The sequence below is a fragment of the Peribacillus sp. FSL P2-0133 genome (genome assembly GCF_037975445.1).
Taxonomy (GTDB): Bacteria; Bacillota; Bacilli; order Bacillales; family DSM-1321; genus Peribacillus; species Peribacillus simplex_E.
This window is the reverse complement of sequence record NZ_CP150254.1, coordinates 4,089,157-4,146,827: the sequence shown is the minus strand read 5'-3', so window position 1 is coordinate 4,146,827 and position 57,671 is coordinate 4,089,157. Positions and strand designations below refer to the sequence as shown.

The window sequence follows — 57,671 nt, the reverse complement described above, 5'->3', positions numbered from 1 at the left end:
CCTGTCGGAGCATTCGGAGGCAAGCGCGAATTCATGGAACAAATTGCCCCGAGTGGGACAATTTATCAAGCGGGGACATTATCTGGTAACCCTCTTGCGATGACGGCTGGCCTTGAAACGCTGAGCCAATTGACTCCAGAATCCTATGATGAGTTCACCCGAAAAGGGGATATGCTCGAAAAAGGAATTGGCGAAGCAGCGGAAAAGTACGGAGTTCCCCATACATTCAACCGTGCCGGTTCCATGATTGGACTTTTCTTTACTAATGAAGAAGTCATAAACTATGATACAGCTAAAACATCCGACTTAGAGTTCTTTGCTTCTTACTATAGGGAAATGGCGAATCAAGGCATCTACTTGCCGCCGTCACAGTTTGAAGGTTTATTCCTTTCCACTGCACATAGTGATGAAGATATCGAAAAGACCATTGCAGCGGCAGAAAAGGCTTTTGCAAAGTTAAAAAAATGATGCAAGGCTTCATGAACTACCGCTATATTCGATAATAATAAATTTGAACTGGCTACCATTTTTCCAAAGGCTTTTGGAGAATGGCAGCCAGTTTTTTTTGAATTCAATCGGTAAATGGAAGAAACGAATCAAAAGTAGGAGGCCGGTTGATACAATCCAGCGTAATTTTAGCCTGAAAATTGAAACTCCTTCTTTTTAAAAGGCTTAGGAAATATAAGGAGTATTGCAAATGAAATTAAGGAATAATCAGCTTCCTCCCTTCATAGATTGATATTGGTATAGGTACCGTTTCCTGAAGCTGAAAGGAGGAGTTGTCTTGTCGCAAGAAAATGAATCGTATTTACGATTTTCTTTAGAGGAATCCGTTTGGTTCCAGAAGGGACAGGAAGTGGCTGAGCTATATTCCATTTCCCTTGATCCAAATGTGGCGATTCAAGAAAGTGATCAATATGTTTATATACGAGGCTCGTTAGATTTAAGCGGTGAATACAAAGGCTCGCAAAATGGTGAAGAAGAGGAGTTTTCGCAGACCTTTTTGCCAAAAGCGGTTCAAAAGGTCGAGAGGCATCTCGATGGACTTAATGAGTTCACACACCGTTTTCCGGTTGATATAACGATTCCGAATAATCGGATTGCCTCATTGGATGAGGTCGATGTCTCGATTCAAAGCTTTGATTATGCCATGCCAGAGCATAACTGTTTGAAATTGCAGGCGGACCTTTTGATAACCGGAATCTATAATGATTCATATGTGGAAGAACGTTTCGATACCGAGCAGGAAGTTGGAGAAATAGAGGAACAGGAAGAAACGGATGGGGAAAATGAGTCATATATTCCTTATGCAGCTGCAGTGCCGCCAATCCCGGATTTTCAGCCTGTTTTCCGTGATGAGGAGGAAGAAGAGTTATACGCGCCTTTTTCTGCAGAATCAAAACGAGTTTCTGAAGCAAACGAAGAAGAAGAAGAGGAACCGATTTATTTAAGCGATCAGCATAATGTCCCAGTTTTTGAAATGCCCGTTTCACCATATCCTGAAGAGGAGGAGTGGGAAACGGAAGTGCATAGAGAGGAAGAAGCTGTAGAAGAAGAAGTAATTGGCGATCCGCCTGACTCCGCGGAAAAGGTACCTTCAATGGGAGAGGCGAAACTGGAGGAAGTACCAAGCAGGCAGGATTCCATGGAGAAGATGGAGATTCCTAAGGTGACATTGAGAGAAGAAGTAGTGGAAGAGCCAAGTCATGCAACCAAGCATCAAAATAGCCCGGTTGCAAATTTGGAAACCGAGGATGTCATCAGGCAGGGAGAAGATGACGTTGCAGCGGGTCCTATCCTTAATGAGAATGTGAAGGTGGAGCAGGAAGAGGAATTCAATTCGTCCATAAGCGATCTATTCAAAAAGAGGGAAAGACCAGCCCCTCCGGCTAAGGAGGTTAAGAATTTCAAAGGCAGGAAGCAAGCCGCGGAACGTGATGATAAAGAAACGGCCGATCATGATGAAAAGCAGCTATCCATCATGGATTTATTCGGACGGAAACAAGAAGAAGAACTGGTAAGGATGAAGGTTTGCATTGTTCAGCAAGGGGAAACGCTTGATGACTTGGCTCAACGATATGATGTTACGGTTCAATCGATACTTTTCAGCAATGAATTGGAGTCGAATCAGAACGTCCATGAAGGGCAAGTCATCTATATACCGAAGGCGGTTGCATATAAGAATTGACCAGGACAGAGAGCAGAGCATATGGTCTGCTCCTGTTTTTTAGGTGCTAGAGGAATCGGATCGTTTAGTTTTTTTAGAGAAAGTGAGTGAGTCTCGTGAGGGAAAACGAGAATCAGCAGCCTGCCAATCGGGATCGGGACACGGAGACCGTATTGAAGGAATATGCCATGTATGTACAATATATTGAGGACTTCGGACGTGTAAAAAAAATATACAGTGATCGCGGTACATTTGCCTTGAAATCCATGTTACCGCAGAACGGCATTGATTTTATCAAAAATGTTCAAAAATTGTACCATCGAGGCTATAACCGGATCGTTCCCATTTATCAAACGATGGATCAGCGTTACGCCGTTCTTCATAATGGACGTTTGTATTACCTGATGCCCTGGCTCAATAATGAAAGGGACGGGGAGCGCGATGAAAATCATAAGCAAATGTTCAGGGAGCTTGCTAGGATGCATACACTTTCCGTTAAGGAAATACAAGTGGATATCGAGGAACGGGAAGCCCATTATGAGCGGACGCTTGATGCCTGGAATAACGAGAAGGACTTTATCGATGAGTATATTGTCAGCTGTGAAAAGAAGTGGTATATGTCTCCATTCGAACTGACGGTTTGTTCTTTCTACACTGATATTTCACAGGCGCTGAAGTACTCGATCAAGAAGTTTGAAACCTGGTATGAAAAAACGAAGGATAGTGAAAAGGTTCGAACCGTGGTCACGCACGGAAAGGTTTCCATGAAGCATTTCGTTTATGATGAGCGGGGATATGGCTACTTCATCAATTTTGAGAATTCGAATACGGCTCCGCCGCATTTCGATTTACTGCCATTTCTCGTTAAATCGGCAAGGACCTATCCTGTCCAATGCGATGACTGCGTTGACTGGCTATATAACTATTTTCGTTATTTTCCGTTGAAAGAAGAAGAATTGCTGCTCATGCAAAGTTATCTGGCATTCCCTGGGTCAGCTTTGGAATTAGTGAAGGGTTACTCCGATGGCAGGGGTCATCGTTCAGAGCTTGATAATGTTACACAACTGCAGCGGCAATTTTGGCTTTTGAAAAATATTGAATATATGGTGATGAAAATCGAAGAAATCGAACAGAAGAAAAAGGCTGCTGCCGAGGCTGCCAAAGAAGAACAATCACCCCCAAGCTAAATATACATGATTGGATCATCTCCAGTCATGTATATTTTTTTGCTGTAAGGGAATACTTAAATCCAGTCGAAATACAAAGACATGGCCAGGAAAATAAAGGCGATTAGCAGGAGCATATCGAAGAAAGTCGGGAAAATCAGCGTACGTAATCCTTGGAACACAATAAAGGGGAAGATGAACTGCTGGCAGACACCGCGGAATTTCTTCACCCAAGGCGGTAAAGTATAGGGAGTATATCTTCGCTTCATATTATTACCTTCCTTTTTAGGACTTCTTATATTCTATGGGTGGGCAGTGGAAAAGGTGAAACAGCCGTCACATTCACTGTTCCTGGAGGATAAACTAAAGAAAATGAACTTGAATTGTATCAAATGGGATGATTACTGAGAAAGTAAGCGAAAAGATGATTGACTGGAGCCCCATGTTTTTTGTACTATATACTATATGCATTCAATGATTTTACATATGAATATAAATCAATGCAAAGACCGGAAATAGTAAGATGAAATGCACTTTTCAGAGAGGAAACCAAATTGGTGCGAGGTTTCCAGGCAGCAGCATCCGAAGTCGTCCGCGAGCAGTCTTCGTGAACCTCTTAGTAGCGAAGGCCGGTGAAGAGCCGTTATCCGATTTGAGAGCCGAAAGAGATTTTTTTCTTTTTCGGAAAAAAGGTGGCACCGCGAACAACTTCCTTCGTCCTTTTGTGATGATGGAAGTTTTTTTTATGCCCAAAAAGGAGGAAATGTTATGGAAGAGAACCAAATTTCTATGCCGACTAAATATGATCCGCAGACGATAGAGAAAGGCCGCTACAAATGGTGGCTTGATGGAAAGTTTTTCGAAACGACGGGTGACGATAAAAAAGAACCATATACGATTGTCATCCCGCCGCCTAACGTGACAGGTAAGCTTCATCTTGGCCACGCTTGGGATACGACGCTTCAAGATATATTGACACGCATGAAGAGGATGCAAGGCTATGACGTTTTATGGTTACCGGGCATGGACCATGCCGGTATCGCCACTCAAGCGAAAGTAGAACAGAAACTTCGTGCTGAAGGCGTGAGCCGTTATGACCTTGGGCGAGAAAAATTCGTTGAAGAGACATGGAAATGGAAAGAGGAATATGCGAGCCATATCCGTGAACAATGGTCAAAGCTCGGTCTTGGACTTGATTATACACGTGAACGCTTCACTCTTGATGAAGGGCTTTCAAAAGCTGTGCGCGAAGTGTTCGTTTCGCTTTATAACAAGGGCTTGATTTATCGCGGCGAATACATCATCAACTGGGATCCATCAACGAAAACGGCGTTATCCGATATCGAGGTTATTTACAAAGATGTGCAGGGCGCATTTTACCATATGAAATATCCTTTGGTTGACGGATCAGGTGAAATTGAAATTGCCACCACCCGTCCAGAAACGATGCTTGGCGATACTGCTGTTGCTGTTCACCCTGAAGATGACCGTTATAAACACTTGATCGGCAAAATGGTCCGCTTGCCAATTACAGGCCGGGAAATCCCGATTGTCGGTGATGATTATGTCGATATGGAATTCGGTTCAGGCGCGGTCAAAATTACTCCGGCCCATGATCCGAATGACTTCGAAATCGGGAACCGTCACGATTTGGAACGCATCCTTGTCATGCATGAAGATGGCTCGATGAATGAAAAGGCTGGTAAATATGAAGGCATGGACCGTTTTGAATGCCGGAAACAAATCGTCAAGGACCTTCAGGAAGAAGGAGTACTTTTCAAAATCGAAGATCACCTTCACTCAGTCGGCCATTCAGAGAGAAGCGGTGCTGTTGTTGAACCATATCTTTCGACTCAATGGTTCGTTAAAATGCAGCCGTTGGCTGATGCATCCGTTGAGCTTCAAAAAGGAACCGATGAGGAAAAAGTTCATTTCGTACCGGACCGTTTCGAAAAAACGTACCTGCGTTGGATGGAAAATATCCGTGACTGGTGCATTTCCCGTCAGCTTTGGTGGGGTCACCGCATTCCAGCCTGGTACCATAAAGAAACAGGTGAAGTGTATGTAGGTCACGAAGAGCCTGCGGACGCTGAAAACTGGGAACAAGATACAGATGTTCTTGATACATGGTTCAGCTCGGCATTATGGCCGTTCTCGACTATGGGCTGGCCTGACAAGGACAGTGTCGATTTCCAACGCTACTATCCAACCGGGGCACTTGTGACAGGCTATGATATCATTTTCTTCTGGGTATCGCGGATGATTTTCCAAGCTCTTGAGTTCACAGGTGAACGTCCATTTGAAGATGTGCTGATCCACGGTCTGGTTCGTGACGAACAGGGGCGCAAGATGAGTAAATCGCTTGGTAATGGTGTCGATCCGATGGATGTAATCGATCAATACGGTGCCGATTCGCTGCGTTACTTCTTATCCACGGGCAGCTCGCCAGGCCAGGACCTTCGTTATAGCACGGAAAAAGTGGAAGCGGTTTGGAACTTCTCCAATAAGATTTGGAACGCATCCCGTTTTGCTTTGATGAACATGAACGGCATGACTTATGACGAAATCGATTTAAGCGGTGAGAAGTCTGTAGCTGATAAATGGATCTTGACGCGTTTGAATGAAACGATTTCAAACGTAACCAGACTTGCGGACCGTTATGAGTTTGGTGAAGTGGGCCGTGTGCTTTACAACTTCATTTGGGATGATTTCTGTGACTGGTATATTGAAATGGCGAAGCTTCCGCTATATGGCGAAGACGAAGCAGCTAAGAAAACGACGCGCTCGATCTTGGCTTATGTACTGGATAACACGATGAGATTGTTACACCCGTTCATGCCATTCATTACCGAAGAAATCTGGCAGAACCTACCGCATCAAGGTGAGTCCATCACTGTTGCCGCTTGGCCGGAAGTGAATGAAGGGTTGACGGATACAGCTGCAGCCGAGGAAATGAAGCTGCTGGTTGAAATCATCCGCTCCGTCCGTAATATCCGTGCTGAGGTAAACACACCGCTAAGCAAAAAAATCAATTTGATCTTAAAAGCGAAAGATGAGTCCATCTTAGGGACATTACAGAAAAACAGCAGCTATATCGAGCGTTTCTGTAATCCTGAACAATTGACGATCGGAATCGAAGTCGAAGAACCTGCTCAAGCCATGACAGCTGTCGTAACTGGCGTAGAGCTAATCCTTCCGCTTACAGGACTGATCAATATTGACGAAGAAGTGAAACGTCTTGAAAAAGAACTCGACAAACTTAATAAAGAAGTTGAGCGCGTACAGAAAAAATTGGGCAACGAGGGCTTCGTTAAAAAGGCGCCGGAAAGCGTCATCGAAGAAGAACGTGCCAAGGAAAAAGACTATAGCGAAAAACGCGACTCTGTAATCCACAGGATCAGCGAACTGAAACAACTATAAAACAAAAGGATGAACCAGCTTGAAGCTGGTTCATCCTTTTTGTGTTTAAACGCTATTTAAGAAAAATATTCCGTTAGGATGATAGTCTTTCTTTTATGAATGTAAGGTACTCCCGTACGATATTCATATCACTTAGTGCACTTAATGTCCGGCTGCCGACGACATCCTCGATTTCGTTGAGCATGAGGCTGCCATCTTCCGCAAATATGAAATCGATACCGACCAGGCCAAAATCAAATGACCTCATTACTCTTTCAACAAGGGCTAATTCAGAAGCAGTCAGCTCATATAGAGAAGCCGATCCGCCCAGCGTATAATTTGCCTTGAAACTGGAAGCGGATTCCCTAAGTACAGCAGCCTTCACTTTTTTCCCAACCACGAAGACGCGGATATCCCTACCGAATAAGCCAGGTTTTTGGACTATCCAATTCCCATCATACAGTTCGGCAAGATCATCGGCATGCTCGATTAAATATACTTGCTTCCCGCCGCGGCCACGTGTTTCCTTAGCAATGAAAGGGAACTCCATGTCATCGGCACTCGGCCTCCCGTTACAATATACGGTATCGGCCATTGGAATCCCGAGCGAGGACAAATATTGATGCGTCTTTGCTTTGTCATTCGCGATTTCCGATACGAAGGAGGAGTTAAAGCAAGCAATCCCCAGTTGCTCAAGTTGCTTTGTAAAAAAAGGGTCGATGGTCCGGACGATAGCAAAGTCCGGCAATGAAATTGGCTGTGTCCCATGTTCCACGTACAACTCGTTGAAACGATGACCGATCCTAAGGTCTTCCCGAAAGTGAAAGTGTAAATCAAGATCAAGCTTACTTGCTTCGTCAAGCATCCATTCTATGTATCCCTTATTTTTCAAGGCATCCTCACGGTTATAAATCAACCAGCCTGCTTGTTTTTTCATCAGATGCACTTCCTTTTCCTAATTCTTTCAAGATATAATCGAACATGCTATCAGCGATGTTGATGCCTGTACAATCATAAATATTCAGTAAATGCGAATTCGAATTCACTTCGCACAAAAGCGGACCTTCTTCACCGAATAACAAATCGACGCCAGCGAAGTCTGCACCCAGTATTTGTGCACATCGGATGGCAAGTTGTGCTTCTTCACTGGTGGGTATATATGGTGCAGCCTGCCCCCCGGCAGTCATATTAGCTCGGAAGTCTTGCTCGGAATGGCGTTGCATCGCTGCTATGACTTGATTGCCCACGACATTCACACGAATATCCCGACCTTTGCTGTGCTTGATGAATTCCTGGAGGATAAATGGTTTGTGGCCAAGATTATGGATCGTCTTTAGTAACTCATCCTCTGTTTGGATTAAATATACTTGTTCCCCAAATGAACCGTATGCTTCCTTAACGATAAGGGGATACCCAAGTTCATTGCCGATTTGTATGAAAGCATCCATATTGACTCTTTCAATCCCTTCGTACGTAAAAGGGGGAAATATGGTTTTCGGCATCGGTATACCATGCCCGGTCAATGCTTGATGTGTTTTTGCTTTGCTGTCGCAAATATCGATCGCTGTACTGCTGTTATATACGGGGATGCCGAGCAATTCCAAATGGCGCGCCAAATGAATGTCTTTATCCATGAACAGGACAAAATCAGGCAGCTTATCAAAGGCACCTTTAAGCAGTGGCACTCCTTTTTCGATAATGGGAATGAGATCTGAATTGCGGATAAGGGTTGCCATGATATCTTTCCTTTCAGCCGCCTCTTTAATGAACAAAGCCAAACTGGAAAACTTATCATGCTGTAAATAGCCGTTAACGACAATCCAACAGTGGAAATCTGAAGGTTTCATAGTAAAACACTACCTTTCATCTAGGTTAATCGTTCATATATTGATAAAATAATCTTAACGCATAAGAGCGGTATAAAGAAAGAGGAGGCTCAACGATTATGGTCACAACCATGAAAGAAATCAATCATTTTTTTGAACGGCGCCAAGTTCAATTGGGCATGAATTTTGGCCTATCACGGATGGAAGCATTGTTAACTGAATTAGGTGACCCGCACAAGGCGCTAAAGTATATTCACATTGCAGGATCCAACGGGAAAGGATCAACCCTGCAATATATTAAAGCAATCCTGCTTGCCCAAGGCATTCGGGTCGCTTCCTTCACTTCTCCTTATTTAATACGGATGAATGAGCAGCTGAAGATAAATGAGGATGAAATCAGTGATAAGGATTTTATCGCTGTCTTCCAGGAGCTTTGGCCGATCATCCAAGAGATGGACAGTAAGGGGAATGGTCCCACTCAGTTCGAAATTTTGACTGCGATGGCATTCTCTTATTTTAGCCAAAAGGAAGTGGATTTGGTTTTGATGGAAACCGGTTTGGGAGGAAGGCTCGATACAACGAATGTCATCCAGCCGTTTCTTTCGATCATTACCTCGATTTCATTGGAACATACGAACATCCTGGGAAACACACTTGGGGAAATTGCTTTTGAGAAGGCGGGCATCATTAAAAGCGGGGCGCCGATCATTAGCGGAGTCACAGCCGGGGAACCAGCAAAAGTAATTGAAGAAAAAGCGTCGACATTAGGCGTACCTTATTACCAATTAGGCAAAGACTTTCATGTAGGCAAAATAAAGCAAAGTGAACGTGGGCAAAGTTTCTCCTTTTCTCTTGCAGACAGGTCCATCGAAAATGTGGAAATGCGGATGTTAGGCCGTCATCAAATGGAGAATGCGGCACTGGCCATTGCTGCTGTCACATTAGGAATGGAAAATATCGATGAAAAAAGCATACTTAAAGGAATAGTGGAAGCGAAATGGGATGGCCGCTTTGAAAAAATATCGGATGAGCCGTTGGTGATCATTGATGGTGCACATAATCCTGCCGGCATCGACGTACTGAAGGAAACGCTAAAAGTGCATTACCCCGACTATAAGTACCGATTCGTATTCAGTTCATTTAAAGATAAAAATTATTCCGAGATGCTTCATGGACTGGAAACGGAAGCGATGGAAATCATCATTACCGAATTCGACCATGAACGGGCGGCGGATGCGAAAACGCTTTATGAAAAGTGCAGTCATCCAAATAAAAGGATAAACAGGGATTGGCAGGCGGCAATAACGGAAGGCAGAAGGAAAACAGGGGAAAAAGAGATTCTTGTCATCACAGGGTCCCTTCATTTCCTTTCACTTGTGAGGGAGTTCCTGATCAGAGAAGATGCCTAAAGGGATGTGTCTTTACCGGTGGACTAATTAATTTTCCCGAATGCATATTTAGAAAGCATCCTCTTCACCTCAAGTTTTATTAATTCTATTTTTAAAACAATAAAGACTTTAGGTAAAAGGATTCTATCTATAAGTTAAAACAAAGTTGATTGGAGCGGGTGTTCGAGACTCCTGCGGGAACAACGAGTCCAGGGGAGACCCCGCAGGCGCAAAGGCGCCGAGGAGGCTCACGGACCGCCCGCGGAAAACGAGTGCCTCACGTTCCAATCAACGTTCAAATTGCACAAACGCCTAAAGAAACTGTAGACAAACTCGGTTTTCATCGAGTTTGTCTACAGTCTGGGAAAGGATCTTTTCAAAGGTCCTTTTCTCTTGTAAACAGAGTCTCTTGAAAAGAAAAAACTCTAATAGAGTGATTGATAACAAATCACAAAGTATATTTGTTAAAATATGTTTATATATTGATTCTATTTGACTGGTGAATAGTAGGATCTACTTAATAAAATAACGGAAGGAATGATAATCATGAAGAACCTAAGTGATTATTACATAGCGGAAGGGACTTTTATATTAGGGTTTCAAAGAAAGGCAATCGAATCCTCATGCACTATGTATAAATGATGGTTATCCATATCTATCTCTTCGTTTTGGGCTTAATTTTAGGCTCATTCTTCAACGTTGTCGGTTTAAGTGTTCCAGCTAGTCATTCATTTGCTAATCGTCGCTCCGCCTGCCCTTCTTGCGGGCGTACATTGACATTCTTCGAGTTGATACCGGTTATTTCTTATATGTTGCAAGAAGGGAAATGCCGTGGCTGTAAAACAAGGATTTCACCCCTTTATCCGGCAGTGGAAATGCTGACCGGTGTTTTGTTTACCTCTGCTCCCATATTCCTTGGCTGGTCGAACGAACTCTTGATTGGCTGGACATTGATTTCATTATTTATGATCATCTTCGTGACTGATGTCGCCTATATGCTCATTCCTGATAAAATACTGCTTTTCTTTACGGTGATTTTTATCGTTCTAAGAGTCCCATTTCCGCTGTCGCCCTGGTGGGATTCAATTGTCGGGGCAGCGGTTGGCTTTAGCCTGCTGTTATTGATTGCTGTCGTGAGTAAGGGTGGAATGGGTGGTGGTGATATCAAGCTATTTGCAGTGATTGGCTTTGTACTGGGAATGAAGATGGTGCTATTATCGTTTCTTTTTGCGTGCTTTTATGGGGCGTTCCTTGGCATCATCGGGTTGCTGACCGGAATCCTAAAAAAGAAAACACTTATTCCTTTCGGACCTTATATCGTTTTTGGGACATTGACTGCTTATTTTTGGGGCGATGCCCTTTTACATTGGTATGTAATTTTTTTAAGATGAGCTTAAAGGGCCATCCTCATGCAAGAGGAATTTGTCAAAAATCACCTGAACAATAGCGGAGTTGGGAACTATCCCTAAATGGCTGCAAGTGAAGATGACATGAAAGAGGAATGTATGTAATTGGTGAGAGGCGATATTGAATGGTTCATGAACCAGAAGTACCAGTACCCGGAAACCTTGTTTAGTTACCCATATATGGATAGGGAAATTTGACGAAACCTATTAATGACAAGACGACAAAAGTCTTGTTATTTTTTTTTACCTCTATGTTAGGATGAACAAAATGATCTGGAGGGGAGGAAAAAAATTGGGCAAGCCGGAACAAAGCAAGGGTGTAACGATTAAAATAAATGGGGAAGAAAAAGTATTTCCAGATAAAAAGATTGAAACTCAAGAGGCGGCGAGTAAGGAGCAGGAGCAGGGGCAGGAACACACTGATGAGAGTTTCGAATGGATACTCCCTGAGGATTCAAACGAAAACAAAATCGTATTGGTTCCATCACCGCCGAAGAAGAAAATGCCGAAGTTCATCGGTTTTGGCACCAGTTCGCTGAAAAGCTCGGATAACAGACCGATCAAGACATTCATGATCGCTGTCATTTGTGCCGTCTTTTTTGGGTCGATTCTTGGCTTGATCGCCGTTAAAACGATTACAAAGGAAAAAGCAGAAGTATCTTCGGTCGAGACCCCGATTCCAACGGAAGCCACTGTTGAGGATAAAAAAGCGACAGTGACTGAACCAGGAAACCAGCTGAAGACATTCCTTGTACAGGGAGGAGTATTCAGCAGCGAGGATGCAGCAAGGCAAATACAAAAGAAAATCATTGAAAAGCAGGTTCCTGCTGAAATTTTCAAATTGGAAGACAGCTATTATCTATTCTTGGGAACGGCAGAGAGTCTAGCTGCAAGTAAGGAGCTGGCCTTGTTCTTAAAATCCTATGATGTGGACGTATATTGGAAGGAAATCAATTTTGAAGCGGCCGGGACAAGCCAGGAAGATGAGAAAACCCTCGATAAGATGAAGGCGATATACGCTTCGTTGGCAGAAACATCCGCAACAAAGCTTCGTGGAAAGGGAGGGATGATAAACGAAGAAACCCTGAAAAAAAACATGGATGAACTGAAGACGGTGAAATTATCGCCGGAGTTTTCGAAAATGAACGATGACCTGACTGCTGCCGCAAAGTCGATTGACGAATATGGGACTTCCAAAAATGAAGAAAAGCTATTCCAGGCTCAAGAAAGTCTGCTTGATTTTTTATTGAATTTCCAAAACATATCGAGTTAAGTAAAGAAAAAAAGGGGAGCTGCCTAATGGGACAAGCTCCCCAATATGAAACCTTCTGTGACACCTTTTTTATTTTCCGGGAAATACTTACAGGCATTTGTCGATTCCTAGTAAACAATAATTGTGGATTGCAACATAATTTGGTAGGATAGATATTGTATCTCCCTATGTAAAGAAAGGTGACTTTTATATTATGCATCCATTGATTTTAGCTTCTTCATCACCACGTCGTAAAGAACTTCTACAATTTCTTCAAATCCCCTTTGAAAGCATGAATTCCAATGTCGATGAAAGTATTGATGAAAACATGTGTCCTGATGCAGCGGTGAAAGAACTGGCCTCCCGTAAAGCGGAAGCCATCGCAGCAAAATTTCAGGAAAGCTGGGTGATCGGCTCGGATACCGTTGTTGTCCTTGATGGTGAGATATTGGGTAAGCCGACAAGCCGGGCGGATGGAAAAAGAATGCTGGAAATGTTATCAGGACGGACACATGAAGTATACACAGGTGTCGCCATCCTATTCGGCAAGCATCGCAGAGTATTCGCAGAAAAAACGGAAGTGACATTTTGGGAGCTGCCAGAAGCTGAAATCGAACGTTATCTGGATAGCGGTGAACCCTTTGACAAAGCTGGCGGCTATGGGATTCAAGGATACGGATCTCTTCTTGTCGAACAAATCAAAGGGGACTATTTCTCAGTCGTTGGGCTTCCGGTCTCAAGACTGGCCCGGGAACTTAAAGCGATGCAGGAAGAGTTAGGATAAGATAATTTGATTTCGTCTGGCATCTTCCCTTTTCTAAGGAAGGGTTGATCTTTTGAGCGAAAAAATGTTAATACGGGATTACCCGAAAGAAGAGAGGCCGCGCGAAAGGTTTCTGCAGGACGGGCCGCAAAGTCTCTCCAATCAGGAATTGCTTGCTTTGCTACTCAGGACGGGGTCAAGGGAGGAATCAGTCCTGCAACTATCCGGCAGGCTCATCAATTCCTTCAAGGGCCTGCGCTTGCTAAAAGAAGCCTCTGTGGAAGAACTGACCGTGATCAAAGGGATTGGTGAAGCAAAAGCGATTCAAATCCTGGCCTCTGTCGAACTTGGCAGGAGAATTAACAATTTGAATGATCAAGACCGTTATGTGATTCGATCTCCTGAAGATGGAGCCAATTATTGCATGGAAGAAATGCGGTTTTTATCACAGGAACATTTCGTCTGTCTCTATTTAAATACGAAAAATCAAGTGCTTCAAAAAACTACGGTATTCATCGGCAGCCTCAATGCCTCGATCGTGCATCCGCGCGAGGTTTTTAAAGAGGCTTTCAAAAGGTCCGCTGCCTCTATCATCTGTCTTCATAACCACCCCTCCGGAGACCCCTCTCCCAGCAGAGAAGATATTGAAGTGACGAAAAGGTTAGTCGAATGTGGTAAAATAATCGGGATTGAAATATTGGACCACATCATTATCGGGGAACATAAATATGTTAGTTTGAAGGAAAAAGGTTATTTATGACACTATCAAAATTTTTGACGATACGATATAATATTGTTTATGATTTTTAAAAGAGGAAACTTTTTCAAAGGGTCTTATTGTCAAAAAACGACAAATTATTATTTGAACTTATAAAAAGGCATTTTTGTTTACGAAAGGGAGATACCATAATGTTTGGAATTGGCGCTAGAGATATAGGGATTGATTTAGGAACGGCGAATACGCTTGTTTATGTAAAAGGAAAAGGTATCGCTGTACGTGAACCATCGGTTGTGGCTGTACAAACAGATACAAAGCAAATCGTTGCAGTCGGAAACGATGCGAAAAACATGATCGGCCGTACACCTGGTAACGTGGTAGCCCTTCGCCCGATGAAGGATGGAGTAATTGCTGATTATGAAACGACGGCTACCATGATGAAGTACTATATGAAGGAAGCTCAAAAGAAGGGCGTATTCGGCAACAAGCCATATGTCATGATTTGTGTGCCTTCTGGAATTACGGCAGTTGAGCAGCGTGCAGTCATCGATGCAGCAAGACAAGCAGGAGCCCGTGACGCATATCCTATCGAAGAACCGTTTGCAGCAGCAATCGGTGCAGACCTTCCGGTTTGGGAGCCTACAGGAAGCATGGTCGTTGATATCGGCGGAGGAACGACGGAAGTGGCAATCATTTCCCTTGGCGGAATCGTTACAAGCCAATCGATCCGTATTGCCGGTGACGAAATGGATGATGCCATTATCGTTTACATCCGTAAGAACTACAATTTGATGATCGGTGAGCGGACTGCTGAAGCGATCAAAATGGAAATTGGTTCTGCTGGAGACACGGAAGGCGTAGAAAACATGGAAATTCGCGGACGTGACCTATTGACTGGATTACCGAAAACGATCGAAATCACAGCTGAAGAAATATCCAAAGCATTAAGCGACACAGTTTCTGCAATTGTGGATTCCGTGAAAAACACTTTAGAGAAAACACCACCTGAATTAGCCGCTGACATCATGGACAGAGGCATTGTATTGACAGGCGGGGGTGCTTTGCTGCGCAATCTGGATAAAGTCATCAGTGAAGAAACGCAAATGCCGGTGATCATCGCTGAAAATCCGCTGGATTGTGTTGCAATCGGAACGGGAAAAGCGCTTGACCACATTCATTTATTCAAGACTAAATCAAGAGATTCGCGATAAGCATTACTTCTCAAATAGGGCCGGCTCAACAAAAGGTGCAATTTTGAGCCGGTTTTTCTTATGTTTTGCAGTTTAATTAAATCAAAGTGTAATTTTAAGACAATAGAGTAAATTTTAGATAGAGGTGTAATCACCATGCCACAGTTTTTTAATAAAAAGCTCCTTCTCTTGCTCGTTAGTATTATCGTTCTCGTGGCATTGATCGGTTTTTCATTAAGGGAGAGAGAAGAGTTGACTTGGCCGGAGCAATTCCTGAAAGATACGACAGGCTGGGTTGGAAATGTGTTTAATAAGCCAGTATCGGGTATAACAGGTTTTGTAGGGGGCTTAAAAGACCTTCAACATACATACGATGAAAACAAAAAATTGAAAGCCCGCTTGGATGAATACGTATTATTGAAAACCCAAGTCCAAGATTTAAAGGAAGAAAATGAAGAACTTCGCGATAACCTCAAAAAAGAAGATGACCTGCGGAAGTATTCGCCCACTCAGGCGACGGTCATTGGACGTAATCCTGACCGCTGGCATGAAATGCTGACGATCAATAAAGGGAAGCGTAATGGGGTAGAAAAAAATATGGCAGTCATCACGTCCAATGGGTTAGTCGGTAAGGTGAAATCAGCGACGGATTTCACGGCCTCGGTTCAACTTTTAAGTTCGATCGATAAAGCCAACCGTGTCTCAGCCATCGTTCAAGGTGATGATAAAGCATATGGCTTGATTGAAGGATTCGATGATAAAAAGAACCTTTTGCTGATGAAACGGATTCCATATGATAAAAAGATCAAGAAAAATTCATTGGTCATCACATCCGGTTATGGAGGGATCTTTCCGAAAGGTCTGCTGATCGGGAAAGTTGTCGATGTCAAAGTGGATCAATATGGATTGAACCAGACCGCATATATTGAACCTTCGACGGATTTTTATGATATTAATAATGTTATGGTCGTTCAGCGCGAAGTGGACGGTGTACCGAAAGAAAGTGAAGGGGAGGATGAAGCTGAGTGAGATATTTCATCCTTTCTTTTATAGCCTTGGTTTTTTTTGTTTTTGAAAGCATCTTCGCCCAGATGTTCGCTGGAGATGCATTCGGGTCCGATAAAATCCTCGTTCCCCATTTCATGATGATTTTCGTTTTTTTCCTGACCATGTACGGGTCCAGGAAAATGGGTATGCTTTATGGGGCGATTCTTGGGTTGACTTATGATGTTGTATATACGGAAATCCTTGGGACTTACATGTTCCTGCTGCCTTTTCTTGCCTATCTGATATCGAAAAGCATGAAAATCCTGCAAAATAATATTTTGATTGCCTGCCTTACTGCGCTTTTATTCACGGCAGTCTTAGAGGTCGTCATTTTTCAGATGAATATCATCCTATCTTTTGCAGATATGGGATTTGGTGAATTTGCGGAACGGAGATTGATTCCGACATTATTATTGAATCTAGCGTTCATTATCATCAGCTGCTATCCTTTAAAGAGAATGATTGAAAAGCTTGATTTGCAAAGAGAAACGGAATAACGTTCCTGTGTCTTAAGAAGCAGGTGGGAAATGTATTTTCTCTTTTCCGTGTACGTAGAAAAAGGAAATTTGTTTTCCTATGTCGAATTATATTTCATTGAGGTGAAACAAACGTCATGAATAAAAGAATTCAGCAAAATGTCATGATTAAGGGAACAAAAGACGGGTTTATGCTTCATCTCGATGATTCTTGCTCATTTTCCGAATTATTGAAAGAGTTAGAAGTGAAGCTTTCGGCAAACTATCAGTTTCAAGAAAATGACCCGTCCATTTCCGTAAAAGTACATACAGGGAACCGCTATCTTGATGAACAACAAGAAGAAAAGATTAAAGAGGTCATCCATAAAAAGAAGAAGCTTTTCGTAGATGAGATGATTTCGAATGTCCTGACGAAGGATGAAGCGAAACGATGGAAAGATGAAAACCAAGTGACGACCGTGACCAAGGTCATAAGGTCGGGACAGGTTTTTGAAGTTCCCGGAGACTTACTTTTAATTGGGGATGTCAATCCCGACGGAACGGTTCGTGCGGGTGGCAACATATATATCATGGGACAGCTAAAGGGAATAGCCCATGCCGGTTATAAAGGGAATAATGAGGCCATAATAGCAGCCTCTGTCATGAAGCCTGCCCAACTGCGCATTGCCGGACAAGTGAATTTATCTCCTGACCAATATACGAAATGGGGACATGACTTGGAATGCGCCTTCATGGATGAAGAAGAAAATATCATTATAGAAAAACTGCAAGTCTTAAAGAAATATAGACCTAATTTAAATAGATTAGAAGGGGGTCTCTAATCGTGGGAGAGGCAATAGTTATAACATCCGGTAAGGGTGGTGTCGGGAAAACGACCACCTCCGCCAATTTAGGAACATCTTTAGCTCTTCTAGGCAAGAAGGTTTGCTTGATTGATACGGATATTGGTCTTCGGAATTTGGATGTGATCATGGGATTGGAAAATCGCATCATCTATGATTTGGTCGATGTGGTCGAAGGGCGCTGTAAGATACACCAGGCGCTCATTAAGGATAAACATTTCGAGGATTTGCTTTATTTGCTTCCAGCTCCACAAAATAGTGATAAAACAGTGGTGAATGAAGAGCAGATGAGGAAACTCATAAGCGATATGAAGCCTGACTATGATTATGTCATCATTGATTGCCCTGCAGGCATTGAACAGGGCTTCAGGAATGCCATAGCTGGTGCGGATAAGGCAATCATCGTTACGACTGCAGAGAGACCGGCTGTCAGGGATGCAGACCGTATTATTGGCTTGCTTGAAAAAGAAGAGCATATTGAACCGCCTCAATTGATCATCAACCGGATTCGCGGCCATTTGCTACATGAGGATGAAGAAATGGACATCGATGGAGTTGCCGATTTTCTTAAGATTGATTTGATCGGCGTTATTCCTGATGATGACCAAGTCATTGTGGCAGCGAATAAAAAGGAACCCATTGCCTATAATCCGGACAATAGAGTTTCGCTTGCCTATCGGAACATTGCCAGAAGGATCCTTGGTGAATCTGTGCCCTTGACTCCAATTGGCAGCGAACCAAAGGGCTTCATGTCCAAATTGAAAAAATTCTTTAGCGTGCGGTAAATCTATATTCTTTTGTCAGGAAGCGGGGAGCATTTGATGCCCTCGCTTTTTTTTATGCTTCTTGCAAAATAAAAAAGGCAAGCCATATACTGGCCTGCCTGATCTATATGCTAAAAATGCAGCGCGGGTTATCCGCGTCTTCCGCCTCTGCCGCCGCGTTTTGACTCGGTGCTGCGTTTAAGAGTCGATAAATTTTCTTCACTAGTCTTTAAAAAGCGAACCATTTTATCTTCGAAATTTTCCTTTGGTTGGAAATTACCTTTTGAACGAAAATCTTTAGAACGGCTATCCCCTTGGCGTGGTGGGCGTTTGGTATAAGAAGAGGTTTGCCCTTCGGGTCTATCTATAGCCTTTTTGATGGACAAGGCAGTTTTTCCGTCTTTCTCACTAATCACTTTTACTTCAATTTGGTCGCCTACTTTAAGATGGTCATTTACGTCTTTTACATAGCTATCTGCTACCTCACTGATATGCACAAGACCTGTTGAGCCTCCTGGTAATTCTACGAATGCTCCAAAATTAGTGATACCTGTTACTTTACCTTGTACTTTGCTGCCTATTTCGATTGACATAAAAAAATGTTCCCCCTCGATAATGTTAAAACCACTTTATTATAACAAATTTCGGGGAACAATATCAATCTCAATTATTCGATTTTCTAAATCAATAACCGAATCTCCTTGGAAATTCATAAGTTTCCGGATGATTTTTCATTGGAAAAAAATTTTTCAGGGATGTGCAGAAAGAAAATCTTTTCTCCGTCATAGTCTGGACAAGTTGCTCATACGTTGTAATATAGCGCTTTGACATGAGCAGGGGGGAAATCTGGAATGGATGATCGCAGGAAAGATATCCGAAATCGTATCGCCAAGAGACGCAAGTTCAATGATAAACCGGCAGGTGGCAGTAGTTGGACGGAGATCAACAATGAGGAACCATATGGGATTGATTCATATAACGGGTATTCCGAGAAAGATCATCCGCTCTTCAAGAAAGAATATTTTTTCTTTAAAATCCTTGCCAGTGTATGCCTGTTCTTGATTATCGCTGTGATGTTCAAACACCCTTCTGTAAGGCTGGACCCTGCCAGAAGTTTTGTCACGGAGAATATGAACAAGGAATTTCAATTCGCTTCAATCTCCAACTGGTATGAAAGTGCGTTTGGTAAACCGATCGCTTTTTTACCGAATGAAGCCGATAAGGAAACCGTTGATTCGAATGGAGAATATGCAATGCCAGCCTCTGCGAAGATTACCCAAAACTTCGAGACGAACGGTGAGGGAATCATATTGGAAACGAGCAAAGGCTCAAAGGTCGAGGCCGTCAATGAAGGGGTAGTCATTTTTGCCGGTGAAAAGGAGGGGATTGGAAAGACGGTCGTCATTCAGCATGCCAATAAAAGTGAATCTTGGTATGGGCAGCTGGAAGGAATTGATGTGAAATTGTATGAGTTCGTTAAAAAGGGCAATGAAGTCGGACAGGTTACACTAAGTGAAGATGGATCCAAGGGCAGATTTTATTTGGCGATAAAAGAAAATGATGCTTTCGTCGATCCTAAAAAGGTGATTTCCTTTGAGTGAATATGGGAAATTACTGTTTAAAATCAGGGTGCACCCGACATTGTGGTTTGTCATTGGCATCGCCATCCTCACTGCCCATTTCGTTGAAGTGATGATGCTGTTGCTCATCGTCTTCATTCATGAAATGGGGCATGCTGTCTGTGCCCAGCATTTCAAATGGCGGATAAAGTCAATCCAGCTGCTTCCTTTTGGCGGGGCTGTCGAGACTGAGGAGTACGGAAATAAGAGTTTGAAGGAGGATTTGGCGGTGGTCCTTGCCGGTCCGCTTCAACATGTTTGGCTCATTGGTGCAGCTTTTTTGCTCTATTTCTTTTCTATCATTCCATATGAGCTGTATCAGCCCTTTTTGTATATGAATCTTATGCTGCTGATTTTTAATCTGCTGCCAATTTGGCCCTTGGACGGGGGACGGCTGCTATTCATCGGTGTATCCCTATACTGCACCTTTCTGGAAGCGCAGAAACATACACTTCACTTTTCTGCAGTATTCGCTGTCCTGGCTTTTTTGACCTGGATCATTCTGGATCCGCTCAATTTGAACATCTGGCTCATCATCTTTTTCATAAGTCTCTCACTCGTCATGGAATGGCGGCAGAGGTATTATGCTTTCATCCGCTTTCTTTTGCAGCGCCATTACGGGCATACGAATGATTTAGCGAAACTGAAGCCAATCTCGGTGGATTCACAAGAACCGATTTATAAAGTGCTGGAACTGTTTCAACGCGGTTGTAAACACCCCGTCATCATCATGAAAAACGGGAAAGAGAGCGGCTCGTTGGATGAAACGGAAATCCTTCACGCCTATTTTTCCGAGAAAATGACAAACGGGAAAATCGGCGACCTATTATATTCTTATTAAATATGTTATCCTTTCTTCAAATTGAGGAGAGGATTTTTTTTGATGAAAAAAATGATCGCGAACCTAGCTTCACGCGAAAAAAGAGTGGCTGTACTAGAGAATGGTGTTTTACGTAAACTTGAAATCATGCCGCCTCAAAAGCGCAGTACGGTCGGTAATATTTATCTTGGGAAAGTGACGAAGGTTTTACCGGGAATGGATGCCGTCTTCATTGATTATGGTGCAGAGAAGAATGGTTTTTTACACCGTGACGAGATTCCCTCTTTCCAGCTGACAAAAAAAAGTGATGGGAAAACATCCATCGGTCAATTTGTCCATCAGGGAGAAAAGCTGCTAGTTCAGGTGACTCGGGATGAAACGGGCACCAAAGGAGCTAAATTGACTGGGCTGATCGAGTTTTCAACAGAATCCCTCGTATACATACATGGAATAGATTATGTTGGTGTTTCAAAGAAATTCAAAAACAATGATCTTCAAAAGCAGTGGCGGGAAACGGCCTTGCAGCATAAAAATCCTGATGAGGGATTGATTGTCCGCACCTCTATGGAGAACGAAAGTGAATCGGTATTCCTTGACAGGTTAACTGGATTGCGGGAGCTCTATAAAGGGCTTGAAGTTAAGGCTGCGTCCTTTAAGGCCCCGTCCATACTCTATGAGAGGGACGCATACCTTGACATGATCATTTCTGAAATGTCTTCGGGAACGGCGACAGGGGAACTTGCCATCGATGATTTCGAGGCTTATCTGGAGTTGAAAAAGTGGATACAGGAAAACCGTAAGGAGTGGGATATATCCCATGTATCGGGTCCAAAGAATATTTTTTCCGAATGGAATGTCGAAGCGCAAGTTGAGAAAATGGCCAAGAAAATCGTTTGGCTAGAGAATGGCGGATATTTAATTTTTGAAGAAACGGAAGCTTTCACCGTAATCGATGTCAATTCAGGTAAGTTCACCGGCAAGGTGGCGAAGGAAGCAACATTGTTTGCGGTTAATCAGGCTGCGGCGAAAGAAGTCGCCCGTCAACTGAGATTGAGGAATATCAGCGGGATCATCTTGATAGATTTCATCAATATGGACAATTCTCGGCATGAGCAGGAAATCATCGATATCGTCAAAAAGGAAGCGGTGAGGGATGAGAAGCGAATCCAGGTCATCGGCTTTACGGAATTGGGCATTTTACAAATGACGAGAAAACGAACCTCCCCGTCTTTAAGTGAAATGATGTCGGTACCATGCCCGGTGTGCAGTGGAAGCGGTAAAATCGAGAGCCCGGAAACGGTGGCCTTCCGGTTGGAACGGGAATTGCTGGAACACAGGAAGACGGATGATGAAGCAGTCTGGGTGGAGGTCAGTAAAGCGGTGGCGGACGTGCTGCTTGGTGAAAAAGAATCATATCGGCCGACACTGGAGGAATTGATCGCTAAAAAGATATACCTATCTTTTATCCCAGGTTCGAGGAATGCCTATTCCATCAAGCGCTTCGGAAGCATTCAGGAAATCGGGAGGGCTTTCGAGTGAAGAGCGGGAATTCTAATAAACATATTGACAGCCCTTCCTGTTTCATGTTAGGATTTTAATGTTATGTTTGTAGCACCCGTGCTACAACCGCTCAACAACAGGTTTTAAGCTTTTGCCTTTCTGGTAAAACGCCTGTGATTGGCGAGTCTGAGACATTTAAGGAGGTGCAAGTATGTACGCAATTATCGAAACTGGCGGTAAACAAATTAAAGTAGCAGCTGGCGAAGCGGTTTACATTGAAAAATTAAACGCAGAAGCAGGCGAAACTGTTACATTTGACAAAGTTTTATTCGTAGGTGGCGAAGACGTGAAAGTCGGTGCTCCACTAGTTGAAGGCGCTACTGTAACAGGTACTGTCGAAAAACAAGGTAAGCAAAAGAAAATCACTGTTTTCAAATACAAAGCGAAAAAGAACAATCGTAAAAAACAAGGTCATCGTCAACCATACACAAAAGTTGTTATCGAAGCAATCAACGCGTAAGGGCTGATTCTAGATGATTAAAGTTGTATTTGATGCTCCGCAGGAACGGATTGCTTCGTTCACCTTAAGCGGACATGCTAATTTTGCTAAAAAAGGTTCTGATATCGTTTGTGCAGGTGTATCGGCTGTTTCCTTCGGGGCAGTCAATGCAATCATGTCCTTAACGGACGTAGAGCCTGAGATTGAGCAAGGGAGAGAAGGCGGCTATCTTCGCTGCGTCATTCCGGGGAATCTTTCGCCGGAATCGGAAGGGAAGGTTCAGCTGCTTTTGAACGGCATGCTCATATCGCTGCAAACCATCGAACGTGATTATGGTAAATACATGAAAATTATCCTCAACCAATAGGAGGTGGAACAAATGTTAAGATTAAATCTTCAGTTCTTCGCTTCGAAAAAAGGAGTAGGTTCTACAAAGAACGGACGTGACTCTCAATCTAAGCGTCTTGGCGCTAAACGTGCAGATGGTCAATTCGTATCTGGTGGTTCTATCCTTTACCGTCAACGCGGAACGAAAATCTATCCTGGTGAGAACGTAGGCCGTGGTGGAGACGATACTCTATACGCTAAAGTAGACGGTGTTGTTAAATTCGAACGTTTCGGACGTGACCGTAAAAAAGTAAGCGTATATCCAGTTGCACAAGAAGCATAATTGGCATCTTTGAACAGAGGCTGACTCAAAAGGGTCTGATTCCTTCTACAAGACACTATATACCGCGTCATTTTTAATAATGGTATGTTATATAGTGATGAAGGGGTCCGGCCCTTTATTTATACTATAGGAACGAACCAGCATTTTGCAGGAGACTTTAGTCATTAGTATAAGGAAAACAACCTCTGACTTACAAATGGCTCGCCAATAGGCGGGCTTTCTTAAACTTTCAGGGGGGAAATCCAAGAATACTCATCCATCCGATTTGGTTAAACCAAATAGACACTCCAATTCAACTATAATATCTCCAATTGGTGCATAAATAAGGCCCATTCTCTTTTTTAGTTCAAATGGCTCTACCATCGTCCAAAGAACTCAGGGTGTGCGGCTGTATTTTTTGGACGGGGGCTTTCATGTGAAGGCATGTGAATCAAGCTTCATTTCCTGTTTGTTGTTTTTTTGATATACTGTACAAATGGAAGTATTCAACATGATAGAGCCGAAAAAAGTTTCTTTATCATAATTGAAGGTGTTAATAATGGATAAAAATTGGACGACTATTGAAACTCTGCGTCAAACCAGGCATGACTGGCTGAATAAAATTCAAATCATCAAAGGGAATCTGGAGTTGAACAGAATCGATCGTGTCAAGGGCATCATTGATGAAATCATTGTTGAAACCCAGAATGAAGCACGCCTTTCCAGTTTGAATTTACCTAAATTCACCGAGATGCTGTTGACGTCGAATTGGAATAATGGATCCTTTTATTGCGAATATGAAATCATTGATGTTTTTGAAGGCTCAACTGAGATGGACGGGCTGATGTATCGCTGGACAAACGATTTCTTTAAAATTCTGGATAAGAATCTGGATCCGTTTTTTGAAAATATACTGGCTGTTTCCATGTGTAAAAAAGAAGTGAGCGATATGCACTGTTCATTTCATATGCAAGGCAGGTTCATTGATCAATCCCCAGTGATCGAGTTTTTGGAAAGTTCATTGACGGCCGAGCAATCAATTGAAATTCTTGAATGTAATGAGGATGAAATATTTTTTAAGATGGATATTAACTTTTAGAGAAGTATACAGCAAGAAATGACTTGCAGAAAACAAGGAAGTGATAGCATGTTTGTCGATCAAACGAAAGTCTATGTAAAAGGCGGAGACGGTGGTAACGGGATAGTTGCTTATCGTCGTGAGAAATTCATACCTAAAGGCGGACCTGCTGGCGGAGATGGCGGTAATGGGGCCAATGTCGTTTTTGAAGTGGAAGAAGGCTTGCGTACATTAATGGATTTCCGTTATCAACGTCACTTTAAGGCACCTCGCGGAGAACATGGCATGTCCAAAAACATGCATGGTGCGGCTGCAAAGGATATGGTCATCAAGGTTCCACCAGGCACGGTTGTCATTGATGATAAAACGAAGGAAGTCATTGCTGATTTAGTTGAGCACGGGCAACGCGCCATTATCGCCAAGGGTGGCCGCGGAGGCCGGGGAAATTCCCGCTTTGCTACACCTGCCAATCCTGCACCTGAAATCGCTGAGAACGGCGAACCGGGCCAAGAACGCGATATAGTCATGGAATTGAAACTATTGGCTGATGTCGGTTTGGTTGGTTTCCCAAGTGTAGGGAAATCCACGTTGCTGTCTGTCGTATCAGCAGCAAGGCCTAAAATTGCCGAATACCACTTTACGACGATCGTACCGAACCTGGGAATGGTGGAAACGGAAGATCACCGTAGCTTTGTCATGGCCGATTTACCTGGTCTGATCGAAGGCGCTTCAGAAGGTGTGGGACTTGGACATCAATTCCTGCGCCATATTGAAAGAACAAGGGTAATCGTTCATGTAATCGATATGTCGGGTCTTGAAGGCCGTGATCCATATGAAGACTATCAAACAATCAATAAAGAGTTGGAAGAGTATAACCTGCGCTTGACTGAACGTCCGCAAATCATTGTAGCAAGCAAAATGGATATGCCGGACTCAGAAGATAACTTAGCGGCATTCAAAGAAAAGCTGGAAGAAGACTATCCTGTCTTCCCGATTTCTGCCGTGACGCGTGAAGGGATCCGTGAGCTTCTTTATGCAATTGCCGATAAAATCGAAGAGACGCCTGAGTTCCCTCTTGAACATGAAGAAGAGAATACTGGAATCCACCGGGTTCTATATAAACATACATCACAGTCTGATGAATTTAACATTGAACGCGAACCCGATGGCAGTTTTGCCGTATCAGGATTCAAGATCGAGCGTCTATTCAAAATGACTGACTTCACCCGTGATGAGTCCGTGCGTCGTTTCGCCAGACAGCTTCGATCATTCGGAGTCGACGAAGGCCTTCGCCAAAAAGGTGCGACAAATGGCGATATCGTCCGTATCCTTGAATATGAATTTGAATTTGTTGATTGATTGTAAACCATGATGGCAGGCAAAAGGAGGCGTGCGAAGTTTGAATAAGGCCGATCAGAAGTTTTTCCTCGTTCGAGAGGATGTCCTTCCCGAAGCGATGAAAAAAACGCTGGATGCAAAAGAAATGATTGAACGGGGAAAAGCAGAATCAGTTTGGGAAGCGGTAAAGCGAGTGGACCTAAGCAGGAGTGCATTTTACAAATACCGTGACACGGTTTTTCCGTTTCATACAGTTGTTAAGGAAAAGCTGATTACACTGTTCTTCTATCTCGAAGATCGTTCTGGTACTCTATCGGAGCTCTTACGGCTCGTCGCCTCATCCGGTTGCAACATCATGACCATCCACCAAACGATTCCTTTGCAGGGACGTGCAAATGTCACCCTATCCCTTAATACGGGCGGGATGACGATGGATATTGATGATCTGCTTACTAAACTGCGTAAAATGGAGTTCGTCGAAAAAGTCGAAATCATTGGTAACGGCGCATGAAAACAGCCTGTACATTTCAGATGTACAGGCTGTTTTCATTTGTAAGAGGAAATTAACGATTAAGTATTGTAAAAAATCAGAAAATGGCATAACATAAACAGTAGATTTTCCGTGAGAAGGAGTTTATAATATGACATCAAAAATTGCATTTCTTGGACCAAAAGCAACATTCACGGATTTAGCTGTATCGCGACTATTTCCTAATGATATAAAAATACCGATGAACACGATTCCGGACTGCCTTGATGCTGTTCGGGACGGGGAAGTGAATCACGCGCTCGTGCCGATCGAGAATGCTTTGGAGGGTTCGGTAAATATAACGATGGATTACTTAGTCCATGAAGTCACATTACCGATGAAAGGCGAAGTGACTATTCCAATCCAACAGCATTATATGGTGCATCCAGATCATGCATATCCTGGTTTCAAACCTGACATGGTTTATTCGCATTCCCATGCCATTGCTCAATGCCGCAAATTTCTACATAATGAGCTAAGGGGCATTCCATATGAGTATGTCACATCCACTGCAGCCGCTGCGAAGATGGTGATGGAGAATCCGGATATCAATATTGCTGCGATTGCAAATGATATGGCTGCGGAAGAGTACGGTTTGACGATTGTAAAACAAAATATTCACGATTACGAACATAATCACACCAAGTTTATCGTCGTATCCAACAGTGAAGTCGACTTTGAAGGGCATTTGACCGTTGAAGGGGACAAGAAAACGACCTTGATGATTCAGCTGCCTGCTGACCACTCAGGACAGCTGCACCAAGTCCTTTCCGCTTTTTCCTGGAGGAAATTGAACCTTTCCAAGATTGAATCGAGACCAATGAAAACAGGATTGGGCAATTACTTCTTCATCATCGACATCGAAATGTCTCTTGATGATGTCCTCATTCCAGGAGCGATCTCTGAGCTCGAGGCCTTAGGATGTACGGTTTCGATCATGGGAAGCTATTCATGCTTTAAAGTCCGAACTGGTGTACCGCAACGATGAATGATAAATGGTATAACCTCAGCTGAGTTTTTACAATGAATAAGAAGGGTGCCCCGGGAGTATTTCCGGGGCATTTTTTGTGTTCGTTAAGATTTATAATTCAATATATAGCAATAGGCAGGAAGAAATGCTATTCATTATTTGATTTTGAGGAAGATGACTTTAAAGTTTTTCATGATAAAAAGAGCCTATGATTCTGGATGGAAAACAAACACCGATCGTGATGAAAGCAAATACAATAAGTAAATCCCGTTAGTCCGCCTGTGGAAATAGGAACAGTAATACATACGTTGATGACTAAATCAGTGGAAGCACCTTTTTTATCAAAAATGCAGAGAGAGGGTGGTGGTCAGCAGAGATGGATAATCAATTCAATTTTGTTGCAGGCGATTGGGAATTAGATGCAAGCGATAGGCGGAATTGCCGAACTTAAAAATAGTGTTCTAGAAAAAGACCAAGAAAAGGATGAAAAGGAAGAAGAGCAAGGTAAGGAGCAGGAACTACAAAATATCAATATCCTTATATGGAAGAGAAGCCATCTGATGCTGAATTAATCCAAGCGACGGGAGGCTGGGTTCAGGCGGTCGGGTTCCGTCATTAGTCTTATCGGGCAGTTGAGAAGTAACGAGGAAGAAAACTCCGGGGAAGGCAGCTCAAATGAAAGCAATTCCGTTGATGAGTGAGCATAATGGCCAATAAAAAAATCCTCAAAAGATATGGCTTTTGAGGATTTTGCGTTCATTCAATCGACTAAAATGCCAGCATCCCTTAGAGCACACTCCGCTTCGTCGAGCAATTCTTCAGATGCTGCGCTCAGTGTATGGAGATGGATGCCGCTCGTCAGTTCCGATAAAAAAGATGCGTTCGTTGCCGTCACCCTTGAAAGGAATTGCTGAACTTCCTTCCGGCTGCTGACCATGATGGAAGCGGTTAGGTCGCCGTATACGGGGTGCTCGATTTTGACATCTTTAACCGTGATGCCGATATCCACGAGTAAATATAGCTCTTCTTGGGTCCGTGAAGGATCGTGTTGGCAAGCAATGATCCTTTCCGGCTTTTGCGTGCTCCCCGTTTGTAAGTACAGATAGCCTTGGCTCGTGGCAATGATAGGTTCATTCCGCGCTTTCAGGAGGGTTATGTCACCAACGATAACCTGCCGGCTTACATTCGTTATCTGCGAAAGCTCGCTGCCCGTTACAGGCTCCGCGCTTGTTTGCAATAAATGTAAGAGTTTCGTCCGTCTTTCTTCCCCGAGTAATTTCTTTCTTTCCATAAACATTCACCTCTTTAATTACAAACATTCTAACACAGTTTGGAGGGTTTTATCGAATGGCAGCTATTCCTTCGATGCATTCCGCCAACTTGTGAATGTCGTCCGCCGTCGTGTTTTTGCCAAATGAAAGGCGGACGAATTGATGGGCTTCATCTTTGCTTTTCCCAATGGCCATCATCGTTTTTGAAGGATCCTGTTTACCGATTTGACAGGCGCTTCCCGTCGAAACAGCGAATCCTTTCTGGTTTAATTCCAGCATGATGTACTGTCCTTGCAATCCAGCGAAGGTCAGCGCCAGAATGTGAGGCAATTGCTCGCTTTTTGCTTCGATGATTTGAAAATCAATTTTCCTTTCCGTTAGCCGTTGGATCAATTGCATCCTAAGTGTAGAAATCCGTTTCCGTTCATCTTCCATGATATCCCCCAATTTCTTGGCAGCGGTTACGAAGGAAGCAATTCCGGGTACGTCCACTGTTCCTGGTCTGAAACCATATTCATGAGTGATATTCGGTACCGAAGGCTTCAACCGGTGGATGTCCGGGAAAATGACGGCCCCAGTCCCTTTTGGACCATAAACTTTATGACTGGAAACGGATAATCCATCACATGAGGCAGCTATCTTCCCAAGCGGTAATTTAGCAAATGATTGGACACAATCCACATGAAAAAAAGCCTGGTGTTTTCGAACGATTTCACTTATTTGTTCAATGGGTTGAATGACCCCGATTTCCGAATTCACATGCTGGACAATGACCAAGCATGTTTTCTCCGACATACATTCCTGCAGATGTTCAATATCAACCCGGCCATCTTTCAAATGCCTTAAATAAGTAACCTCGAATCCTTCTAGTTCAAGTTTTTCAACGAAATTGGCAAGAGATGCATGTTCAGTTCTGCTTACAATCAAGTGGTTCTGCCAGGATGGTTTCGAAGCGATGAATGTATTGATGGCAAGCATGTTGCTTTCTGATCCGCCGCTCGTAAAGATGATTCCTTCCTTTTTTATGTTCAGCATTTCTGCGAGTTGCTGCCGTGACATATCCAATAAACGTGCCGCTTCAGAGCCAATATCATGCAAACTGCTCGCATTCCCGAAAAACTTCCGGGAAGCTTGGCTGAATACGTCGAGAGCCTCCTCATCAATCGGAGTTGTTGCGGCGTAATCCAAATAAATCAAGAAATCACTTCCATCCTTTAATCTTAAAAAACTCTTGATAATAGTTTAATAATATGTAAATATAGTTGTCAAGACACCTGTCATAAACAGGAGGAATGAAATAATGGTAAAAGCGGAAATCATCGTGATAGGCAGCGGGATTGCTGCCTTGAAAACGGCATTGGAAGCAAGTGAACATAAGCATGTGATACTCATCACAAAATCAAATATCCGTCATGGTAATTCTTATTTAGCACAGGGCGGGATTGCTGCTGCAATATCTGATCGTGACCGAGTATCCTTTCATAAAAAAGATACGCTGGCGGCTGGTCAGCGATATAACAAGGTGAAGGCAGTGGAAAAGCTCGTCGAAGAGGCACCTTCGGTTATAGCTGAACTTATTGATTCGGGTATGCGATTTGACCATGATGATGACGGAACTCTATTGCTTGGCATGGAGGGCGCCCACAGTGAACGAAGAATCCTTCATAGTCACGGGGATGCTACAGGAAAGTACATGATGGAACATCTTATAGGGCGCTTGAAAAAATCATCGATTACTGTGATGGAGAATGTTGCTGCAGTGGAGTTGATCATAGGGCAAGATGATTCTTGCATAGGAGTCAAAACACTTGATAAGGCAGGGGATCCTGTTGCCTATCATGCGGAACATACGGTTTTGGCTACAGGCGGCTGTGGTTCCCTATACCATTTCACTTCAAATTCACAAACGGTTTCAGGTGATGGAATCGCACTTGCATTCAAGGCCGGTGCAAAAGTTCGTGACATGGAATTCATACAATTCCATCCGACCCTGCTTTTTGTGAATGGCAAAGCGAAAGGGCTCGTTTCAGAAGCGGTTCGCGGGGATGGTGCGAGATTAGTGACGGAAATGGGAAGGCCGATCATGGAGGATGTCCATAGCTTAAAAGATCTAGCACCAAGGCATATTGTTGCACAGACGATTTTTTCTTATTTGCAGCGTGGTGAAAAGGTATTTTTGGATATTTCGATGATTAAGGATTTTAAAAATCGTTTTCCGACAGTGAGCTCATTGTGTGAAAAAAGCGGGCTGGACCTTCAATTGGGAAAAATCCCGGTTGCACCAGGAAACCATTTTCTAATGGGAGGGATTGAAGTGGATGAATCGGGGCAAACCTCTGTACCCTCTTTGTATGCAGTTGGTGAAGTGGCATGCACTGGTGTACATGGTGCAAACCGATTGGCAAGCAACTCCCTTCTCGAAGGATTGGTTTTTGGAAATACGCTTGGCCGTTTCCTAGCTAAAGCCCCGGCAAGGTCGATACCGGAAGAGAAAGAGCAGTCCAAGAGTTCCAGTCAAATTTCCTTTTTACCTGATCTCACGACATTGCAGGAAAAGTTAATGAATGAAGCGGGAATCGTTCGAAATGAAGAGGGTTTAACTCGACTGAAGGATTATCTTGAGACATTTAATATCGAAAAATTGCTGCATATGGAAGTAACGGCATTATCGATACAAGAAATAACGAAAATCAATGCCATAATCGTGGCGTGGCTGATTGCCGAATCCGCATTGACCAGAACGGAAAGCAGGGGCGGTCATTTCCGCAGTGACTATCCAAACGAGGATGACGCCCAATGGCTTGAAAATTCGGTTATCCTTGCTTGCACGGATGTAAAAAACCGAGTGAAAGGGAGACGACTATATGAATATATTGAAGCTTAAGCAGATGCTGCAACAATTTTTAATGGAAGATATAGGGGAATGCGATGTAACGAGTGATACGATTTTTGATCAAGGTGAACAAGGAACTTTGACATTCATCGCAAAAGAAGGCGGGGTCTTTAGTGGAGGGGACGTCATCAAGACGGGATTTGCATTGTTGGATGAGCAAATCGAGGTTTTCCTTTTTGTTCAAGATGGCGAAGTTTTCGAAGAAGGACAGCAGCTTGCGAAAATGACCGGCGATATGGCCTCCCTTTTAAAAGGGGAACGGGTCGTTTTGAATCTAGTGCAGCGTATGTCTGGCATTGCGACACAGGCTCATAAAGCTGCCATGATTTTAGAGGGGACGAAGACGAGAGCATGTGATACGAGGAAAACTACGCCAGGCCTGCGGATGCTTGAAAAATATGCGGTCCGTTCCGGCGGGGCATTCAATCACCGATATGGTCTGTATGATGCAGTCATGATAAAGGACAACCATATTTCTTTCGCTGGGTCCATAACGAAAGCGGTTCAAACGGTAAAATCCAAACTGGGACATACCACTAAAGTTGAGGTGGAAACGGAATCACCACAACAGGTGCTTGAAGCTGTGGAAGCCGGTGCAGATATCATCATGTTCGATAACCGGAGCCCCGAAGAAATCAAGCAACTGATTAAATTGGTTCCCGCCCACATCATAACTGAAGCTTCTGGAGGGATCCATTTAGACAATCTAGCCTCATATCGGGAAACAGGGGTAGATTATATTTCGTTGGGCAGCTTGACGCACAGTGTCAGAGCACTTGATATTAGCGCAAAGGTCAAAGAGCAGGAGGGGATATTGAAATGAACATTTTGGAGATGGCTAAAACAGCAGGAAATGCATTGCCTGAAAAGTATAAAACGATGACAAAGGAAGAGATGGAGAATCGGGTCCATGAGATTAAGAAACGACTGGGGAACCGTCTTTATATCCCAGGTCATCATTATCAACGGGAGGAAGTCATTCAATTTTCGGATTCAACGGGGGATTCACTTCAATTGGCCCAGCTTTCCGCGCAAAATCGCGAAGCGGATTATATCGTGTTTTGTGGCGTGCATTTCATGGCTGAAACAGCGGATATTTTGACGGAAGAAGGGCAGACAGTTATCCTTCCTGACATGCGTGCAGGCTGCTCCATGGCGGATATGGCCGATATTGAACAAACGGAACGGGCGTGGACAAAGCTTCAGGATTTATTTGGCGATACAATCCTTCCGCTAACTTATGTGAATTCCACTGCGGCCATCAAAGCTTTTGTAGGGAAAAATGGCGGGGCGACGGTGACGTCTTCCAATGCACAGGGGATGGTCTCGTGGGCCCTCTCGCAAAAAGAAAGAATCCTTTTTCTTCCCGATCAGCACCTTGGGAGGAATACCGCCTTTGACCTTGGAATCCCATTGAATGAAATGGCTGTCTGGGATCCGCATAAGGATGAATTGATCTATGAAGGGGAACTGGAAGATCTGAAGGTACTTCTTTGGAAAGGACATTGTTCAGTCCATGAAAATTTCACTACGGCGAATATTGAAACGCTTAGAGCGGAGCAGCCTGAAATGAATATCATCGTTCATCCCGAATGTCGCCGTGAAGTAGTCGCCTTGTCAGATTATGCGGGTTCGACATCGTATATTATAAATATGATCGAAAAAGCCGAACCAGGTAGTTCTTGGGCAATCGGCACGGAAATGAACCTTGTCAAGCGTCTTATCGCCAATAATCCTGACAAGAACATCATCTCGTTAAATCCGAATATGTGTCCATGTCTTACAATGAACCGGATTGATCTGCCTCACCTGCTATGGGCGCTTGAATCCATTGAAGAAGGTATCATCATCAATCCGATAAAAGTGGAAAAGAACATTGCGGATAATGCCATCCTAGCATTAAACAGAATGCTCGAGCGCGTTTGAGTCAGTGCTTTCTAAAAAGATTTTGGATCATAATAAAAAGGGGGATTAGACCCCCTTTTTATTATGTAATCGAAACAGGTAAGAACTTTTAAAGGTTATTCGCTTTAAAAGTATTGCCTTCATTCATATCACCGGATTTAAATCCTTTATTGAACCACCGTTTCCTCTGTTCGGAAGTACCATGCGTGAAGCTGTCTGGCACCACGTACCCTTGTGCTCTTTCTTGGATACGGTCATCCCCCACACCACTTGCTGCATTCAAGGCCTCCTCAAGATCGCCTTCTTCAAGCAAATTCTCTCCTTGGACATGATGTGCCCAAACTCCAGCCAAATAATCGGCCTGTAATTCAAGACGTACAGAAAACCTATTATATTCGGTCTCGCTGACCTTTGAACGATCGGGCATTTCCTTTTCCGTTGTCCCTAGAAGTGTCTGAACGTGATGTCCGACTTCGTGGGCAATGACATAGGCCATGGCGAAATCCCCGGGTGCCTGGAATTCTTGCTTTAACTCTTGATAAAAGCTGAGATCAATATATAGTTTCATGTCACCCGGACAATAAAATGGCCCTACCGAAGAAGCTGCCATCCCGCATGCCGATTCGACACTACCCGAATACAGGACAAGGTTCGGTTCCTTATATTCCAGTCCATTTTTACGGAATTCTTCTGTCCAGACCTGCTCCGTTTCTGCTAGGACGACAGATACAAACTGCGCAAGTTCCTTCTCTTCATCAGTTTCGACATAAGAGCCGCCATTGTTTGATTCAGTGGAATTCAAGCTGCCTAGCAATTCGCTTGGATTACCGCCAAGGAGCGTCACGATCAAGACAATTACCAATCCGACCCCTCCGCCGATTCCGGCCATGCCTTTTGTGCTCATGCCTCTTTTGTCCTCGACGTTCGAGCTGCCCTGTCTACCTTTCCATTTCATTATTATTACCCCCAGGGATGTAAGATAAGTACCTGAAGACAAAGCCTTAGGTCATTACTTTCTTATACCCGGATTTCCCTGAGTTTAGACAGAAGCCTGAAAGAAGCGTTTCAGGAATGGAATCCAAAGGGGTGAATTTCCTTTTACGAGATGTCCCATCATTTATTTCCTCTCCAAAAAAGTACCTTCTATGTCCCTAAATCATTGATCCAATCATAAAAGTCATTTTTCACGCATATGTTTTCATGATAAAAATAATAGCAATTCACCCACTGCTTCATAGAATATATGGACATATGCACAGGAGGGGTTAACAGCGTGAAAATTCATATAGTCCAAAAAGGCGATACACTTTGGAAACTCGCCAAAAAATACGGCGTCAGTTTTGAAGAACTTAAAAAAGTTAACGCACAATTAAGCAACCCGGACATGATGATGCCTGGAATGAAAATTAAAATACCAGGGACATCCGGAGCTGTAATAAAAGAAACGGGTAAACCAAACGTGAATATTCAGCCGGGAATGAAAGAATCCCAAACTCAACAGTTCCAGCCTCAGTCAGCACCTAAGAAAGAGCAGCAAATTATGCAAAAACCGGCTGTTAAAGAACAGCCGAAATTTCAACAACCAGTAAAAGAACAGCCGAAATTTCAACTGCCGGTAAAAGAGCAGCCAAAATTTCAACAGCCGATAAAAGAGCAACCTATCATTCAAAAACCAGTAAAAGAGCAGAAAATCGTTCCACAGCCAGTTAAGAAAGAGCAGAAAATCGTTCAGCCAAAGCCAATCATTAAAGAAAAGCAAGTAATCGTTCCAAAAGAAGTGCCAGTGCCCATGCCGGTGATTCCGGAGATCGACATCAATAATTATTATATGGTCAACATGACCAATATGAGTGTGCAAAAGCCTCCAGCACCACCACCTTTACCAAAGAAAAAAGAAGAGCCAGTAACCAAAAAGAAGAAAAAGCCAGCTGTACAGCCAGCTCAGGAATATAGTGAGCCGGTGGATGATTGTATTCCAGTAACGCCAATCTTGCCTGGAAGCGGTCATTGTATTCAGCCGCCACCATGGGCGCAAATGCACATGCAAGGTATGCAACAAGCACCATATCAAGGCGCACAAGGGTATCAGGCGGCTCCGGAAATACAAGGTTATCAAATGATGGAAGAGAGCTCTGATACATGGGTGGAATCTCCTGACATGCAAATGATGGATCAAGGATTCGTCCAAGGGGCGAGCATGAATGCAACAAGCCAGCAACATTATCCATATCAAGCCTCTGCACCGGTTCCGCACCATTATTATGGAGGGATGAATCAACAAGCTCAGGCAGCAGGTTCATATATGCAACAAGATTATGAGTCACCAGGCGAATCGCCTTCTTCATACAATCAAAACTACCCTCAGCATTATTCCCAGACTGCCGGTGAGGATGAGGAGGATTGCGGCTGTAATAAGGGGTTACTTGGAACTTATGGGCCGGGAGTGAAGGGGCAGTATCAAGGGAACAAAAAAATGGATGCCAATGCACATCACCATCCAGATTATCACCAATATCAATCCGTTCAATCACAGCAGCAGGCCCCATACCCAGGGATGTCACCGAAACAGTCTCAGATGGGAATGGAGATGCCATTCCAATATGAAGATGAGTCAGAAGAATCATATGACATGATGATGGGCGGCCAAAACCCAGGCCAGCCAGGTATGATGATGGGCGGCCAAAACCCAGGTCAGCCAGGTATGATGATGGGCGGCCAAAACCCAGGTCAGCCAGATGATGATGGGCGGCCAAAACCCAGGCCAGGAGATGATGATGGGCGGCCAAAACTTCCAATGATGATGGGCGGCCAAAACCCAGGTCAGCCAGATGGGCGGCCAAAACCTATAGGCAGCCAGTAGGTATGATGATGGGCGGCCAAAACGGAAAAACCCAGGCCAGCATGATGATGGGCGGCCAAAACCTATGCCACATGATGATGGGCGGCCAAAACAAAATGATGATGGGCGGTCAAAACCAGGTCAGCCGGATGGATGATGGGTGGTCAAAACCCATACCAGCAGTTGGGTGGCCAAAACGGAGGCCAGCCAATGCAGACATGATGATGGGCAGCCAAAACCCATATCAGTCAGGTATGATGATGGGCGGCCAAAACCCAGGTCAATGATGGGCGGGCGGTCAAAACCCAGGTCAATGCATGATGCCGAGACAATTTGGTGGTCAGCCGGACATGATGATGGGCGGCCAAAACCCAGGTCCGAGACAATTTGGTGGTCAGCCGGACATGATGATGGGCGGTCAAAACCCAGGTCAGCCAGGTATGATGGGTGGTCAAAACGGAGGCCAGCCAGGTATGATGTTCGGCCAAAACCCAGGTCAGCCAGGTATGATGCCGAGACAATTTGGTGGTCAGCCGGACATGATGATGGGCGGTCAAAACCCAGGTCAGCCAGGTATGATGTTCGGCCAAAACCCAGGCCAGCCAGGTATGATGCCGAGACAATTTGGTGGTCAGCCGGACATGATGATGGGCGGCCAAAATGGAGGCCAACCAGGGATGATGCCGGGACAATTTGGTGGTCAGCCAGACATGATGCGCGGTCAGCTTGGTGGTCAGCCGGAAGCTATGTTACCTGGACAAATGGGAGGCCAGCCAGGCCAATTCGGGGGCGTTCGTGCGCCTGAAACATTTGGGATACCGACATATGTAGATGAAAGCGATGACTACTAATTATCAAGGAGACAGTGTCTTTAACACTCGTCTCCTCTCTTATTTAAATCGTAAGCCAAAGAAAGTCCACCATATTCAAAGCAGTGTCTATTTATTAACTTTTGAAAAGGGTCATCCTATGATCCTTAAAGGATTCGACAGTTTTGAAAAATGGGATCGGCAAAGGGAATTGACTTCTTTGTTAAAACAAAAGGGATTTCATCAAACGTATTATATTCATCAGAATCTAATGCCCTTTCAATTTAAAGAGAAATGGTATGGCAGTATGGACTATTTTCCGCCGAGTAAGAAAAAATTCAGATACTCCAATAATAAGGACCGCTTAGAGGGCATTCAGTTACTGGAAAGCTTCCATGATGTGTCGGAACATATCTCCATTAACGCTCCTGTGTTCAATCAATCAAAAAAGTGGAAAGAACGCTTATCACTATTTAAAAAGAACTTTTCATATGTTCGCCAATATGTTTCCGAAGATATTATCAAGGAATGGATTAGATGGGGTGAATGGTCGCTAGAGGGGTTTGATAAAAATCAGTCTTTATGGAATAAGGAAAAGAAAGTCATCATTCATGGTGATTGTGCCCACCATAATTTCTTGCGGAGGGCGGACGGCACTTTGACCTTAATCGATTTTGACTTAATGGCGAAAGCCCCGAGGTGCATAGATTATTTACAGTATGCAAATCGAATTTCGCCTCATTTGGATGATGCGGCCACCGAACTGTGGGAAGTTCCGCAGATGCAAAGGTATCAGTCAGACCTGGCCTTTTTATATGCTTTAACTTATCCTACCGATATTTTCCGTGAATGGAATCGTCTTAATAAAAGTTCTTCCCAGCTTCATTCGGTCTGGAAAATGACCGTGGAAGGTTTTTCGGAGCGGATGGAGATGAATGAAAAATTGGCGGAAAGGATTTCTTCCCTTAATAGGAATTAAAACGGGATTTTGGCCGTATCTTACAGAGTACATTTCCCGTTCGACACCCATGCTAATTATGAGCGGAATATAGCTCATTCTATTGCAATGGGAGGGTTATTGGTGCAGAAAATAAAATGGGCACATCCGCTTTGTACGGTATTGGCCGCCGTCAGTTTGGTTGGATGTGCTAATAATAATGCAGCGGAAAATGAAAATATCACCAATGATACAGGGTACAATAAAAAAGATGCATTGGTACGCAACATCAATTATGAGAATATGGTGCAAGGTTTATACGATAAAGATGATGCGTACAGTAAGAGTGATCGTAACTACCATGGACATGAAAGTAAACCGCTTAAGGCAAAATCATCTTATTATAATTCTTATGAAGGTGCTTTTGCCGATAAAGTAAATGGTATCGCCAATAAAATGGAGCCGGTCATCGATGCCAGGACAATCATCATGAAAGATGAAATGCTGGTAGCCTTGCGGCTTGATGACTACAGCCAAGCAAAAGATGTTAAAGAAAGAATCAAGACGGAAATCGGACCCCTTACCAATGGCCGTACCCTATATGTAACCACCGATGAAGGTGTCTATTTCAGGACGATGACACTTGATAACAATCTTCGGGATGGGGATACGAGGGAAATGATCATTTTGGATGCCAATGACTTGTTCGATAACCTTAACATTCACGAAAATCACTTAAAATAATTAGTGGGCTGACCCAATACGGAGTCAGCTCTTTTTGATTTTTTTCTGGTTAATAATCCTTATTTGGGGTCAAACTACATAAAAAGTAAACGCCTTAAGAGGTGAATATATTGATTAATCAACTTAGAATCCAATTTTTCGTGACGCTTTTCATATTGCCAATTTGCTTAACCGTTTTTGCCGAAGAAACCGTTCAAAAGGAAAATGATCCTATTGAAAGGAAGGTCATTCTTCAGCGTATGTATCTGGATGGCGAATTAAGTGAAGAGAAATTGACAGAAACAATTTGGTCGATGGAGGATTTTTGGTCAAAATATGAAGGATGGAAAGTGGTCGATCAAAATGAAGAGCAGATTGTCATGAAGAAAATTGAAAATGACATATCTCCGCTTTTAAAAGCGAATGGTTACCTTGGGATGAGGGAAGATGGTACGTTATCCATTTTTATCGGAAGGCCCGAGCATGCCAAGATCATTCATACTTTCTACCAAATAGACGTTGGTAAACTTGAAGCATACAAGCAGGAGGAACTGCAAAAAGGGATTCCAATCATGAATAAAGACCAATATAAACAGCTCATTAAAGAGTATGAGCCATATTCGTTAAATTAGGATGGGATGACACCCATCCTCCAGACTGTAGGTACACTCGATGAAAATCGGGTTTGTCTGCAGTTTTTTAGGGTTTGTACAATTTGAACGTTGACTCCAGGCACTCGCTTTCCTCCCTCTGCGCCTTTATGCCACGGTCTCCCCTGGACGCACTTTCCCCGCAGGAGTCTCGCACACCCGTTCCAATACCTTGTTTAAAATATAGATAGAACCCCATTTGTCTACAAACTGTAGGAAGGGATAATACCTCAAATGTAATGAAACGGGATATCCTTTATTGTAAAAGTCTTTGCGCCTACTAAATAACTTTTAATGAACAACACCCCCTTTTTATGATAAAATGAGAGGTACAGCAAAATCAGGGAGAGAATTAATTTGTATGATTATATAAAAGGCAAGGTCGATTATATTGGGCCTGAATACATAGTTGTGGAAAATGGGGGGATCGGATATCAAGTGATGACACCGAATCCTTTTATTTTTTCCGCTCAATACCAGAAAGAAATTCAAGTATTCCTGTATCATTATGTTCGTGAGGATATGGCCGCATTATACGGGTTTCAGACTCGTCAAGAAAAGGCGTTATTCACAAAATTATTGAATGTAACGGGAATCGGGCCGAAGGGTGCTCTAGCCATATTGGCATCAGGCCAGGTTGATCAGGTGGTACAGGCGATCGAAAATGAAGATGAATCGTTTTTGGTGAAATTCCCGGGAGTAGGAAAGAAAACGGCACGGCAGATGATTCTCGATTTAAAAGGGAAACTTGAGAACATTATTCCGGATGCGTTTCCAAGCTTGTTTAACGAAGGCGTAACGGCTGCACTCAGTCCAAATGGCTATACGGAGGAATTGGATGAAGCCATTCTTGCATTGAAGGCTCTTGGTTATTCTGAAAAGGAAATCCAAAAGGTTGCCAAGAAATTGCAGGCTGAAGATATGACGACCGAGCAATATATTAAGAAAGCATTGCAAATGATGTTAAGATAAGGAGTGGCGCAATGGAGGAGAGAATATTCAATCAGGAAGCCGATTTGAACGAACTGTCCTTTGAACAAAGCCTGCGGCCTCAAAACTTAAAGCAATATATCGGACAGGATAAAGTGAAAGCGAATTTAAGTGTATACATCGAAGCGGCAAGGATGCGTGAAGAAACGCTCGATCATGTACTTTTATATGGACCGCCTGGTCTTGGAAAGACGACGCTTGCCGTCATCATCGCCAATGAAATGGGTGTAAATATCCGCACGACTTCCGGTCCCGCCATTGAGCGGCCGGGAGATCTGGCGGCCATTTTGAGTGCACTTGAACCAGGTGATGTATTGTTCATCGATGAGATTCACCGTCTTCCACGTGTAGTTGAAGAAGTGCTATATCCGGCTATGGAGGACTTTTGTCTGGATATTGTAGTCGGTAAGGGACCGGAAGCCCGTTCGATCAGGATCGACTTGCCGCCGTTCACCCTCGTAGGGGCCACGACGCGTGCAGGCTCATTGTCTGCACCGCTCAGGGACCGTTTTGGCGTTTTGAGCCGTCTTGAATATTATACGGAACCCCATTTGACTGATATCATCATCCGTACAGCAAGAATCATGGATACGGAGATGGATGATCAAGCAGCAGCCGAGCTTGCAAGAAGGTCAAGGGGCACCCCGAGAATTGCCAATCGGCTTTTACGGAGGGTCCGGGATTTCGCCCAGGTGCGCGGCGATGGTACGATAACGGCCGAGCTTGCCGATTATGCGCTTGAATTAATGCAGGTCGACCGTTTAGGACTCGATCATATTGACCATAAATTACTTAAAGGGATCATTGAAAAATTCCGTGGCGGACCAGTGGGTCTGGAAACGATTGCGGCAACGATTGGCGAAGAGGCACATACGATCGAAGATGTGTATGAACCATATCTGTTACAAGTCGGTTTTCTTCAGCGTACCCCAAGAGGCCGGATGGCAACACAGCTAGTTTATGAGCATTTCGGCATGGAGATGCCTGAATGATGAATATACCAAAGATGGTTATGATTCTGGGTGTAATTATATTCGTGATTGGATTTGCGATGAAATATATTCATCTCGGCAGGCTGCCGGGAGATATTTTTCTGAAAAAGGGGAATACGACGTTTTACTTTCCTATCGTTACATCAATCATCGTCAGTGTTGTGTTGTCCGCCATTTTTTATTTGATCGGCCGTTTTAAATAATGATTACAGCTTGATAGACACGTAAGGAAGTGGAACAGATGAAATTGGATATGTTTGATTTTCATTTACCGGAGGAACTAATTGCCCAAGTTCCTTTGGAAGATAGGGAAGCCAGCAGATTGATGGTGCTGGACAAAGAAACCGGTAAGCTCCAGCATGATGTATTCAGCCATATCACGGAATATATCAAACCGGGAGATTGCCTGGTGTTGAATGATACGAAGGTGCTTCCGGCCCGACTATACGGCAGTAAAGAAGGAACCGGTGCAAAAATCGAAGTATTGCTGCTTAAGCAAGAGCGTGATGATGTATGGGAAACGCTTGTGAAGCCGGCCAAACGGATTAAAGTAGGCTCGACAATCGTTTTTGGCGATGGTAAGCTGAGTGCCGTCTGTACAGGCGTGCTCGAGCATGGCGGCCGAATCCTTGAATTTAAATATGATGGCATATTTTATGAAATACTGGAGAAGCTTGGCGAAATGCCGTTACCTCCATACATCAAGGAACAGCTCGACGACCAGGACCGCTATCAAACGGTATATGCGCGTGAACGGGGATCTGCAGCGGCACCTACCGCTGGCCTGCATTTTACGGAGGATTTGCTTGAGAAACTTAAAGGGATGGGTGTCCACATCGCCTTCATCACGCTGCATGTCGGGCTTGGTACATTCCGTCCAGTAAGTGTCGACGATATTGACAGCCACGAAATGCATTCGGAATTTTATCAAATGACGGAAGGCACAGCCAGATTACTGAATGATGTGAAAGATAAAGGCGGGAAAATCATTACGGTCGGCACAACGTCCACAAGGACATTGGAAACGATTGCGTCCCGCAATGATGGGGTTTTCAAGGAAGAGAATGGCTGGACGAGCATCTTCATTTATCCTGGTTATGAGTTCAAAGGGATCGATGCGATGATAACGAACTTCCATTTGCCCAAATCGACTTTAATCATGCTTATTTCTGCACTTGCAGGCAGGGAGCATGTCCTTCATGCCTATGAAACGGCTGTGGAAGAAAAATACAGGTTCTTTAGTTTTGGAGATGCAATGTTAATTAAGTAATATAAGAGTGAGAAGCTCTTGAAGGGAGTTATTGCGTTGACTGCAATACGATATGAGTTAATCAAAACATGTAAACAGACAGGGGCACGGCTAGGCCGGGTCCATACGCCGCATGGTTCTTTTGAAACGCCGGCATTTATGCCGGTTGGAACGATGGCTACTGTCAAAACGATGTCCCCGGAAGATTTGAAACAAATGGGGGCAGGCATCATCCTGAGCAATACGTACCACCTATGGCTGCGTCCGGGGCATGAAATCATCAAGGAAGCTGGCGGATTGCATAAGTTCATGAACTGGGATCGGGCGATTTTGACCGACTCAGGCGGCTTTCAAGTCTTCAGTTTGAGCGAGTTCCGCAAAATTGAAGAAGAGGGCGTGCATTTCAGGAACCACCTGAATGGCGATAAATTATTTTTATCTCCGGAAAAAGCGATGGAAATACAAAATGCGCTTGGCTCGGATATTATGATGGCATTTGATGAATGTCCGCCATTTCCGGCGACCGAAGAGTATATGAAGAAGTCGGTAGAACGGACATCGCGCTGGGCGGAACGCTGTTTGAATGCACATGAGCGCCCAAACGACCAAGGGCTGTTCGGAATCGTTCAAGGCGGGGAGTTTGAAAATCTTCGCAAACAAAGTGCAAAAGACCTTGTCTCCCTTGACTTCCCGGGTTATGCTATTGGAGGACTATCTGTAGGGGAACCGAAGGATATCATGAACCGCGTCCTTGAGTTTACAAGTCCGCTCTTGCCAACTGACAAACCGCGTTACCTTATGGGGGTCGGTTCACCGGACTCATTGATCGATGGTGCACTCCGCGGTATCGATATGTTTGACTGTGTACTGCCGACGCGAATTGCGCGTAATGGTACGCTCATGACGAGCAATGGCCGGCTGGTTGTGAAAAATGCGAAGTATGCACGCGATTTCGGTCCAATCGATGAAAATTGCGACTGCCATGTTTGCAAGAATTATAGCCGGGCATATATCCGCCATTTGATTAAGTGTGAAGAAACCTTTGGGATTCGTCTTACGACTTACCATAATCTTCATTTTCTGTTAAACTTGATGGAACAGGTCAGACAAGCTATTCGAGAAGATCGTCTTGGAGACTTTAGGGAAGAGTTTTTTGAGCAGTATGGTTTCAATGAACCAAATGCGAGAAACTTCTAATTCCATACATATTTTAATGAACGAAAGGAGTGAATATACAAAATGGGTAATTTAACACAAATACTTCCGTTGATTTTAATGTTCGTATTGTTCTATTTCTTATTGATCCGCCCGCAGCAAAAACGCCAAAAGGCTACGCGAAACATGCAAAGCAGTTTGAAAAAAGGTGATAAAGTTGCTACTATCGGCGGCATGCACGGAACAATCGATGCAATCGATGACCTGCAAATCGTCATTAAATCACCAGACGGTACAAAACTAACTTTTGACCGTGCTGCAATCCGTGAAATTACGGAAAGCGCACCGAATAAAGAAGCAACTCTATAAGACAAACGAAAAAACCGGGCCATGTGCCCGGTTTTTTGCTGTGTTTTTTAATCGGTGCGGGAGTCGGAACTCATGTTGACCCCAAGTACGCCGCCCATCATGGCCGTAATCACGAAACAGCCATAGTATATCCATTGCTTGATGGTGAAAAGTGCATCGTGACCTAAATATTGAAAAAGGAACACGACCAACAGATAAAGCAGCCCAGTGCTTCCGCCCAAGAATAGTCCTTGCTTTTTCCCTTTGCCTCCTGAAATGAATCCGCCAATGAACAGCGATAAAAAGGACACGATCATGATCACGTATGTCAGGGATGATTCCGTCAGTGAAGTAAAACGAAGAAGGATGGAAACGATTAAACTAGCAATCATCGCTATGGCAAAGATGGAGCCTACGCCATAAATTACGGCGACACTCATTTTTTTAGTTTCGATGGGTATTCCTCCTTTTTGAAAGGCTGATACGTATAGCCTGTTTATGTGTTTGTACAAGCATATTCCCGATATCGAACCTTTAGACCAGGTTTAAGAAGCTTCCCGCAAAATTAGCAAAGATTATGGAGTAATTTTTCAGTTCCCAAGCCATGCTATGGATGAAGGATGTGGTATTGAAGTGGATATCCTGGCTATTATTTTTAGAACAACAGTGATCTATCTAGTCATCTTAATCCTTTTTCGAATGATGGGTAAGCGGGAAGTTGGGGAATTGAGCATTCTTGATTTAGTGGTATCCATCATGATAGGGGACATTGCCGTTCTATCCTTTGAAGATTTGGATAGACCATTTTTCAGGCAAATCATTCCGATGTTCGTTCTTGCTTTCATCCAAATAATATTGGCTTTCATTTCATTGAAAAGCATTAGATTTCGAAACATCGTGGACGGTACGCCGCAGATCATCATCAATCAAGGGAAAATAGATGAAAAAGCGATGCGTAAGCAACGATATACTTTCGATGATTTATTGACCCAGCTGCGAGAACAGGGAATTAATGATTTAAATGAGGTGCAATTCGCAATCCTCGAATCTACCGGGAAGCTTTCGATCATCAAGAATACCAAAGGCAAAAGGTCTAAAACGAAGGAAACACCTTATCCCCTTATAATTGACGGGGAGATACAGGAGAGGAATCTCGATAGAATTGGCAAAAATCATTTTTGGCTCCGGCACCAGTTGAAAAAGCTGGGAGAAACGAAGATTAAAGAGATTTCGATTTGTGGGTACATAGATGGCCAATTTTATATCGATAAAAATGAAACGAAGAAATGACCGAAGCCTTTTAATGCTTCGGTTCATTTTATTTCCAAGCGAATTTTGATAAAAAGCCGCCCACTACAGGAATCCTGATCAGATCCGCCTTTTTTATGCTGCCGGTCATGAGCAGGAAAAATGTGAATAGCATGATAACGACCGTCACGGAAAACATAAGCCTTGTGCCAAGTGGCAGTGAGGAAAGCGGGAATTGATAAAGATAATAACCGCCCCATCCGGAAATTAAAGCAAGAACCAGAGCTGATATATAGCTGCGGAAATGAAGCGTGAAAGGGACGACCTTCAGCACGGTTGAAAAATGCAGGAAGGTAACGAGCATCGTACCGACAGCTATCCCGATTGCGGCACCCATGATCCCGAAACTTTCCTTTGACGCCAGCAGCCAAATCACACCGATTTTAAGGATGTTCCCAGCCAGGCTGTTGAACATTGCGGCCTTTGCAAGATCCAGTGCTTGCAGCATGGATTGCAGCGGATATTGAAAGTAATAAAGGATGAAAAAAGGTGCCAGGAATTTAATGAAAACAGCAGCATGCGAAGAGCCATACATGACTTGTAAAATCGGTTCGGCAAAGATGAACAGAATGACGATAGCTAAACAGCCTGTGATAAAGGTGATTTTCAGGGCCTGCTGAAGCCTGTGTTCAACGAGTAAAAAGTTTCCGGTCGTACGGGCTTCACTCACTGCCGGGACAAGTGCCGTCGCCAGTGATGATGTAACGAAAGAGGGAAGCATGAGCAATGGCAGTGCATACCCTGTTAACTCCCCGTATTGACTCGTGGCTGCTGCGGCTGTGACTCCGGCAATTGCCAAACTCTGAGCGACCACTATCGGTTCGAAAAACCACGAGATGGATCCTATCATCCTGCTCCCAGTAGAAGGCAGGGCGATCCCCATCAATTCAGTGAACGTTCCTTTTCCGGATTTGACATTCTTGAAGAAACCTTTCCGGAACTTAAAATGTTTCTTTAGTTTAAAGCTGGTCAATAAGTAGATGAGAGATACAAGTTCACCGATGATTGAAGCTAACATCGCCCCGGCTGCTGCATATTCAATTCCATATGGCAAAAAAGCCTTCGTCAGGACGGCTATGAAAGTGATTCTGGCCACCTGTTCGATAACTTGTGAGAAAGCGAAGGGCTTCATATTTTGCTTGCCTTGGAAATAACCGCGCAGTACGGATGAAATGGCGATGATTGGTACGATCGGGGCAATCGCCATGAGCGGCCATAATGTCCGTTTATCAGTGAAAAGGTATTCTGAGAGAACCGGCGCAAAAACCAGCATCGCAGGAGTGAAAATCATCGAAAGAGTAAAGGTGCAGGCCAAAGAGACGACAAGGATTTTCTTGATTTTCCGCTCATCCCCTCTGGCATTAGCCTCAGCCACGAATTTCGAAATGGCGATTGGCAGGCCTAACTGGGTTATGTTCACGACGAGAAAGAGGGTCGGTAAAGCCATCATATATAAACCAACGCCTTCTTCGCCGATGAAGCGGGCGATGACAATGCGGTTAATGAAACCAAGAACCCTTGTAATCAGGCTTGCGATTAATAATATCAGCGTCCCTTTTAAAAATTTGGACATTGAACTCCCTCCCTGCCTTCTCAAAAAAGCTGTTATGCTATACAATTATCTATATGCTTGTACTTGGACAAAGCATGACAAAAGTGTTTGTTTGCGTTCTAACAAATGATCGAAATCCTTCTAAGAAAATGCGCATTTATTTGAGAATCATTTTTACTGGAGGCAAAGTGATGGCAAAAAAGAATCATCCCTATCAAAGGTATTATCTAAAGGTACGTCCATTTTTAAAGAGCAAGCGTGAGGAATTCCAAATGGTCGGATTGAATGCCGTAACAGAGGAAGACATTTGGGGAACTTTAACCAAAAATAAATGGAAGCGTCCGCAGGAAAACATTCACCTTCATGAACTTGTCGCAGATATCGTGACATTTTCGAGTAACCAGTTCATGACCTTCCAAATGGTTGAAGCATATAAATCACCAAACCTATTAGAGCCGCTTTCTGAAGAAGAACTGAAGGAACTTTTTAAAGAATAAACACAAAGATATACTTAAATTGACAGCTGTTTGTATATGACTCATAATAGATATGGTTATGCTTTTTTTGGAAAAAGCAGGGAAGCTGTGTCCTTTTTCTCAAGAAGCAAAGGGTATGCAGTTATCATATAAACTAAAAATGACAGTTTTTTTAACTTCAGGAACAGGCGTATTATAGAAAGGGGCCTACTACATAATGGTAAAAAGAAGCAGAATCGTTGCGTTTTTTCTAATCGCACTATTGATTTTCGCAGCGATGGGGACGACTTCAAAAGGAATCCTAAAGGATATCAAGCTGGGTCTTGATCTTCAAGGCGGTTTTGAAGTGTTATATGAAGTAAAACCGCTGTCTGGGGAAAAGATCACCCCGGATGTTTTACGGGCTACAGTAAGCTCGCTTGAGCGGCGTGTCAATGTTTTGGGCGTTAGCGAACCTAACATTCAAATCGAAGGGAAAGACCGGATCCGCGTTCAATTGGCTGGAGTCAAAGACCAAAACAACGCTCGCGAAATCCTCTCGACACAAGCTAAATTATCTTTCCGTGACTACAACGATAAGGAAATGATGACCGGTGCCGACCTTAAAGAAGGCGGCGCGAAACAAACGTTCCAAGATAATAAACCGGTTGTCGAAGTCACATTGAAAGACGTAAATAAATTTAAGGACATCACTCAAAAAATATCCTCGATGCAAAGTCCGACTAATGTACTTGCAATCTGGTTGGATTTCGAGGAAGGAAAAGATTCCATTAAGGATACAGCCTCACAGGACAATATGATATCCGCTCCGGCTGTCAGTGAAGTTTTCAATACGAAGAAGGTGTATATTACCGGTCAATTCACGGTGGAAGAAGCGAAAGAGCTTGCAGCCCTTCTGAATGCAGGTGCTTTGCCTGTAGATTTAAAAGAAAAGTATTCCACTTCTGTAGGTGCCCAGTTCGGTGCAGGTGCACTGCATGATACTATTTTTGCAGGAATCATCGGAATTGCACTTGTTTTTATCTTCATGCTTGTGTATTACCGCTTCCCGGGATTCATTGCAGTCGTCACTTTAAGCATATACCTTTTCTTGACGCTTTTAGTGTTTGATTGGATGAATGCGGTCCTTACGCTGCCTGGTATTGCAGCATTGGTACTCGGGGTCGGGATGGCCGTCGACGCAAATATCATAACCTATGAGCGAATCAGGGATGAATTGAAACTTGGCAGATCGGTTAAAGCGGCTTATAAAGAAGGTACCAAGAATTCACTTGCTACAATCACGGACGCCAACTTAACGACCCTGCTGGCTGCGGCTGTTCTGTTCTATTATGGAACAAGCTCGGTTAAAGGGTTTGCCACCACTTTGATCATTTCGATTTTAATGAGTTTCATTACAGCCGTCTATGGTACACGCCTCTTCATGAGCCTGTGGGTGAATAGCGGGTTCCTGGACAAACGTGCATCGTGGTTTGGCGTGAAGAAGAAATACATTCACGATATATCCGAGAAAATGGAATTAATGTCATTGCCAACACGCTTTGATAAAATCGATTTCGTCAAACATCGGAAAGTTTTTTATGGCATTTCAATCGGTGTCACCATTATCGGGATCATTTTCCTGCTCGTCTTCAGATTGAATCTTGGGATTGATTTCACGAGCGGTACCCGAATTGAGATTGCGTCCAAAGATGTCTTGACGACTCAGCAAGTCAAAACCGAAATGAAAAAGGTCGGTATTGCTAAGGATGATATCAAGGATGTCAGGCTCGCTGGACAAGAAAATAAAAATGCTGTCGTTCGTACAGTCGGTGTGCTTAATAAACAGGAAATCGCTCAATTGAAGGACCACTTTAAGAAAGATTATGGAGTAGAACCGAATGTCAGCACCGTTTCGCCGACAGTTGGAAAAGAACTTGCGAAAAATGCTCTGTTTGCGTTAGCGATTGCATCACTCGGCATTATCTTGTATGTATCCATACGATTTGAATGGCGGATGGCTGTACCTGCCGTCGTAGCGCTTATACATGACGCGTTCTTTATTATTACGATATTTAGTGTACTTCGACTTGAAGTGGATATCACCTTCATTGCTGCGGTTCTGACGATTGTCGGTTATTCGATCAATGATACGATCGTAACCTTTGACCGTATTCGTGAAAATCTGCGCTTCAGCCGTAAAATCAAAACCGCCGAAGAACTTGAGAACATTGTGAACATCAGTATCAGGCAAACTTTGACGAGATCCATTAACACGGTTCTGACCGTTCTCATCACGGTCATCGCGTTGATGATCTTCGGCAGTGAAGCTATCCGTAACTTCTCCATTGCCCTGTTTATCGGTTTAATATGCGGCGTGTATTCATCGCTATTGATCGCTTCCCAATTCTGGCTTGATTTGAAAATCAGGGAATTGAAGAAGAAAGGTCCGCTGAATACAGCGAAAGAAAAGAAACAAAGTCTTGAAGGACAAGTTTAATAGGTGAGAGGGGCTGGCATGATGCCAGCCTTCTTTTTATTGAACTAAGCTTATCGAACAGGGAATTACAGCCAATTATGAGTTTAAAATAAAATTGAAACTGGTATATTCGTTTTGTATAATGAGTAAGTTGAGGGGTGAATAAATGTTAAAGCCAAAAACCCGGTGGAACTTACGAACTGCCGATGAAAACAAAGTTGCTGTACTAGCTGAAGAGCTTCATATAACACCTTTGGTTGCAGCCCTGCTTGTGAATCGAGGCCTGGATACGATTGAAAGTGCCCGATCATTTTTATTTGTAAAAAATCAAACTTTTCATGATCCATTTTTATTGAAGGATATGGATAAAGCAGTATATAGAATAAGAGAAGCGATTCAAAATGGAGAAAAAATACGTATATTCGGTGATTATGATGCGGATGGCGTGACATCGACGACAGTGATGATGACGGCGCTGACGAGATTGGGGGCCGATGTTGACTTTTATATCCCGAATCGGTTTACAGAAGGATATGGTCCGAATCCGATGGCATTCCGCCTTGCAGCCGAGCAAGGGGTGAAGGTATTAATAACCGTCGATACCGGAATTTCTGCAGTCGATGAAGCGAAACTTGCCGGCGAGCTTGGCATGGATTATATTTTGACCGACCACCATGAACCGGGACCGGAACTGCCTGAGGCATTGGCAATCATCCATCCTAAACTTGAGGACAGTTCCTATCCATTTAAAGAGCTTGCCGGAGTAGGGGTCGCATTTAAGCTGGCACACGCCTTGCTTGGGGAATTGCCTGAGGATTTGCTTGAGATAGCGGCAATCGGCACGATAGCGGATTTAGTGCCTTTACAAGGGGAAAACCGCGTTATTGCTGCGAAAGGCATCGAGCAGTTACGTTTGACGCGCCGCCCGGGACTTGTTGCCTTAATGAAAGTGGCGAATGTTCAGCAGGAAGCATTGAATGAAGAATCGATCGGCTTTGCGATGGCACCGCGGATCAATGCTGTCGGGCGCCTTGGAGATGCCGATCCTGCTGTCGATTTATTGATGTCACAAAGTCTGGAAGAAGCGACGGAACTTGCCAATGAAATCAATGATATCAATAAAGAGCGACAGGAAATGGTTGCGGCAATGGCGGAAGAAGCGATTGCTGAAGTCGAGGAAAACTACCCGCCGGAGTCCAATGGAGTGCTCATCATCGGCAGGGAAGGCTGGAACGCCGGAGTTGTGGGGATTGTGGCCTCTAAACTTGTTGAACGCTTTTACCGGCCGACGATTGTATTGAGTTATGACCGGGAAAAGGGATTAGCTAAAGGTTCTGCTCGGAGCATCGCCGGTTTCGATCTATTTCAAAGTCTTTCCGCCTGCCGTGAAATGCTGCCTCATTTCGGTGGACATCCGATGGCTGCTGGAATGACCTTGAAAATTGAAGATGTTCAGGAGCTCAGGGACCGCATGAACTTGATTGCGAAGGAACAACTGAACGAAGAGGACTTCACACCCATTACAAACTTGGACGGGGCAACGACTTTAGCTGAAGTTTCCATTCAAACGATTCAGGAAATGAGCTTGCTGGCGCCATTTGGGGTTACGAATCCTAAGCCGAAGATATTGATAGATTCCGTCCAGCTTTCAAGTGTCCGCAAAATTGGTGCCAACCAAAATCACTTGAAGGTCCAGCTGGAAGATGGTGAAAATCATAAACTTGACGGCGTGGGCTTCGGTCTCGGTCATTTTGTCGATGAAATAGCTCCGCACGCTGAAGTCTCGGTTATTGGTGAGCTTTCCATCAATGAGTGGAATAATATGAAAAAGCCCCAGATCTTTGTCCAGGATGTCTCGGTAAACCATTGGCAGTTATTCGATTACCGCGGCAAGGGACAGGCAGAGAAGTGGCTTGCCGACATTCCAGTACAAAACCGGAAGATCGTCATTTTCTCGGAAGATATTTATCGCAGATACCCATTTTTGCAAAACCATCCAGATCTTGTTCATATCAAGAATGAACTGGATGCAGAGCAGCTCGACTGCTTCGAAGGTCATTTGGCATTTATGGACATGCCGCCGTCCAGGGAATATTTGAAACGGGTGATTGCCAATAAGAACCCTTCGCGTATCTACGCTCACTTTTCCCATGAACAGGACCATTTCTTAAGTACGATGCCAACAAGGGATCATTTTAAATGGTTCTATGCCTTCCTTGCCAAAAAGGGTCCGCTCGACGTGAAAAGATATGGTGATGACCTGGCCAAATATCGCGGCTGGTCAAGAGATACCGTGGAATTCATTTCTAAGGTGTTTTTTGAGCTTGATTTTGTTACAATAGAGAATGGGTTAATTATGCTCACAACCAATGCGAAAAAACGCGATCTCAGTGAATCTGAATCGTATACAAGAAAGAAAGAGCAATTTGAGCTTGAACAAGAGCTTGTTTATTCTTCCTATCAGCAATTATTCGATTGGTTCAATCATTATTTAGTTCATGAGGCAACAGACCTTGAGGAGGAAACAAAGCAATGGATTTAAAGCAATATGTAACAATTGTGCAAGACTGGCCAAAACCGGGTATTGTCTTCAAAGATATTACAACATTAATGGATAACGGCGCAGCTTATAAATACGCAACAGACCAAATCGTCGAGTACGCACGCGATAAAAATATCGACTTGGTGGTAGGGCCGGAAGCACGCGGATTCATTATCGGATGTCCAGTCGCATACTCATTGGAAGTGGGCTTTGCGCCAGTGAGAAAAGAAGGAAAACTTCCACGTGAAACGATAAAGGTCGAATATGGTTTAGAATATGGCAAGGATGTATTGACAATCCATAAAGATGCCATTAAACCGGGACAGCGTATCTTGATCACGGATGATTTGCTTGCTACCGGGGGAACAATCGAAGCGACGATCAAATTGGTTGAACAGCTTGGCGGAATTGTAGCCGGGATTGCATTCCTTATTGAATTGACCGACTTGGATGGTAAAGATAAATTAGACGGCTATGATGTCTTGACATTAATGAGCTTTTAATAAACGAGAGCACTCTTACCAGGGTGCTCTTTTTCTGTTTTTACTCATTTTAGCTGGATTTTGTCGAATTTCCAGTGAAAAAATGCACTATTCTTAATAAAATACTCGTTTAACTCTTTACATCCTTGCCTTTTTTTTCGATAATAGTAATAATAAAGAGTTTTTCTGCTAATAAGTTTATTTGCACTTTTATCCGTTTAAGCGGATTTATTTTTTTTCGCAAAATTTGTCACGTTTTGCAGAATAAAGGGAAGTGCTACCAATCATACTCAATCCGGATCATATCCGGTGGCAGTTAAAGTGGGGTTAAGGTGATTAAATGGCTAATGATCAAATATTGACTGCCGAGCAGGTTGTGGAACGGGCCAGCTTATATCTTCAGCCGGAAGAAGCTGAATTTATCTATAGAGCGTTTAAGTATGCAGAGTATGCTCACCGAGAACAATTCCGTAAATCGGGAGAGCCGTATATTATTCATCCGATTCAAGTGGCGGGCATTCTGGCTGATCTTGAAATGGACCCTGCAACCATTGCGGCAGGTTTTTTACATGATGTTGTTGAAGACACGGAGATCACTTTGAAGGATATTGAAGAAAATTTCAGTCCTGAAGTCGCCATGCTTGTGGATGGCGTGACCAAGTTAGGGAAAATCAAATACAAATCACAGCAGGAGCAACAGGCGGAAAACCATCGGAAAATGTTCGTGGCGATGGCCCAGGATATACGGGTTATCTTGATTAAACTAGCGGACAGACTGCATAATATGCGGACATTGAAGCATCTGCCGCAGGAAAAGCAGAGAAGGATTTCGAACGAGACGTTGGAAATCTTCGCACCGCTTGCCCATCGTCTTGGTATCAGCACGATTAAATGGGAACTGGAAGATACTGCACTAAGGTATTTGAATCCTCAGCAGTATTACCGAATCGTCAACCTGATGAAGAAGAAACGTGCAGAACGTGAAAACTATCTAGAAGAAGTCATTGATGAAGTGCGTAAAAACGTTGAGGAAGTCAACATTAAGGCTGACCTATCCGGCAGGCCGAAACATATATACAGCATTTATCGCAAAATGGCTTTGCAGAATAAACAGTTCAGCGAAATTTATGATTTGCTTGCAGTTCGGATCGTCGTCAATAGCATAAAAGATTGCTATGCCGTTTTAGGGATCATCCATACATGCTGGAAGCCGATGCCTGGCCGATTCAAAGACTATATCGCGATGCCGAAGCCGAATATGTATCAATCGCTCCATACGACGGTGATCGGACCGAAAGGCGATCCGCTGGAAGTGCAGATCCGTACTTCCGATATGCATCGCATTGCCGAGTTCGGGGTTGCCGCGCACTGGGCTTATAAAGAGGGAAAAGATGTTGGTGAACAGCCTTCACTGGAAGAAAAATTGACATGGTTCCGGGAAATTCTTGAATTCCAGGATGATGCGACTAATGCTGAGGAATTCATGGAATCCCTTAAAATAGATCTTTTTTCTGATATGGTATTCATTTTCACTCCAAAAGGCGATGTCATCGAACTGCCATCAGGATCCAACCCGATTGATTTCGCTTACCGGATTCACTCGGAAATCGGAAATAAAACGATTGGTGCCAAAGTGAACGGGAAAATGGTACCGCTGGATTATAAACTGAAAACTGGCGACATCATAGAAATCTTAACCTCGAAGCATTCATATGGTCCAAGTCAGGATTGGCTTAAGCTAACGCAAACATCTCAAGCGAAAAATAAAATCCGCCAATTTTTCAAGAAGCAGCGCCGGGAAGAAAATATCGAAAAAGGCAAAGAGCTTGTTGAAAAGGAAATCAAGGATATGGAGTTCGACCTGAAGGAAATCCTGGCTGCCGAGAATATCAGGCGTGTTGCGGATAAATTCAACTTCCTGAATGAAGAGGATATGTATGCAGCAGTCGGATATAACGGAATAACAGCCCTTCAGGTAGCTAACCGCCTTACCGAAAAATGGCGTAAGCAGAAGATGGTCGAGCAAGAAGCAGATATTTCTGAAGCGGTAGCCGATCTGAAAACCTTCTCCAATACATCTAAAAAACGTGACTCAGGCGTACAGGTACCGGGGATTGATAACCTGCTTATCCGTTTATCACGCTGTTGCAACCCAGTTCCAGGGGACGAAATCGTTGGTTATATAACTAAAGGCCGTGGAGTTTCAGTTCATAGACAAGATTGTCCGAACTTGGATAGCGGGGATGCGGATCATCGCCTCGTACCGGTTGAATGGGAAAGTACGATTAACGAACGCAAGGAATACATCGTTGAAATTGAAATTAGCGGCTATGACCGTCGCGGCTTATTAAACGAAGTGCTGCAAGCAGTCAATGAAACCAAGACCAACATTTCAGCGGTCTCGGGTAAATCCGACAGGAATAAGGTCGCGACCATTCACATGTCGATTTATATTCATAACATTGCCCATTTACAAAAGGTCGTCGACCGCATAAAACAAATTTCAGATGTTTATTCCGTCAGAAGGATAATGAACTAAGGAGTTTTTATTGCCATGCGTGTTGTTTTACAACGTTCCAAAGCGGCAAAAGTCGTTGTCGCTGACCAAATAATCGGGCAAATCGACAGCGGTCTCGTCCTGTTGGTTGGTATCACCCATGGGGATACCATCGATGACGCCGCCTATTTGGCCGATAAGATTGTCAATCTAAGAATATTTGAAGATGAAAATGAAAAGATGAACCATTCACTATTGGATGTGGGAGGTTCGATTTTATCAGTTTCACAATTCACCTTATACGGCGATTGCCGTAAAGGCCGTCGACCCAACTTCATGGACGCCGCCCGTCCTGAAGAGGCGAATGAATTATATGAAGCATTTAACGAGGAACTCCGCAAGAAAGGCGTCCATACGGAAACAGGTCAATTCGGTGCCATGATGGATGTTCAGCTTACTAATGACGGTCCCGTTACATTAATACTTGAAAGCAAAAAATAACCTGCTGCGGCAGGTTATTTTTTTGGGGTAAGAGAAGAAAAGCCAGCTTTGATGCGAAGCTGGCTTTTCTCCTTTTTATTTAAAATACCGCGCCAATCCATTATAGATGGCTGATGTGATTTTTTCTTGATACTCATTTGATGTTAACGTCAATTCTTCCACTGGATTACTTAAATAACCTAGTTCAATGAGTGTAGCTACCCGTTTATTTTCACGGATAACATGAAAATTCCCGTAACGTGTTCCACGATTGGGCACCTGCATGGTAGAACCGAGTGAATTGGCCAGTGTAGCCGCCAATGCACGCTGATAGTCATGATAGTAGTATGTTGTTATCCCGCTGGTGATCTGGTCCTTGGTGCTATCATAATGGAGGCTGATGAAAGCATCCGCGTTATGTATATGTGAAGTGCTGACCCGGGAAGGGAGTGGAACATAAGTATTTCCGCTTCTGGTCAGGATCACTTTAGCTCCTGCCGCCTGAAGTTTGTCCCGCAGCAATTCTGCCGTTCGAGTCGTCAGGTTTTTCTCAAGTGTTCCACCGACGCCGATTGTACCGCTATCCCTTCCGCCATGTCCGGGATCGATCACAATGGTTTTATCCTTTAAGTATTTCTCAACGCCAGGCCGTTGGATCTGCTCGGGATTCCCTTCGATCGTAACGATCCATCCGGCCACATAAGCTGTTTTTCCGCCCTTAAGTTTAACGGAATACCAGTCGCCTTCCATACCTGATGCGGAGAACGTTTCACCTGCATTGGCCTGCTTTACAATCTCTGAGTTGCCATCAGGCTCACTCCTAAGGATCGTCCCATCATGAATGATGGTAATCTTGTTTCCTTTTACATCAACCTTTTTTTCCTTCGCCGTTTTTTCAACATTCTCTTTTTCCAGGTACCAATTCACGACCCAGCCCTTTTTTGAACCGGAGAGCTTTATCTGTGTCATATTACCCTTTGTTTGCAGCACGGCGTAAGTCTCATCCTTGTTCACCGAACCGATGACCTTGCTTGAGAGAGAGGCTTCTTTCCTGACATTTAATCCCGCAGCGGTCACCCTTGCAGTGGCGCCTGCCGTTTCATTTTTTATATCATCTTTATCTTCGCTTACTTGTATGTAAGGTTCAGCTACCCAACCGCGGACTCCTTGGAAATCAATTTCAGCCCATTCATTTTCAACCCTGTAAACGGTCACTGACGTATTTTTATTCAGCTTTCCGAGCGAGGCACTGCTTGTCGATGGTTCCGAACGGACATTGAGCCGGTCCACCAATGTTACACCGGTTTTTACGGATTGATTCGTTTCTTCTTCCTTAGTTGAATCTTTCTTCGCTGCATTTCCTGATGAGGCGGGAAGCTTCAAGTAGTCAGATGAGACCCAGCCTTCGATATCCGCCGTTTTGACCTTTATCCAATTTTCATTCTTTTCAATGATGTCAACAGCCGTTCCTTTACTCAAGGATCCAACCGTTTGGAATGTAGTGCCGGGACCTGTACGGACGCGGACGGAGCTGCCTGTTATCATGCCTTGTCCGGATTCCTTTTTGACCTTGTTGGTATCGGAACCCGTTTGTTTCTCCACTAACCAATTGGCAACCCATCCCGTTTTGCCGGCGCCAATCCGGATTTCGATCCAGTCGCCATCTTCATTCAGAATAGGATACGAGTCCCCTTTTTCCAGTTTTTTTA

At 43.8% G+C, this 57,671-nt stretch carries 57 protein-coding genes and 2 other annotated features (2 of these 59 only partly in view); of the genes, 47 read left to right on the top strand and 10 right to left on the bottom strand.

Annotation, left to right across the window (positions count from 1 at the left end; translation table 11 throughout):
- From hemL to ysxE, 3 genes are all read left to right on the top strand, one after another.
- Positions 1 to 468: the 3' portion of a glutamate-1-semialdehyde 2,1-aminomutase gene (gene hemL / locus MKY17_RS19950; protein ID WP_098370061.1), read on the top strand. It extends 822 nt beyond the left edge of the window; only the last 468 of its 1,290 coding nucleotides appear in the window; its start codon lies off the left edge, out of view; it ends in the stop codon at positions 466 to 468.
- A 316-nt stretch (positions 469 to 784) separates the two neighbouring features.
- Positions 785 to 2,188, top strand: a complete 1,404-nt coding sequence (gene spoVID / locus MKY17_RS19945) for a stage VI sporulation protein D (protein ID WP_339200479.1) — start codon at positions 785 to 787, stop codon at positions 2,186 to 2,188.
- A 95-nt stretch (positions 2,189 to 2,283) separates the two neighbouring features.
- Positions 2,284 to 3,354, top strand: a complete 1,071-nt coding sequence (ysxE, locus tag MKY17_RS19940) for a spore coat protein YsxE (RefSeq protein ID WP_260398063.1) — start codon at positions 2,284 to 2,286, stop codon at positions 3,352 to 3,354.
- A gap of 56 nt (positions 3,355 to 3,410) precedes the next feature.
- Here ysxE and MKY17_RS19935 read toward each other — a convergent pair whose 3' ends face one another.
- The gene (locus tag MKY17_RS19935) at positions 3,411 to 3,602 is read right to left on the bottom strand and encodes a hypothetical protein (protein WP_098370063.1); all 192 of its coding nucleotides are present in this window, start codon (positions 3,600 to 3,602) and stop codon (positions 3,411 to 3,413) included.
- A gap of 227 nt (positions 3,603 to 3,829) precedes the next feature.
- Positions 3,830 to 4,058 (top strand) — a binding site (T-box leader).
- Positions 4,059 to 4,101: 43 nt separating this feature from the next.
- On the opposite strand from MKY17_RS19935, the gene MKY17_RS19930 reads away from it, so the two are divergent.
- The gene (locus MKY17_RS19930) at positions 4,102 to 6,753 is read left to right on the top strand and encodes a valine--tRNA ligase (RefSeq protein ID WP_098370065.1); all 2,652 of its coding nucleotides are present in this window, start codon (positions 4,102 to 4,104) and stop codon (positions 6,751 to 6,753) included.
- A 73-nt stretch (positions 6,754 to 6,826) separates the two neighbouring features.
- Here MKY17_RS19930 and MKY17_RS19925 read toward each other — a convergent pair whose 3' ends face one another.
- On the bottom strand, positions 6,827 to 7,669 hold the full coding sequence (locus MKY17_RS19925) for an ATP-grasp domain-containing protein (RefSeq protein ID WP_339200476.1): 843 nt from the start codon (positions 7,667 to 7,669) through the stop codon (positions 6,827 to 6,829).
- On the bottom strand, positions 7,638 to 8,579 hold the full coding sequence (locus MKY17_RS19920; protein WP_141994350.1) for a RimK family alpha-L-glutamate ligase: 942 nt from the start codon (positions 8,577 to 8,579) through the stop codon (positions 7,638 to 7,640). Before MKY17_RS19920 ends, MKY17_RS19925 begins: the two co-directional genes overlap by 32 nt.
- Positions 8,580 to 8,677: 98 nt before the next feature.
- Between MKY17_RS19920 and MKY17_RS19915 the strand changes: the two genes are divergently transcribed.
- From MKY17_RS19915 to minD, 10 genes are all read left to right on the top strand, one after another.
- Positions 8,678 to 9,967, top strand: a complete 1,290-nt coding sequence (locus MKY17_RS19915; RefSeq protein ID WP_339200473.1) for a folylpolyglutamate synthase/dihydrofolate synthase family protein — start codon at positions 8,678 to 8,680, stop codon at positions 9,965 to 9,967.
- 617 nt (positions 9,968 to 10,584) lie between these two features.
- Positions 10,585 to 11,337 (top strand): A24 family peptidase, encoded by a 753-nt coding sequence (locus MKY17_RS19910; RefSeq protein ID WP_144551218.1) that lies wholly within the window; start codon positions 10,585 to 10,587, stop codon positions 11,335 to 11,337.
- Between the two features lie 307 nt (positions 11,338 to 11,644).
- Positions 11,645 to 12,625, top strand: coding sequence for a hypothetical protein (locus MKY17_RS19905; RefSeq protein WP_142323941.1), 981 nt, complete (start codon positions 11,645 to 11,647; stop codon positions 12,623 to 12,625).
- 193 nt (positions 12,626 to 12,818) lie between these two features.
- Entirely contained in the window at positions 12,819 to 13,388 is a 570-nt protein-coding gene (locus tag MKY17_RS19900) for a Maf family protein (RefSeq protein ID WP_098370071.1), read from the top strand.
- Positions 13,389 to 13,452: 64 nt separating this feature from the next.
- Positions 13,453 to 14,127 (top strand): DNA repair protein RadC, encoded by a 675-nt coding sequence (radC, locus tag MKY17_RS19895; RefSeq protein WP_098370111.1) that lies wholly within the window; start codon positions 13,453 to 13,455, stop codon positions 14,125 to 14,127.
- 149 nt (positions 14,128 to 14,276) lie between these two features.
- The gene (locus MKY17_RS19890; protein WP_034308871.1) at positions 14,277 to 15,296 is read left to right on the top strand and encodes a rod shape-determining protein; all 1,020 of its coding nucleotides are present in this window, start codon (positions 14,277 to 14,279) and stop codon (positions 15,294 to 15,296) included.
- 135 nt (positions 15,297 to 15,431) lie between these two features.
- The gene (gene mreC, locus MKY17_RS19885; protein ID WP_034308869.1) at positions 15,432 to 16,304 is read left to right on the top strand and encodes a rod shape-determining protein MreC; all 873 of its coding nucleotides are present in this window, start codon (positions 15,432 to 15,434) and stop codon (positions 16,302 to 16,304) included.
- On the top strand, positions 16,301 to 16,819 hold the full coding sequence (mreD, locus tag MKY17_RS19880; RefSeq protein ID WP_098370073.1) for a rod shape-determining protein MreD: 519 nt from the start codon (positions 16,301 to 16,303) through the stop codon (positions 16,817 to 16,819). Before mreC ends, mreD begins: the two co-directional genes overlap by 4 nt.
- Before the next feature lie 116 nt (positions 16,820 to 16,935).
- Positions 16,936 to 17,619 (top strand): septum site-determining protein MinC, encoded by a 684-nt coding sequence (gene minC, locus MKY17_RS19875; RefSeq protein WP_063232834.1) that lies wholly within the window; start codon positions 16,936 to 16,938, stop codon positions 17,617 to 17,619.
- A gap of 2 nt (positions 17,620 to 17,621) precedes the next feature.
- Positions 17,622 to 18,425, top strand: coding sequence for a septum site-determining protein MinD (gene minD, locus MKY17_RS19870; RefSeq protein WP_034308862.1), 804 nt, complete (start codon positions 17,622 to 17,624; stop codon positions 18,423 to 18,425).
- Between the two features lie 128 nt (positions 18,426 to 18,553).
- Here the strand turns inward: minD and MKY17_RS19865 are convergent, their stop codons facing one another.
- Positions 18,554 to 18,997, bottom strand: a complete 444-nt coding sequence (locus MKY17_RS19865; protein WP_034308861.1) for a S1 domain-containing RNA-binding protein — start codon at positions 18,995 to 18,997, stop codon at positions 18,554 to 18,556.
- Positions 18,998 to 19,255: 258 nt separating this feature from the next.
- Here MKY17_RS19865 and MKY17_RS19860 point away from each other — a divergent pair, with 258 nt between their 5' ends.
- The 11 genes from MKY17_RS19860 (at position 19,256) to MKY17_RS19810 (ending at position 27,978) form a co-directional block, all read left to right on the top strand.
- Positions 19,256 to 20,005, top strand: coding sequence for a M23 family metallopeptidase (locus MKY17_RS19860; RefSeq protein ID WP_098370074.1), 750 nt, complete (start codon positions 19,256 to 19,258; stop codon positions 20,003 to 20,005).
- The gene (locus MKY17_RS19855; protein WP_098370075.1) at positions 19,998 to 20,864 is read left to right on the top strand and encodes a M50 family metallopeptidase; all 867 of its coding nucleotides are present in this window, start codon (positions 19,998 to 20,000) and stop codon (positions 20,862 to 20,864) included. The genes MKY17_RS19860 and MKY17_RS19855 overlap by 8 nt, the downstream gene beginning before the upstream one ends.
- A gap of 42 nt (positions 20,865 to 20,906) precedes the next feature.
- Positions 20,907 to 22,382 (top strand): Rne/Rng family ribonuclease, encoded by a 1,476-nt coding sequence (locus MKY17_RS19850; RefSeq protein WP_260398066.1) that lies wholly within the window; start codon positions 20,907 to 20,909, stop codon positions 22,380 to 22,382.
- A 75-nt stretch (positions 22,383 to 22,457) separates the two neighbouring features.
- Positions 22,458 to 22,541, top strand: a sequence feature (ribosomal protein L21 leader region).
- 13 nt (positions 22,542 to 22,554) lie between these two features.
- Positions 22,555 to 22,863, top strand: a complete 309-nt coding sequence (gene rplU / locus MKY17_RS19845) for a 50S ribosomal protein L21 (RefSeq protein ID WP_034308849.1) — start codon at positions 22,555 to 22,557, stop codon at positions 22,861 to 22,863.
- Between the two features lie 13 nt (positions 22,864 to 22,876).
- Positions 22,877 to 23,209, top strand: coding sequence for a ribosomal-processing cysteine protease Prp (locus tag MKY17_RS19840; RefSeq protein ID WP_076364962.1), 333 nt, complete (start codon positions 22,877 to 22,879; stop codon positions 23,207 to 23,209).
- A 12-nt stretch (positions 23,210 to 23,221) separates the two neighbouring features.
- Entirely contained in the window at positions 23,222 to 23,512 is a 291-nt protein-coding gene (rpmA, locus tag MKY17_RS19835; RefSeq protein WP_034308845.1) for a 50S ribosomal protein L27, read from the top strand.
- 538 nt (positions 23,513 to 24,050) lie between these two features.
- Positions 24,051 to 24,590, top strand: coding sequence for a Spo0B domain-containing protein (locus MKY17_RS19830; RefSeq protein WP_098370077.1), 540 nt, complete (start codon positions 24,051 to 24,053; stop codon positions 24,588 to 24,590).
- Positions 24,591 to 24,638: 48 nt separating this feature from the next.
- The gene (gene obgE / locus MKY17_RS19825) at positions 24,639 to 25,928 is read left to right on the top strand and encodes a GTPase ObgE (RefSeq protein WP_098370078.1); all 1,290 of its coding nucleotides are present in this window, start codon (positions 24,639 to 24,641) and stop codon (positions 25,926 to 25,928) included.
- A gap of 40 nt (positions 25,929 to 25,968) precedes the next feature.
- The gene (locus MKY17_RS19820; protein ID WP_098370079.1) at positions 25,969 to 26,418 is read left to right on the top strand and encodes an ACT domain-containing protein; all 450 of its coding nucleotides are present in this window, start codon (positions 25,969 to 25,971) and stop codon (positions 26,416 to 26,418) included.
- Positions 26,419 to 26,548: 130 nt separating this feature from the next.
- Entirely contained in the window at positions 26,549 to 27,424 is an 876-nt protein-coding gene (gene pheA, locus MKY17_RS19815) for a prephenate dehydratase (protein ID WP_098370080.1), read from the top strand.
- A gap of 401 nt (positions 27,425 to 27,825) precedes the next feature.
- A complete protein-coding gene (locus tag MKY17_RS19810; protein WP_339200466.1) occupies positions 27,826 to 27,978 on the top strand; it encodes a hypothetical protein in 153 nt (50 codons plus the stop codon).
- A 188-nt stretch (positions 27,979 to 28,166) separates the two neighbouring features.
- Here MKY17_RS19810 and MKY17_RS19805 read toward each other — a convergent pair whose 3' ends face one another.
- On the bottom strand, positions 28,167 to 28,697 hold the full coding sequence (locus MKY17_RS19805; protein ID WP_098370081.1) for a transcription repressor NadR: 531 nt from the start codon (positions 28,695 to 28,697) through the stop codon (positions 28,167 to 28,169).
- 49 nt (positions 28,698 to 28,746) lie between these two features.
- Entirely contained in the window at positions 28,747 to 29,874 is a 1,128-nt protein-coding gene (locus MKY17_RS19800) for an IscS subfamily cysteine desulfurase (protein ID WP_339200463.1), read from the bottom strand.
- A gap of 103 nt (positions 29,875 to 29,977) precedes the next feature.
- Here MKY17_RS19800 and nadB point away from each other — a divergent pair, with 103 nt between their 5' ends.
- From nadB to nadA, 3 genes are read left to right on the top strand one after another with little or no spacing between them, the layout of a single operon-like run.
- A complete protein-coding gene (gene nadB / locus MKY17_RS19795) occupies positions 29,978 to 31,561 on the top strand; it encodes an L-aspartate oxidase (RefSeq protein ID WP_339200462.1) in 1,584 nt (527 codons plus the stop codon).
- Entirely contained in the window at positions 31,542 to 32,393 is an 852-nt protein-coding gene (nadC, locus tag MKY17_RS19790) for a carboxylating nicotinate-nucleotide diphosphorylase (protein ID WP_098370084.1), read from the top strand. The genes nadB and nadC overlap by 20 nt, the downstream gene beginning before the upstream one ends.
- Positions 32,390 to 33,496, top strand: a complete 1,107-nt coding sequence (gene nadA, locus MKY17_RS19785; RefSeq protein WP_098370085.1) for a quinolinate synthase NadA — start codon at positions 32,390 to 32,392, stop codon at positions 33,494 to 33,496. Before nadC ends, nadA begins: the two co-directional genes overlap by 4 nt.
- 88 nt (positions 33,497 to 33,584) lie before the next feature.
- Here nadA and MKY17_RS19780 read toward each other — a convergent pair whose 3' ends face one another.
- The gene (locus MKY17_RS19780; RefSeq protein WP_098370086.1) at positions 33,585 to 34,430 is read right to left on the bottom strand and encodes a neutral zinc metallopeptidase; all 846 of its coding nucleotides are present in this window, start codon (positions 34,428 to 34,430) and stop codon (positions 33,585 to 33,587) included.
- Positions 34,431 to 34,748: 318 nt separating this feature from the next.
- Between MKY17_RS19780 and safA the strand changes: the two genes are divergently transcribed.
- The 12 genes from safA to yajC all read left to right on the top strand — a co-directional run bounded on the left by safA (position 34,749) and on the right by yajC (position 44,188).
- A complete protein-coding gene (gene safA / locus MKY17_RS19775; protein WP_339200459.1) occupies positions 34,749 to 36,335 on the top strand; it encodes a SafA/ExsA family spore coat assembly protein in 1,587 nt (528 codons plus the stop codon).
- 8 nt (positions 36,336 to 36,343) lie between these two features.
- Positions 36,344 to 36,601, top strand: coding sequence for a hypothetical protein (locus tag MKY17_RS19770; protein WP_339200457.1), 258 nt, complete (start codon positions 36,344 to 36,346; stop codon positions 36,599 to 36,601).
- A 33-nt stretch (positions 36,602 to 36,634) separates the two neighbouring features.
- Entirely contained in the window at positions 36,635 to 37,165 is a 531-nt protein-coding gene (locus MKY17_RS19765) for a hypothetical protein (RefSeq protein WP_339200455.1), read from the top strand.
- Positions 37,155 to 38,102: a phosphotransferase gene (locus MKY17_RS19760; RefSeq protein ID WP_179890969.1), complete on the top strand. Its 948-nt coding sequence runs from the start codon at positions 37,155 to 37,157 to the stop codon at positions 38,100 to 38,102. The genes MKY17_RS19765 and MKY17_RS19760 overlap by 11 nt, the downstream gene beginning before the upstream one ends.
- 102 nt (positions 38,103 to 38,204) lie before the next feature.
- A complete protein-coding gene (locus MKY17_RS19755; RefSeq protein WP_179890970.1) occupies positions 38,205 to 38,804 on the top strand; it encodes a YhcN/YlaJ family sporulation lipoprotein in 600 nt (199 codons plus the stop codon).
- A gap of 110 nt (positions 38,805 to 38,914) precedes the next feature.
- A complete protein-coding gene (locus MKY17_RS19750) occupies positions 38,915 to 39,415 on the top strand; it encodes an intercompartmental signaling factor BofC (protein WP_260399621.1) in 501 nt (166 codons plus the stop codon).
- Positions 39,416 to 39,790: 375 nt separating this feature from the next.
- On the top strand, positions 39,791 to 40,405 hold the full coding sequence (ruvA, locus tag MKY17_RS19745; protein WP_098369652.1) for a Holliday junction branch migration protein RuvA: 615 nt from the start codon (positions 39,791 to 39,793) through the stop codon (positions 40,403 to 40,405).
- Between the two features lie 11 nt (positions 40,406 to 40,416).
- Positions 40,417 to 41,415 (top strand): Holliday junction branch migration DNA helicase RuvB, encoded by a 999-nt coding sequence (gene ruvB, locus MKY17_RS19740; protein ID WP_098369653.1) that lies wholly within the window; start codon positions 40,417 to 40,419, stop codon positions 41,413 to 41,415.
- Positions 41,412 to 41,618 carry a DUF2905 domain-containing protein gene (locus tag MKY17_RS19735; RefSeq protein WP_034308809.1) on the top strand — a complete coding sequence of 69 codons (207 nt, stop codon included), beginning with the start codon at positions 41,412 to 41,414 and terminating at the stop codon, positions 41,616 to 41,618. The genes ruvB and MKY17_RS19735 overlap by 4 nt, the downstream gene beginning before the upstream one ends.
- 38 nt (positions 41,619 to 41,656) lie before the next feature.
- Positions 41,657 to 42,685 (top strand): tRNA preQ1(34) S-adenosylmethionine ribosyltransferase-isomerase QueA, encoded by a 1,029-nt coding sequence (gene queA / locus MKY17_RS19730; RefSeq protein ID WP_098369654.1) that lies wholly within the window; start codon positions 41,657 to 41,659, stop codon positions 42,683 to 42,685.
- Between the two features lie 36 nt (positions 42,686 to 42,721).
- Complete coding sequence (tgt, locus tag MKY17_RS19725; protein WP_076365000.1) at positions 42,722 to 43,861, top strand: tRNA guanosine(34) transglycosylase Tgt; 1,140 nt, start codon at positions 42,722 to 42,724, stop codon at positions 43,859 to 43,861.
- A gap of 42 nt (positions 43,862 to 43,903) precedes the next feature.
- Entirely contained in the window at positions 43,904 to 44,188 is a 285-nt protein-coding gene (gene yajC / locus MKY17_RS19720) for a preprotein translocase subunit YajC (protein ID WP_098369655.1), read from the top strand.
- A 47-nt stretch (positions 44,189 to 44,235) separates the two neighbouring features.
- Here the strand turns inward: yajC and MKY17_RS19715 are convergent, their stop codons facing one another.
- Positions 44,236 to 44,607, bottom strand: a complete 372-nt coding sequence (locus MKY17_RS19715; protein ID WP_174524159.1) for a TIGR04086 family membrane protein — start codon at positions 44,605 to 44,607, stop codon at positions 44,236 to 44,238.
- Between the two features lie 169 nt (positions 44,608 to 44,776).
- Between MKY17_RS19715 and MKY17_RS19710 the strand changes: the two genes are divergently transcribed.
- The gene (locus MKY17_RS19710) at positions 44,777 to 45,457 is read left to right on the top strand and encodes a DUF421 domain-containing protein (protein ID WP_098369656.1); all 681 of its coding nucleotides are present in this window, start codon (positions 44,777 to 44,779) and stop codon (positions 45,455 to 45,457) included.
- 28 nt (positions 45,458 to 45,485) lie between these two features.
- Here the strand turns inward: MKY17_RS19710 and spoVB are convergent, their stop codons facing one another.
- Entirely contained in the window at positions 45,486 to 47,048 is a 1,563-nt protein-coding gene (gene spoVB / locus MKY17_RS19705; RefSeq protein ID WP_098369657.1) for a stage V sporulation protein B, read from the bottom strand.
- A 170-nt stretch (positions 47,049 to 47,218) separates the two neighbouring features.
- Between spoVB and MKY17_RS19700 the strand changes: the two genes are divergently transcribed.
- From MKY17_RS19700 to dtd, 6 genes are all read left to right on the top strand, one after another.
- Positions 47,219 to 47,524, top strand: a complete 306-nt coding sequence (locus MKY17_RS19700) for a post-transcriptional regulator (protein WP_179890971.1) — start codon at positions 47,219 to 47,221, stop codon at positions 47,522 to 47,524.
- 196 nt (positions 47,525 to 47,720) lie between these two features.
- A complete protein-coding gene (gene secDF, locus MKY17_RS19695) occupies positions 47,721 to 49,982 on the top strand; it encodes a protein translocase subunit SecDF (protein ID WP_339200449.1) in 2,262 nt (753 codons plus the stop codon).
- A 145-nt stretch (positions 49,983 to 50,127) separates the two neighbouring features.
- Positions 50,128 to 52,503 (top strand): single-stranded-DNA-specific exonuclease RecJ, encoded by a 2,376-nt coding sequence (gene recJ / locus MKY17_RS19690; RefSeq protein ID WP_339200448.1) that lies wholly within the window; start codon positions 50,128 to 50,130, stop codon positions 52,501 to 52,503.
- Positions 52,494 to 53,006 (top strand): adenine phosphoribosyltransferase, encoded by a 513-nt coding sequence (locus MKY17_RS19685; protein ID WP_061464220.1) that lies wholly within the window; start codon positions 52,494 to 52,496, stop codon positions 53,004 to 53,006. Before recJ ends, MKY17_RS19685 begins: the two co-directional genes overlap by 10 nt.
- Positions 53,007 to 53,325: 319 nt before the next feature.
- On the top strand, positions 53,326 to 55,524 hold the full coding sequence (locus tag MKY17_RS19680) for a bifunctional (p)ppGpp synthetase/guanosine-3',5'-bis(diphosphate) 3'-pyrophosphohydrolase (RefSeq protein ID WP_098369661.1): 2,199 nt from the start codon (positions 53,326 to 53,328) through the stop codon (positions 55,522 to 55,524).
- Between the two features lie 15 nt (positions 55,525 to 55,539).
- Complete coding sequence (gene dtd / locus MKY17_RS19675) at positions 55,540 to 55,983, top strand: D-aminoacyl-tRNA deacylase (RefSeq protein ID WP_098369662.1); 444 nt, start codon at positions 55,540 to 55,542, stop codon at positions 55,981 to 55,983.
- Positions 55,984 to 56,058: 75 nt separating this feature from the next.
- On the opposite strand, the gene MKY17_RS19670 is transcribed toward dtd, so the two are convergent.
- Positions 56,059 to 57,671, bottom strand: partial view of an SH3 domain-containing protein gene (locus MKY17_RS19670; protein ID WP_339200445.1) — the 3' portion only. Its footprint extends 157 nt past the window's final position; 1,613 of the gene's 1,770 nt are visible here — the last part of the coding sequence; the start codon falls outside the window, past its right edge; it ends in the stop codon at positions 56,059 to 56,061.

Excerpts from the sequence above, each read along its gene's own strand:
- mreC (WP_034308869.1), top strand. The coding sequence starts at position 15,432 with ATGCCACAGTTTTTTAATAAAAAGCTCCTTCTCTTGCTCGTTAGTATT.
- MKY17_RS19840 (WP_076364962.1), top strand. The coding sequence starts at position 22,877 with ATGATTAAAGTTGTATTTGATGCTCCGCAGGAACGGATTGCTTCGTTC.
- MKY17_RS19780 (WP_098370086.1), bottom strand. The coding sequence starts at position 34,430 with ATGAAATGGAAAGGTAGACAGGGCAGCTCGAACGTCGAGGACAAAAGA.
- obgE (WP_098370078.1), top strand. The coding sequence starts at position 24,639 with ATGTTTGTCGATCAAACGAAAGTCTATGTAAAAGGCGGAGACGGTGGT.
- MKY17_RS19700 (WP_179890971.1), top strand. The coding sequence starts at position 47,219 with ATGGCAAAAAAGAATCATCCCTATCAAAGGTATTATCTAAAGGTACGT.
- rplU (WP_034308849.1), top strand. The coding sequence starts at position 22,555 with ATGTACGCAATTATCGAAACTGGCGGTAAACAAATTAAAGTAGCAGCT.
- MKY17_RS19860 (WP_098370074.1), top strand. The coding sequence starts at position 19,256 with ATGGATGATCGCAGGAAAGATATCCGAAATCGTATCGCCAAGAGACGC.
- MKY17_RS19890 (WP_034308871.1), top strand. The coding sequence starts at position 14,277 with ATGTTTGGAATTGGCGCTAGAGATATAGGGATTGATTTAGGAACGGCG.
- MKY17_RS19735 (WP_034308809.1), top strand. The coding sequence starts at position 41,412 with ATGATGAATATACCAAAGATGGTTATGATTCTGGGTGTAATTATATTC.
- radC (WP_098370111.1), top strand. The coding sequence starts at position 13,453 with ATGTTAATACGGGATTACCCGAAAGAAGAGAGGCCGCGCGAAAGGTTT.
- minC (WP_063232834.1), top strand. The coding sequence starts at position 16,936 with ATGAATAAAAGAATTCAGCAAAATGTCATGATTAAGGGAACAAAAGAC.
- MKY17_RS19850 (WP_260398066.1), top strand. The coding sequence starts at position 20,907 with ATGAAAAAAATGATCGCGAACCTAGCTTCACGCGAAAAAAGAGTGGCT.
- spoVB (WP_098369657.1), bottom strand. The coding sequence starts at position 47,048 with ATGTCCAAATTTTTAAAAGGGACGCTGATATTATTAATCGCAAGCCTG.
- rpmA (WP_034308845.1), top strand. The coding sequence starts at position 23,222 with ATGTTAAGATTAAATCTTCAGTTCTTCGCTTCGAAAAAAGGAGTAGGT.
- MKY17_RS19935 (WP_098370063.1), bottom strand. The coding sequence starts at position 3,602 with ATGAAGCGAAGATATACTCCCTATACTTTACCGCCTTGGGTGAAGAAA.
- MKY17_RS19830 (WP_098370077.1), top strand. The coding sequence starts at position 24,051 with ATGGATAAAAATTGGACGACTATTGAAACTCTGCGTCAAACCAGGCAT.
- MKY17_RS19810 (WP_339200466.1), top strand. The coding sequence starts at position 27,826 with ATGCAAGCGATAGGCGGAATTGCCGAACTTAAAAATAGTGTTCTAGAA.
- MKY17_RS19930 (WP_098370065.1), top strand. The coding sequence starts at position 4,102 with ATGGAAGAGAACCAAATTTCTATGCCGACTAAATATGATCCGCAGACG.
- MKY17_RS19925 (WP_339200476.1), bottom strand. The coding sequence starts at position 7,669 with ATGAAAAAACAAGCAGGCTGGTTGATTTATAACCGTGAGGATGCCTTG.
- queA (WP_098369654.1), top strand. The coding sequence starts at position 41,657 with ATGAAATTGGATATGTTTGATTTTCATTTACCGGAGGAACTAATTGCC.
- MKY17_RS19915 (WP_339200473.1), top strand. The coding sequence starts at position 8,678 with ATGGTCACAACCATGAAAGAAATCAATCATTTTTTTGAACGGCGCCAA.
- MKY17_RS19765 (WP_339200455.1), top strand. The coding sequence starts at position 36,635 with ATGCCGAGACAATTTGGTGGTCAGCCGGACATGATGATGGGCGGCCAA.
- yajC (WP_098369655.1), top strand. The coding sequence starts at position 43,904 with ATGGGTAATTTAACACAAATACTTCCGTTGATTTTAATGTTCGTATTG.
- nadC (WP_098370084.1), top strand. The coding sequence starts at position 31,542 with ATGAATATATTGAAGCTTAAGCAGATGCTGCAACAATTTTTAATGGAA.
- recJ (WP_339200448.1), top strand. The coding sequence starts at position 50,128 with ATGTTAAAGCCAAAAACCCGGTGGAACTTACGAACTGCCGATGAAAAC.
- pheA (WP_098370080.1), top strand. The coding sequence starts at position 26,549 with ATGACATCAAAAATTGCATTTCTTGGACCAAAAGCAACATTCACGGAT.
- ruvB (WP_098369653.1), top strand. The coding sequence starts at position 40,417 with ATGGAGGAGAGAATATTCAATCAGGAAGCCGATTTGAACGAACTGTCC.
- MKY17_RS19760 (WP_179890969.1), top strand. The coding sequence starts at position 37,155 with ATGACTACTAATTATCAAGGAGACAGTGTCTTTAACACTCGTCTCCTC.
- MKY17_RS19710 (WP_098369656.1), top strand. The coding sequence starts at position 44,777 with ATGGATGAAGGATGTGGTATTGAAGTGGATATCCTGGCTATTATTTTT.
- MKY17_RS19900 (WP_098370071.1), top strand. The coding sequence starts at position 12,819 with ATGCATCCATTGATTTTAGCTTCTTCATCACCACGTCGTAAAGAACTT.
- MKY17_RS19865 (WP_034308861.1), bottom strand. The coding sequence starts at position 18,997 with ATGTCAATCGAAATAGGCAGCAAAGTACAAGGTAAAGTAACAGGTATC.
- MKY17_RS19715 (WP_174524159.1), bottom strand. The coding sequence starts at position 44,607 with ATGAGTGTCGCCGTAATTTATGGCGTAGGCTCCATCTTTGCCATAGCG.
- MKY17_RS19770 (WP_339200457.1), top strand. The coding sequence starts at position 36,344 with ATGGGCGGCCAAAACGGAAAAACCCAGGCCAGCATGATGATGGGCGGC.
- dtd (WP_098369662.1), top strand. The coding sequence starts at position 55,540 with ATGCGTGTTGTTTTACAACGTTCCAAAGCGGCAAAAGTCGTTGTCGCT.
- MKY17_RS19685 (WP_061464220.1), top strand. The coding sequence starts at position 52,494 with ATGGATTTAAAGCAATATGTAACAATTGTGCAAGACTGGCCAAAACCG.
- MKY17_RS19910 (WP_144551218.1), top strand. The coding sequence starts at position 10,585 with ATGATGGTTATCCATATCTATCTCTTCGTTTTGGGCTTAATTTTAGGC.
- nadA (WP_098370085.1), top strand. The coding sequence starts at position 32,390 with ATGAACATTTTGGAGATGGCTAAAACAGCAGGAAATGCATTGCCTGAA.
- MKY17_RS19920 (WP_141994350.1), bottom strand. The coding sequence starts at position 8,579 with ATGAAACCTTCAGATTTCCACTGTTGGATTGTCGTTAACGGCTATTTA.
- secDF (WP_339200449.1), top strand. The coding sequence starts at position 47,721 with ATGGTAAAAAGAAGCAGAATCGTTGCGTTTTTTCTAATCGCACTATTG.
- MKY17_RS19805 (WP_098370081.1), bottom strand. The coding sequence starts at position 28,697 with ATGGAAAGAAAGAAATTACTCGGGGAAGAAAGACGGACGAAACTCTTA.
- MKY17_RS19680 (WP_098369661.1), top strand. The coding sequence starts at position 53,326 with ATGGCTAATGATCAAATATTGACTGCCGAGCAGGTTGTGGAACGGGCC.
- nadB (WP_339200462.1), top strand. The coding sequence starts at position 29,978 with ATGGTAAAAGCGGAAATCATCGTGATAGGCAGCGGGATTGCTGCCTTG.